Consider the following 57,545-nt stretch of genomic DNA (forward strand, 5'->3'; position numbering starts at 1 on the left):
GGTGTGTGCCGGCGCCGACCAGGTACAGATTGCTCAGGCTCGCGTCGCGGTTATGGGGGCGGAACCACGCGCTCTGGCGCAGGATCGGCTCAAGGGAAAACGCCGAACCGAGGTGCGCATTGAGCTCGCCCTTGAAATCCTGCGGCGTGAAGATGCGGCTGGTGACCAGATCTTCGCGCAGCCCCGGCATGTAGTGCTTTTCCAGGTACTCGAAAATGCGGTCGCGGTAACGCGGCCCTTCCACTTCCCAGTCGATGTCGGCGTTGCCCAGGTGCGGCACCGGCGACAGCACGTAGTGGCTCGAACAGCCCGGTGGCGCCAGGCTCGGGTCAGTGATGCACGGCGCGTGCAGGTAGAGCGAAAAATCTTCGGCCAGCGCTGCGCCTTTGAAAATCTCCTGGATCAGCGCCTTGTAGCGCGGGCCGAAGCACACGGTGTGATGCTGCAACTGGGGCTGCGGGCGCTTGAGCCCGAAGTGGATGACGAACAGCGAATTGCTGAAGCGCTTGCCTTTCAGCCGTGCGCCTTCCTTGACCCCGCGGGGATGGCCGCCGAGCAGCTCGGCGTAGGTGTGCATGACATCGGCGTTGGAGGCCACGCAGTCGGCATTGATCTGCCGACCATCCTTGAGCCGCACGCCGGTCACTCGCTGACCACTCGTGTCAATGCTGGCGACATCGGCGTTGAGCTCGACACGCCCACCGATGTCTTCGAACAGCTTGACCATGCCCTGCACCAGCGCGCCGGTCCCGCCCTTCGGGAACCACACGCCCCACTGCCGTTCAAGGGCGTGAATCAGCGTGTAAATGGAGGACGTTGCAAACGGGTTGCCACCGACCAGCAGCGAGTGAAAGGAAAACGCCTGGCGCAGTTTGTCGTCCTCGATGAACTGCGACACCATCGAATACACGCTGCGCCACGCCTGCAACTTCGCCAGCTGCGGGCCGGCCTGGACCATGTCGCGGAAGGACAGAAACGGCACCGCCCCGAGCTTCAGATAACCCTCTTGAAACACCGCTTTGGAGTACGCCAGAAAGCGCTGATAGCCGGCGACGTCCTTGGGGTTCATCGCGGCAATCTGGGTGTCCAGGGACTGCTGATCGTTGGCGTAATCGAACTTCGTCCCGTCTTCCCAGCACAGGCGATAGAACGGCGACACCGGCAGCAACTCGACGTAATCCTTGATGGATTTGCCGGCCGCGGTGAACAGCTCTTCGCTGGCCGTCGGGTCGGTGATCACTGTCGGGCCCGCGTCGAAGGTGAAACCCTGATCTTCGTAGACGTAGGCGCGGCCGCCGGGCTTGTCGCGTTTTTCCAGCAACGTCGTCTGCACGCCCGCCGCCTGAAGCCGGATGGCCAGGGCCAGGCCGCCGAAACCGGCACCAATCACAATTGCGGTTTTTGCTTGGGTCATGTCAATTCTCATGATGCTTAGGCAAGTAATGCTTAGGTAAGTAACGGGCAGCGGCTGTGACAGCCTCGTTGATCGGCACGGGCGGTTTGCCGGTCAGCACGCGCAGCTTGTCGGCCAGGGTGCTGCGGCCTGCGTAGAAACGGCTGATCAGGCCTTCGGACAGGCCGTAGAACCGCTGCATCACCTGCCAGCGATTGGACGGACGTCCGGCCAGAAACAGCATGCGGTTGAGCAGCCGATAGAAGCGCTGGGAGTGCCAGGCTTCCTGCGCGATGGCGCGGATGCCTGCGTCCAGTGAGTCGGCATCCCGCGTGGGTTGAGCAGCGATCCACTCCGCCAGCCGCACGGCATGGGGCAGCGAATAGCCGGTGGTGCAATGAAAAAGTCCGGCGCGCAAACCGGATCGCGGCTGCCCCGCCGCCTCACGCCAGAACCCGGCGAAATCCCCGGCCAAGGTGATCGGCAGCACGCCCTGCTCTTCGCGCAGGCACTCGGCAATCTCCCAGCCATGGGCGGCAGCGTAATCGGCGATGTGCTGACGAAGCTGCTCGGCGGAAAACGAGTGGTGATCCACGTAGTGGGTGTCTTCGATCAGCAGGGTGTCGGCCGAAAAAGGCAGCACGTAGACGAAGCGATAGCCCTCACTCTGCTCGACGCGGGCGTCCATGATGATCGGCGCGGTCAGGCCGTGGGGCACCTTCAAGCGCAGCAACTGACCCAGAAATGCCTGCTGCCCCAACACCATGTGCGCCGTGGCCTGCACGCCGCGGCCGTCGATCACCGCGCTGGCCTGAAGCCGCTCGCCGCTGTCCAGCACGACGGTGCGCGGGGTCAGTTCGGTGATGCGTCGACCGGTTAGCAGCGTATCGCCCAGGGCGGGCTCGATGACCTCGGCAAAGCGTTCCGACGTAATGCTGGCGTAGCCACTGTTCAGCCGCCGCGAACGTTGCGGGAAGTGCACGTCATAGGTCGCCCAGCGCTGCACCACCAGCGGCTGCAGCCATTGATGCTGCTCGGCCGTGAGGTCGCCTTCGTGGTAGGACCAGGTGTGGTTGCCGCCCAGGTGCGTCTGTTCTTCGATGCACAGCACGGACAGCTCCGGCCGTAGCTGCTTCAGGCGCCAGGCGATCAGACCGTTGGCCAGTCCGCCGCCGGCGAGAATCAAGTCATACGTCATGGCAACTGCCTCGCCAGCACCGGCTCGCCCGTGCGCACCACGGCTTCGACAATGTCGGCGGCGCGAGACGTGCCGCCAGCCTGGGCCAGTTCGGTCGCCAGTTGATCAAAAGGTTCGGTGGACAGCCCGCGCAGTTGCGTCAGTCGCTCGCGGATCTGCCCTGCCCCGGCGCCGCGCCGCAGTTGCAGACCAATGCCGGCGTGGGTAACCCGGGACGCCACGCCCGGCTGATCGAAGGCGATGGGCATGACCAGCATCGGCGTGCGCGCGACGATGGCGTCCATCACCGTGTTCAAGCCGCCATGGGTCACCACCGCATCGGCGTGTTGCAGCGCCCATTGTTGCGGCGCGAAGTCGGTCACCCAGGTCGCGCCGGCCTTGATCAGGCGCTGCTCCTGCCGGGCATCGAGCCCGCCGCAATGGGCGACCAGCAACTGCGCGTTCAATTGTCGGCTGGCCGTGGTGATGCGCTTGAACATGTCAAAACGACTGCCCTGCAGCGTGCCGAGACTGGCGAAGATGAACGGCCGCTCAGGGTCAATCGGCCACTCGCCCTGTTGTTCGGCTTGAGCCGCCCGCAGCGGCCCGACCGCGTGAAAATTCACAGGCGGATGCTGGCGGGGGAAATCGAAACCGGGGATGGTCTGGCTGATCTGCGCGTAGGGTGAAAGGCATTCATGCAGGCCGTCGCGGGGCTCGATGGCCAGTCGGCGTGACGCATCACGCAGCACCTTGCTCAACGGCCTCATCAACCAGTCGTACACCTTTCGGCTGCCCTCAAACATATGCTGACTGCGTTCATCGGTGGCGTAGGCAAACGGCATCACCGGCAGCGGCAGTTGCGGCTCGCGGTTGACCGGCAAGGCGCAGGCCACCGAGACATACGGCAAGCCCAGCCCTTCTGCGACCATCCCGCCCGCTGCTTCCATCTGGTCGCAGAGCAAGGCCTCGATCTGCCGCACCGCCAGCGCAGACGGCAGCTCGGCGCACAGCATGCGGGTGGTGTCGCACAGGTCGCGAATCACCCGTCGCAGGCGCAGGGGATTATTCGAACAGGCGGCACGGCGCAGCGCCGCTTCGAGGCTGCCCGGCGGATGACTGAGGGCGCCGAGGGCATGAAAGCCGATGCGCGGGTCGGTCAGCCAGCGCCGTGCATCGGCCTGCTGGAAAAAGGTCACCTGATGACCGCGGTCGATCAATGTCCCGGCCAACGCCTGAAACCCTTGAAAGTGGCTGTAGAACGCTGGCGCTACAACGGCAAAATGCGTCATGAGAGCAACGTCTGCAGGGTGTTGGGCGCCAGCAACCGGGCGCTGCGCAACGCGCGAAGGTCAGCCGAGCCGGTGCAGAAACAGGCGATGCGCAGCTGGCGGATGACAATGTCGAAGTGTTCGATGACTGCAGCCGTCGACAGGGTCGCGTTGCGCAGCACGCCTGCGGCCTGACCGACGACATCGGCACCCAGACGAATGGCCTTGGCCACGTCGATGCCATTGTGAATGCCGCCGGATGCGATCAGCGGCGTGTCCGGCAAGGCCTGGCGAACCATGGCTAGGCTGACGGCGGTCGGAATGCCCCATTGTGCAAACGCCATGGCGACTTCGCGATCGGCCGGGTTCTCGGCGCGCTCGGCCTCGACCGCCGCCCAACTGGTGCCGCCAAGCCCGGCGATGTCCAGCACGTGCACCCCGGCTTGCACCAGCGCCTGCGCCACATCGACAGACAGGCCCGCGCCCACTTCCTTGACCACCACCGGCACGCCGACATCCAGCACCACGCGGTGGATCGCTTCGAGAATGCCCTGCCAGCGCCGGTCGCCACCCGCCTGAACCGCTTCCTGCAACGGATTCAGATGAATGATCAACGCATTGGCCTGAAGCATGTCGACCGCACGGCGGGCCATGTCCAGGCCGTCAGGCTCAATCAACTGCGCGGCGCCGATGTTGCCCAGCAGCGCGATGTCCGGCGCCAGACGCCGCAGTTCGCGGGTCAGGCCCTGATCACCGCCGCTTTGCAAGGCCACCCGCTGCGACCCGACGCCCATGGCGATGCCCAGCTCCTGGGCGGCTTCGGCCAGATGACGGTTGATCGCGGTGGCCCGGTCGGCCCCGCCGGTCATGGAACTGATGAGCAGCGGCGCGCGCAAGGCGATGCCCAGCAGTGAGCTGCTGACGTCAACGTCGTCCAGATTCAACTCCGGCAGCGCACAGTGTTCGAAGCGGATGTCGTCCAGTCCGGAGAAGGAGGAACGCACGCTGGCGCGTCGGTCCAGCACGATATCAAGGTGATCGTCTTTGCGACGACCCATATCGCTGTGAGTCATACTCGCTCCCTGCAGCTGAATTATTGAACGGGCTATACGGTCTTCTGCATACGGAATCTTGTACAAAGCCGATTTTCCTGTACAACTTTGCCGTATCTTGAGGCATTAAGAAACAGCAGTCGTTCCGTGATGACCGGTCTCGCACGCCGAACCGCTCCGCGACGAACAGTTTTACCGCTAAAGCATAGGGAAAGACCGATGGCAGGTAACCTCGACACAACAATCAAATCGGGCTTTGCCGGGCGACTGGGAGACGTCCGGGCGGCCATCGAAACGCGGCTCTCCGAGCTGCTGCCCGAGTCCGGCAACGAGCGCGACCTGGTGGCGCTGGCCATGCGCGAATCGACTTTGGCACCGGGCAAGCGCATGCGCCCGGTGCTGTTGGTGCTCGCTGCCGAAGGACTGGTTGAGGACGGCCGCGAGAACAGCCGCACGATCAGGCGACAGGCCGTGGACCTGGGCTGCGCCGTCGAGATGATCCACGCCGCATCGCTGGTGCTCGACGACATGCCGTGCATGGACAACGCGTCGCTGCGGCGCGGTCAGCCCACGGTTCACCTGAAGTTCGGTGAGGACGTGGCGATTCTGACCGCCATCGCCCTGCTCAGCCGTGCGTTCGGTGTCGTCGCCACCATCAGTGATCTGGCCGCCACCACCCGCACCGAGCTGGTCGAAGTGCTGGCCAATACGGTCGGCATGCAAGGCCTGGTGCGCGGGCAGTTCCAGGACCTGCGCGACGGCCAGCACAGCCGCGACGCGGACGAGATCGCCCTGACCAACAACCTGAAAACCGGCGTGCTGTTCGGCGCGATCATGGACATGGCCTGGCTGATCAGCGGCGCCCGGGAAGACCAGCGGCCGCTGCTGCAGAATTTCGCCATGGAGCTGGGCCAGGCCTTCCAGATGTACGACGATCTGCGCGACCGCTGCGCCGACAGCGACAAGGATCAAGGCAAGGACGACGGCAAATCCACGTTCGTTTCGCTGTACGGCGAGGACAAGGTCAGGCGCCAACTGGTGCTGCACCTGTCCAGCGCCGAGCAGGCCTTGCGTGAGGTCTACGGCGACGCCTCGACCATCGCCGGCTACCTGCGGCTGATCTTCGAGAAAGCCGCGGTCAACGGCTAGCCGATTGCGAACCCAGTTTTGCGATGGCCTGCTTGAGTTGTTCGCCGTCGGAGAATCGTTCCTGGCGGATGACCGCGCCGTTTTTCAGCGTCAGCCACTGCACGGTGTCGCGGTCGCCGTCGTACGCCGAGGCGACACGGGCGTCGCGGTCCAGCAGGATTCGGTACTTGGCCGAGCGCATCGCCGGGACCGCCACCATCTTCACCAGCGAGGGCATCTTCTCGATGTCCGCCACGTACACCACGTGGCGCTGCTCCAGGTAACCTTCGGGACCCTCTTCAAGGGCGGCGTTGACCATCTTCGCCGCCGACATGCTGCGGGCGATCAAGAGCACCTGGGCCTGGTCGTCCAGCGTGTAGGCCTTGTCGAACTGGTCGAGCAGCGTCCATTTGGCGACCGGCTGGGGCGCGTCCTGAGCGAAGGCATTGAGACTGAGAAACAGAGCGAGGGCCGCAAATTGCCGCATGGTGTAAATCCCTTCAGCAGGAAAGATTGAACAAGAATAAGCGTCGGGGATAAGGACTGGCCTGCCCGCGCGTATTACCCTTTTTGGCGCCAATAATGGCTCAACAAATGAAGCGTGCGCCAATTTACCAGCAAGCGCTCCGGCCGGTTCGCCTGTTATGGGTTTTGCAGGTGATTTATCCCGGATAACCCTATAGGCTCGGCACCACTCGCGCCCACCGCCATTTTCCGGACACTCAATGAACCTTCAGCAGCGCAACAACGTGCACGTCATGGGTGACGGCCGGGCGACCCTGATTTTTTCCCACGGATTTGGTTGCGATCAGGCCATGTGGCGCTTGATCAGCCCCCATTACGCCGACCGCTTCAACGTCGTACTTTACGATCTGGTGGGCGCTGGCAATTCGGCCATCGAGGCCTACGACCCCGACAAATACGCCACGCTGAACGGCTACGCCCACGACCTCGCCGAACTCGTCCGCGAATTCGGCACGGGCCCGGTGATCATCGTCGGCCACTCGGTCAGCGCGATGATCGGCGTACTGGCGGACCGACAGGCACCAGGGCTGATCGCCGCCCACGTGATGATCGGCCCCTCCCCGTGCTACGTGGACTCCGGCGATTACGTCGGCGGCTTCTCCGAAGAGGACGTGCATTCGCTCCTCGATACCCTCGACAGCAACTACCTTGGCTGGTCGAGCACCATGGCCCCGGTGATCATGGGCGCGCCGGGTCAACCGGCGCTGGGCGAAGAGCTGACCAACAGTTTCTGCCGCACTGACCCGGAGATCGCCAAGCAGTTTGCCCGCGTCACGTTTCTCTCGGACAACCGCAAGGACGTCGCCGGCCTGACCACGCCGACGCTGATCCTGCAATCGACCGACGACCTCATCGCCCCGGTTGCCGTCGGTGAATACCTGCACGCCGCGTTGCCCAACAGCACCCTGAAGCTGGTCGATAATGTCGGCCACTGCCCTCACTTGAGCGCGCCCGCCGCCTGTTCCGATGCGATCGATGCGTTCCTCGGGCGGTGGGTCAGCCTCAATGCCGAGTGATTTCGCGGCAGCACCGGACGTCGTCGAACTGTTCGAAGGCGCGCCGTGCGGTCTGGTGGTCACCGACGAAGACGGGCGGATCCTGCGCGCCAACCGCACGTTCTGCGACTGGCTGGGCTACACCGGCGGCGAGCTGAGTGGCAGGTTGTTCCAGAACCTGCTCACGGTCGGCGGGCGCATCTTCCACCAGACCCACTGGGCGCCGTTGATGCGCTTGCAGGGCTCGGTGGCGGAGGTCAAGTTGAGCATTGTTCATCGCGACCGTCGCCAGATCATCATGCTGCTCAACGGCGTGCGCCGGGAGCATGAAGGCAAGGTCTACAACGAGCTGGCGTTTTTCGGCACCGCTGACCGAGACAAATACGAGCGCGAGCTGCTCAAGGCACGCCAGGCGGCGGAAGAGCTGCTGCAGGAAAAAACCGCCGCCGAGGCCGCGTTGCGCCGGGCTCAGGCGGAACTCAACGAGGCTTACGAAACCGCTCAGCGACGCGCCACGTTTGCCGAACAGATGGTGGCGATCGTCAGCCACGACCTGAAGAACCCCCTCACCGCGATCAAGATGGCCACCGACCTGCTCGCTCGCGGTGAACGCACGGCCCAGGAAACCCGGTTGTTCAAGCACGTCGGCGATTCGGTGCAGCGCGCCACCCGGATGATCGCCGACCTGCTCGACCTGACGGTGATCCGGGTCGGGCGCGGCATCAGCGTCAACCCCACGGAAGTCGATCTGCACACCTTCATCGGCCATTGCGTTGATGAACTGCGTGTTGCTTTCCCCCGCGCGGAGCTGGCGCACTGCTCGGATGGCACGGGGCTCGTGGCGCTGGATAACGACCGTCTGTTTCAGGTGATCGGCAACCTCACGGCGAACAGCGTGGCGTATGGGGACATTGCCAGACCGGTGACCATTACTTCCGCGCTGGAGGCCGGGACGGTGGTGATTGCCGTGCATAACTTCGGTCCGGTCATTCCCGAAGCGCAGCGCACCCGTCTGTTCGAGCCGCTGACTCGCGGCGTAGATGTTGACGCCGAACTGCGCAGCGTGGGGTTGGGGTTATTTATCGTCCGCGAAATCGCCCGGGCCCATGGGGGTGATGTGTCCGTGGTCTCCGACGCGGTGGAAGGCACGACCTTCACGGTGAGGCTTCCGCGGTGTGCCGGTGAAGCGGTGGCGTCCGGGGATTGAGCATTCAGCTGTAGGACCAGCTTCAGCCGGGAAATCGTCGGCAGCCACGCTGCAGAGTTGATGGTGCCCACGCTGGCGTCTTCGCGGCTGAAGCCGGTCCCACTAATCAACCGCGTACTCGTAGTGGGACCTGCTTTAGCCGGGAAGGCGCCGGCAGCCACGCTGCAAAATTGACGGTGCTCACACTGGCCTCTTCCCGGCTGAAGCCGGTCCCACTATTCAACCGCGTACTCGGTGTGGGACCGGCTTCAGCCGGGAATGCGTCGGCAGTCACACTGCAGAATTGAGGGTGCCCACGCTGGCCTCTTCCCGGCTGAAGCCGGTCCTACCAGCGCGTACATCTGACGAACCATCGTTCACCCGTTAGGCATTATCGCCGCCACCGCTTCGATCTCGATCAGCATCCCGTCCAATGCCAGGCGGGGTACGGGGATCAGTGTGCACACCGGCTTCATATGACCGGCCCATGCCAGATCCGCCTCCTCGACCCACATGCGCAACCGTTCCTCCGTGTGATCAACGATCAGCAGCGTCAGTTTGAAGAGGTGCTGAAGGTCGGCCCCGCGGGATTGCAGGGCGGTGCGGACGTTGGATATGGCTTGGGCTGCCTGTTCGGCGAAGACCGGGGACAGCTGACCTTGGGCATCCTCACCGCCCTGCCCGGCGATGAACAGCCACTCGGCGTTGGGGCGCACGGCGGCGAGATGGGAATACGCATTGGGGGCCGGATCATACAAGCCTGGCGGGTTGGACAACGCGAAGGGTGAAGCAAGGTGGGTTTGCGGCATGGGAATGATCCTGAACGTAGGAGCGCCCAGTCTCGAACCTCCACCTAAGTCGAGGTCAAGGGGGCGCTCCCGTCCGAATCGATTTTCCAGGGCGAATCAATTCTCCAGCGCATACCGCCGGCAATGCTCCAGATAGCCCTGTTCGTGGCTGCCCACCAGATGCACGACGTTGCTCCACAGCCACGACGGCGCATCCAGGGTCTGCGAGCGGTTGAGTTGCAGTTCGCGCATCCACGAGGAGCGCGTGGCGAGGTCCATCTGCCGGGCGTGGGCCAGGCCGACGACGCGGGCCAGGTAACCGGCGGCTTTCATGGCTTCGCGCTCGCTCAACTGATCGAGCTCAAGCTTCATGTCTTGGGGCAACAGCTCGCGGACGAAGAAACCGTGATCGAGCATGCGCGTAGCGATCATGCGATTACCCAGCCCTGGCGACAGATGCCGAGCGCCTTCCACCACGCGCTTGCCGTTGTCCCGAGGCATGCCCGCGCGAGGGGTGCGCGGTGCGGCAGCAGCGACGGCTTCCTTGACGTCGAGCAGGCAATACTCCTGATCTTCGTCATCGCCCACGCTCAACAGGACCGCATAACGCAGCAGACCCAGCGAACTGCAACCCTTCACCCAGTAGGCACAATCGAGCATCTCGACGCGGTCATCCTTGGATCGGCCCTTCAGCGAGGTGACCAGCGCATGAATCTCTGGCGTCGCGCACAGGTCTTTCAGGCCATGACGCTCATCGCGGGACAACGACCAGAAATGCTTGCCCAGCGGAATGGTCGGCCGGGTGTCTTCGATACGCTCCTGGGCAAGGTGCTTCCAGGTCCTCTGAACGGCGCTGCGCATCCCTGCCTTCACCTGCGCCGGGCGTGCGGGCTCCTCATCGGCGCCATCTTCGAACGCCAGCTCGTAACCCTGCATCATCTCTTCGAGCATTCTCGCGGTGGCGACGCCGGGCAGATCGGAACCCCGGGCCGCAGTGGCCAGGGACAGCGCAAGGCGCACAAGGTCGTGGGCCGGGTTGCCGATCACCGTCTGATCCAGATCGCGGATGTGAATGTCGATGCGCCCTTTGGAATCCCCGGTCGGCCCGAGATTACCGGCGTGACAGTCGCCGCAGATCCACACCGGCGGACCACTGGGCAGACGTCGGCCTGACTGGCTGTGCAGCCATTCGTAAAACTGCACCGTGCTGCCGCGCACATAGGCGTGGGCGGAACGGGCCATTTTCAGATTGCGTAGTTCGTTGAGTGGCTTGAGGCGTGCGGACGGTCGAGGAGTCTTCATGAACAATTCTTTGCAGGGAGATGTAGCGTTGACTCGCGGCAAAGAGAAATGTTGCGGAATGTTTCATCGCACTGCGATGAGAGGCGCGATCACAGATACACATTACAGACGTGTAGCTGCGGTCAGCAGTTGACCTCTCAAAACACAAACCCATGCCCCAACTCCTTCTCCATCCACTCCAGAAATCGCCGCACCCTGGGAAAGCCGGAGTGCGCTTTCGGGAATACCAGATGATGAGCTGCGACCGGCGCTGACAGCGCTTCAGGCGCCACCTCGACCAACGCCCCGCTCGCCAGGTATTTCTGTGCCAGCAGCGTGCTTTCCAGCGCGAAACCCAAACCGTGGCTGGCGGCCTCGAGCGTCATGTAAGAGCGATCGAAGCTCAGCGCATAGGGTTTTTCCGGACGCGCCAGACCATGCTGGGCGAACCAGGCCGGCCAGCGCAGCAGCGTCGCTTCCGAGAGAATCAAATCGCGGTCCAGCAGATCGGAGGCCTGAGCGACCGGACGCGTTTCAATGAGCTTGGGTGAAGCCAGTACGGCGAAGGTTTCGTTGCGCACCGTGCGCACTTCGAAGCTCGGCCAGTTGGGCTCGCCGTGGCGAATGTCGACGTCGATCTTGTCGCGACTGAAATGCAGCGACTCGTAGGAACACGACAGATTGATCTGAATGTCGGGGTGGCTCAGGCGAAAGGCTTCCAGTCGCGGCATCAACCAAAGCAGCCCGAAGCTGGGTGAGGAATGCAGCCGTAGGCAGTCGAGGCTGACGTCGCTGCCCGCCCGCTCTGTGGCGATGGCCAGGCTGTGCAACAACCCGGAAATATCCTTCAGGTATTGCTCGCCCACCGGGGTCAGGGTGACGCCGCGCGCCGCGCGCACGAACAGCTGACGGCCAATCATCGCTTCCAGCCTGGCGAGTTGATGGCTGACCGCCGAGGGCGTCAGGTCCAGCACTTCCGCCGCCCGTGCAACGTTGCCAAAGCGCGCGGTCTGCTCAAAGGCCTGAATGGCTTTCAGCGGTGGCACGCTGGGCGGGGCTTCGTCGATACGCTTCATGGGGACATGGCTCCACGTTTGTTGTTGTTATCTCCAGACCCGCCATTCAATCACCCGGCACAGGCCGTGACGAGTGCTGAATTTTTTTCAGCATCCAATGACTTTTGCGTCATTGCTCACCCCTGGCACGGAGCACAAGCTGACCTGGCCAGAGAAGTCGGACAGCGAAAAAGTTCGCTTCCCGCTGATCCAGCCCATAACAATAATCACACGAGATCACGCCCATGCTCCTTCAAGGCAAAATCGCAATCATCACCGGCGCTGCCTCTGCTCGCGGTATTGGCCGGGCCACCGCTGCCACCTTCGCCCAACACGGCGCCCGCGTGGTCATCCTCGACCTCGACGAATCCGCCGCCCGCGACGCCGCCGCTTCACTGGGCGAAGGTCATCTGGGCCTTGCCGCCAATGTCGCCGACGAAGCGCAGGTGAAACAGGCCGTCGCGCGGGTCATCGAGCACTTTGGCCGCATCGACGTACTGATCAACAACGCCGGCATCACCCAGCCCCTCAAGACCCTCGATATTCGCCCCGGCGACTACGACAAAGTGCTCGACGTCAGCCTGCGCGGTACCTTGCTGATGTCCCAGGCGGTGATTCCGCTGATGCGCGAGCAAAAATCCGGCAGCATCGTCTGCATGTCGTCGGTCTCGGCACAACGTGGCGGCGGCATTTTCGGCGGGCCTCACTACAGCGCAGCAAAGGCTGGCGTACTGGGCCTGGCCAAAGCCATGGCTCGGGAACTGGGCCCGGACAACGTGCGCGTGAACTCCATTGCGCCGGGCCTGATCCACACCGACATCACCGGCGGCCTGATGCAGGACGAGCGCCGCCACGCCATCATCGACGGCATCCCGCTGGGCCGACTGGGCGCGGCGCAGGATGTCGCCAACGCCGCGCTGTTTCTGGCAAGCGACCTGTCGTCCTACCTGACCGGCATTACCCTGGACGTGAACGGCGGCATGCTCATTCATTGATGTTTTCTGCGCCGGCCGAGGTCGTCGGCGCTGTTCTGAATCGACGTTTCAGCCGCAGCTGACCATAAAAACAAGAGATCAGACCATCATGACTACCCTCTCCCTGGATGCGGTCGTTTCCGTCCGCACTAGCGCCTACCGCAAAACCGCCTGGCGGCTGATGCCATTCCTGATGCTGTGCTATCTGTGCGCCTACCTGGACCGGGTCAACGTCGGCTTCGCCAAGCTGCAGATGATGAACGACCTGGCCCTGAGCGAAGCGGTGTACGGCCTCGGCGCCGGCATGTTCTTCCTCGGCTACTTTCTCTGCGAAGTGCCGAGCAACCTGATCCTGCACCGGGTCGGCGCCCGCCGCTGGATTGCCCGCATCATGATTTCCTGGGGCATCATCTCCGCCCTCTTCGCCTTCGTTGAAACCGCCTGGCAGTTCTACGGCCTGCGCTTTCTGCTGGGCATCGCCGAAGCCGGCCTGGCGCCGGGTCTGCTGTTGTACCTGACCTACTGGTTTCCGTCCTATCGCCGCGCACGAATGACCGTGCTGTGGTTCATCGCCATCCCGCTGTCGGGAATGATCGGCGGGCCGCTGTCCGGGCTGATCATGACCCGTTTCGCCGGCGTGCACGGCTGGGCCGGCTGGCAATGGATGTTTGTGATCGAGGCCATTCCCACCCTCATCGTCGGGCTGCTGGTACTGAGCTATCTCAAGGACGGCGTGCACCAGGCCACCTGGCTCAACGACGAGGAAAAGGAGCTGGTCAACAAGGAGCTGGCCGAGGACAACAGCCAGAAAGTCACCCACGCGTCAGTCGGGGAATTCATTCGCGATCGGCGCCTGTGGATGCTGGCGTGCATCTATTTCTGCGTGGTCATGGGTCAGTACGCGATCACCTTCTGGCTGCCGACGCTGATCCGCAACGCCGGCGTCGCCGACCCGCTGCACATCGGCCTGCTCACCAGCTTGCCGTACATGTGCGCCATCGCGGCCATGCTGTTGATGGGCCGCAGCGGCGACAAGCACCGCGAGCGACGCTGGCATCTGGTGGCCCCGATGATCGCCGGCGCCATCGGCCTGTCGCTGGCGGCGTTGCTGGGCGGCAATCTGCTGCTGTCGGTGCTCAGCCTGTGCCTCGCCGCCTCCGGGGTGCTTTCGGCGTCGTCACTGTTCTGGATGCTGCCGACCACGCTGCTGGGCGGCGTTTCCGCCGCCGCAGGAATCGCCGGGATCAACAGCTTCGCCAACCTCGCCGGCTTCTGCTCGCCGTACCTGATCGGCTGGATCACCACCTCCACCGGCTCAAGCGCCATCGGCATGTACCTGATTACCGGCGTGTTGTGCATCGGCGCCCTGCTGGTGTTGCGCATCCCCGCCGCGTCCGTCAATCGCTAACAAAGAGAAGCCACTCACATGAACATCAGTCCATCACATCAACCGGTGCTGTCGCTGGCCCAGCGCGCCTTCAATATCAGACGCCACGCCCTGCGCATGGGCCAGGTTCAGGGCCAGGGTTATGTCGGGCAGGCATTGGGCGCGGCCGATCTGCTCGCCGTGTCTTACTTCCACGCCTTGCGCTACCAGCCCCGGGACCCGGAATGGGAAGGCCGCGACCGCTTTTACCTGTCCATCGGTCACTACGCCATCGCGCTGTATGCCGCGTTGATCGAGGCCGAGATCATCCCCGTGGACGAGCTGGAAACCTACGGCGCCGACGATAGCCGCCTGCCCATGTCGGGAATGGCGGCGTACACGCCGGGCATGGAAATCACCGGAGGCTCGCTGGGCCACGGACTGGGCATCGCCGTCGGCGCGTGTCTGGGGCTCAAGCGCAAGCAGGCCGCCTCCTTCGTCTACAACCTGCTTTCCGACGGCGAACTGAACGAAGGCTCGACCTGGGAAGCGGCGATGTCCGCATCGCACTGGAAGCTGGACAACCTCATCGCGATCATCGACGTCAACAATCAGCAAGCCGACGGCCATTCCAGCGAGGTGCTGGCGTTCGAACCTATCGTTGACCGCTGGCAGGCCTTCGGCTGGTTCACCCAGCGCGTGGACGGCAATGACATCGAGGCATTGGTCACCGCCTTCGATGCCGCACGCAACCATGTCGGCGCGCAACCGCGGGTAATCATCTGCGACACCAAAATGGGCAAAGGCGTGGAGTTTCTGGAGACGCGCGAGAAAACCCACTTCATTCGCGTCGATGAAGACGAATGGGACCTGGCACTGGAAAACCTGCAAATCGGGAGAACGGCATGAGCGCACTGACCCACAACGAGCCCGGCAAGAAACGCCTGACCACGTCGGCGATGATTGCCTCGATCGCCTCCGAAGGCCAGGCCACGCGCCCGGCACCCTTCGGCCACGCATTGGCCGCCCTCGCCGAGCAACGCGCAGACATCGTCGGGCTCTCCGCCGACCTGTCGAAATACACCGATCTGCACATTTTCGCCAAGGCCCACCCGGAGCGCTTCTACCAGATGGGCATGGCCGAGCAGTTGCTGATGAGTGCTGCAGCCGGCATGGCCCGCGAAGGCTTCGTGCCCTTCGCCACCACGTACGCGGTATTCGCGTCGAGGCGGGCCTACGACTTCATCTGCATGGCCATCGCCGAAGAAAACCTCAACGTCAAAATCGTCTGCGGATTGCCCGGCCTCACCACTGGGTACGGCCCGAGCCATCAGGCAACCGACGATCTGGCAATCTTCAGGGCCATGCCCAATCTGATGATCGTCGACCCCTGCGACGCGCTGGAAATCGAACAAGCGGTGCCAGCCATCGCAGCGCATCAGGGCCCGGTGTACATGCGCCTGTTGCGCGGCAACGTGCCGCTGGTGCTCGACGAATACGGCTACACCTTCGAGATCGGCAAGGCCAAGACCCTGCGCACCGGCAACGATGTGCTGATCATCTCCACGGGGCTGATGACCATGCGCGCGCTGGAAGCGGCGAAGGCGTTGCAGGCCGATGGCATCGACGTAGCAGTGCTGCACGTGCCGACCATCAAGCCGCTGGACGAGCAGACCCTTCTCGCCGAAGCGCGAAAACCCGGGCGGTTGGTGGTGACGGCGGAAAACCATTCGATCATCGGCGGGCTGGGTGAAGCGGTGGCGACGGTGCTGTTGCGTAACGGAGTCACCCCGACGTTCCGGCAGATCGCCCTGCCCGACGCCTTCCTCGACGCCGGCGCCCTGCCGACGCTGCATGACCGCTATGGAATTTCCACCCCGGCGGTGTGCTCGCGTATCAAGGCGTGGCTGTAAGCGCAGAACAACGGGGGCTTTCCGGTCCCCCGTCTTCGCTCAGGAGGTTTGTGTGGACCCCGATCAGTTGCTGGATCCCGAGTACCGTTTCTTCCGCGACGAGGTGTCCAGCGAATGGAGCCGGGACAACCTCGCCGCCATTCGCACACGCATCCACGCTGCGTTCAAACCCGCGGACCTAGCTCGCGGCGAACAGCACTGGGTCCGTGAACCTGCAAACGGCAACGACCTGCGGCTGTGCCTTTACCGCCCTGACCACAGCGCCGACGCCCATGACCTCCCTGCGATTCTGTACGTGCACGGCGGGGGATTCGTGTTGGGGTGCCCGGAAATGGCCGACGACTACCTGGCGGATCTGGCCAGTGAGTCAGGCGCGCTGATCGTCGCCGTCGATTACCGGCTCGCCCCCGAGCATCCCTTTCCTGCCCCGCTGGAAGACTGCTATCGCAGCCTCCAGTGGCTGCTCCACCAGCAGGCTGCGCTGGGCGTGAATCCCGAACGCATCGTGATCATGGGCCACAGCGCGGGCGGCGGACTGGCGGCGGCGCTGACCCTGCTCGCCCGTGACCGTAGTGATATTTCCATCGCCGGCTCGGTGCTCATGTATCCGATGCTCGACCACCGCACTGGCAGCCCTGGGGCTCCCGTGCAAAACCCTGGCGCGGGCAGGTTCAGCTGGTCCCGGGAGGCCAATCAATTCTGCTGGCAGTGCTACCGGGGCGAGTACCTCTGCGACGATGACCGCGCGCTGCTGTTTTCCCCCTCGCTGGCTGATGACCTGAGTCACCTGCCGCCGAGCTTTATCGCCGTCGGTGCGCTGGACCTGTTCCTGGATGAGGACATGGCGTGGGCCGGCAAGCTCTCTCGCAGCGGAGTTCCAGTCGAGCTGCACGTTTACCCCGGCGTGCCACACATGTTCGACTTCCACCCCGGCGCCCTGACGGAGCAGTGCAAAAGGGATGTCGTGAGCGCACTGAGGAAAATGCTGAGACGTTAATTCGCGCCGTTTACCGCAACGCGCTCAAATCCAGCCTGTCCTGTGGCACCGGCATCGAGAAGTAGTAACCCTGAGCCTGACCTGCGCCCATGTCCCGCAGAAGGTCCAGGGTTGCGGCGTCTTCCACGCCCTCCGCCACCACCGTCAGCCCCAGGGATTCGGCCATGCGTACGATGGCGCGAACGATGGCCCGGCTGCGAGAGCTGGTGGTCAGTTCCAGGGTGAAGGACTTGTCGATTTTCAGCCCGCTGAAGTGGTACTGGTGCACGTAACTGAGGGACGAGAACCCGGCGCCGAAGTCATCAAGCACCACCGAGACGCCGTTGTCCGCCAAGTGCTTCATGGCTTGACGCGCCAGTTCGGGCTCGGCCACCAGCGCGCCTTCGGTGAGTTCCAGGCAGATGCGCGACGGCGCCACCCCGTGCTGGCTCAGCAAACCGAGGACTTCGCTGGAAAACTCCGGGCGGGTGATGCTGTAGCTGGAGCAGTTGACGTGCACCGTCGGCCAATGGGCATGGTCGGGATGGGCAAGAATCGCCACCACCTGCTGCAGCATGTAGAGGTCCAGACGGCCGATCAGGCGCAAACCTTCCAGCGCCGGCAGAAACTGACCCGGCGCGACGATACGGCCATCGGCCTGACGCCAGCGAATAAGGGCTTCGAGGGCGAGAATCCGGCCGCTGGCCACGTCGATGATGGGCTGAAAATACGGCAGCAGTTCGTCGGTGCGCTTGAGGGCGTTGCGCAGCGCGGTCTCCTGCTCCATCTGGTCGGACACCTCGCGGCGCACTTCCTGGTTGAACACCGCGTAGCTGTCGCGCCCGGCGTTCTTGACCCGGTACATGGCCGTATCGGCGTCGCGAAGCAAATCCGCCGGCTCGCTGTGAAACTGCAGGTCGGCGCCGACCACGCCGATGCTGCAGGATGAAAACACCGCGTGGCCGTCGATGTAGAACGGAACGTCGAAGGCCAGCAGAATGCGCTCGGCAATCGCCACGGTGACGTCAGGCGGCGCGGCGTAAGCCAGCACCGCGAATTCATCGCCGCCCAGCCGGGCGAGCAAGTCGCTGTCTCGCATGCAGTGGCGCAAGCGGTCGGCGGCCTGAATCAGCAGCAGATCGCCCGAGTGATGGCCGAGGCTGTCATTGACCATCTTGAAGCGGTCGAGGTCGATGAACATCACCGCCAGTTCTTCGCCCTTCTGGGAGAATTTCTCCCACGCGTCTCTCAGGCGCTGCTGCAAATGGCTGCGGTTGGGCAGTCCGGTCAGCGCGTCGTGGGCGTTTTCGTGTTGCAGCTTGGCGTTGGCGTAGTCCAGCTCCCGGGTGCGGTCCTGAACCCGCGCTTCCAGGCGCAGGTTGGCGGTGTGAATGGCCTCGGCGGCGCTGCGCCGGGACAGTGCCGTGTCGATGTGGCGGGAGACGAAGGTCAGCAGCTCCTGATCGCGCAACGAGTAGCTGACATGGGAGGTGTAGCTCTGCACTGCCAGCACGCCCCGAACCACGTCGCCGTCGAACAGCGGAATGCCCAGCCATGAACTGGAACGGTTGACCTCGTTCTGCAGGGTGATCTCGCCGATGCTTTCCAGCCAGCGCGCCTCAGGGCCGTCGATCAGGCACGGCCGGCGCTGGCGGATGACGTATTCGGTAAAACCACGCTCGCCACGGCGCGGGTCGGGGCGTCGGGTCAGGCGTTCGTCCACGTAGTACGGGAAGGTCACCTCGCCGGTGGCGTCGTCGAACAGTGCGATATAGAAGTTCAGGGCAAACAGCAGTTCGCCGACGATGCCGTGCAGGCTTTTGAACAGGTCGGTCATGTCGCCGGGTTGGCTGGACAGCTCAGTGATCTGGAACAGCGCGCTCTGCAAGTGCTCGGCGCGTTCGCGATCGGCCACCTCGTTGCGCAGGGCGTCGTTCAGGCGGGACAGCTCAAGGGTGCGGCGGGCGACGGTCTCTTCCAGTTGCGCGCGGTGCAGAATGCGGTCCAGGGCCATGGCCACGTGGCGGGCCACCACCAGAAACAGCTCCTGATCCTCGACGCTGTAGACCCGGGCGACGTCATAGACCTGCATCGCCAGCATGCCGAACACGTCGTCGGAGGCGTTTTTCAGCGGCGCGCCCATCCAGAATTCCGGGCGATGGCCCACGCAGTGGAAGCGATCCAGCACCCGCGCCCGCTCGATGGCGGCGGCATCGACGAACAGCGCCTGCTCGGTGGTCAGCACATAACCGGTCATGGACAGCCGCTCGGGATCGAGAAACTCGTAGGTTTCCGCCTCGAGAGCGTCGAGGTCGGTGATGTCGATGTAATAGGGGTAAGTGATTTTGCCGCTGTGGCTTTCGTACAGCGCCAGGTAGAAGTTTTCCGCGTCGATCAGGGTCGAGAGCTGCTTGTGCACGCCTTGCAGAAACGCCGAACGGTCACGGGTCGAGCTGGCCAGGTAGGTGATTTCATAGAGCACCCGCTGGGTGGCCTGGGCCCGGGCCAGCGCATCGGTCTGCAGGCGCAGGCCCAGACGCCCGGCCAGTTCGGCGAAAAACGGATCGCCGGCGTGCGCGTCCGGCATCAACAGCCAGCCCAGCGCGGACTCGCCATGGCCGGTCACCCAACGCTGCAAATGGTGCTTGCGGCAGTAGCCGTCGAATTCTTCACGGGGTATCAACGTCGGCCAGTCCGTGGCGGAACTGCCCTGCCCCAACAGGTGCATTTGCTGGCCGGCACGGTAAGCGGCCCAGCTCAACTCCGGTGCAGCCTCGCGTGCGGCGCGCAGTAGGGCGTCCAGCGAACTCTCCTCGGTCAATCCCCCCACGGCCGACAGGCCGTTATCGCCGGGTGCGGAGATCCGCTCGTCGGCAATCGGCGTGTACCCGGAGAGGGTGGAAAGTGGGGAATTCATAGGCGCTCCATTGCCAGCGTCGGACTGAGCTATCTTCATGGGGTGTGACAGAAGGTTGCAAGCGGCTTATTCGGATTTGCGGTCTATTCGCGACGAAAAAACCGTATTCCACGACATTTATTGAAATCACACGCTGCACAGCCCTATAGCGGCCTCCAAACGGAAAGATTTAACCCGGCACTCTATTCAGACAGCTCGTCAAACAGCCCGGCAGTGACGGTTTCATGTTTCGGCATTGACCTTTGCGCGCCCTCGCCTGTCACTGATTGCTGTTACCCGTCTTTTTGCCCCACTGGAGATGATCACCCCATGATCAAGACTTACAGCTACGCCGCGCAAAAACCCACTGACAAGCTGGCTCCGTTGCAGATCGAACGCCGCGAGCCGGGCGCCGATGACGTGCAGATCGACATCCTGTTCTGCGGCGTCTGCCACTCGGACCTGCACACCGCGCGCAACGAGTGGAACAACACGCTGTATCCATCGGTGCCGGGCCACGAGATCGTCGGCAAGGTCACTGCGGTCGGCGCCAATGTCACCCACTTCAAGGTCGGCGATCTCGCTGGCGTCGGCTGCATGGTCGACAGCTGCCAGCACTGCGCGTCCTGCGCGGAAGGCGAAGAGCAATACTGCGAAAACGGCTTCACCGGCACTTACAACGGCCCCGTGTTTGGCGGCGAGAACACCTTCGGTGGCTACTCCGACAAGATCGTCGTGAAAGAGAAGTTCGTCCTGAAGATTTCCCACAGCGACAACCTGGCCGCCGTCGCGCCGTTGCTCTGCGCCGGGATCACCACTTACTCGCCGCTGCACCACTGGAAAGTTGGCCCGGGCAAGAAGGTCGGCGTTGTCGGGCTCGGCGGTCTCGGTCACATGGCGGTGAAGATCGCCCACGCCATGGGCGCCCACGTGGTGCTGTTCACCACCTCGCCGAACAAGCGCGAAGACGGCCTGCGCCTGGGCGCCGATGAAGTCATCGTGTCGAAAAACGCCGATGAAATGGCGACCCAGACCAATCAGCTCGACTTCATCCTCAACACCGTGGCGGCACCGCACAACCTTGACCCGTTCCTGAACCTGCTCAAGCGCGACGGCACCATGACCCTGGTCGGCGCGCCGGATCAGCCGCACCCGTCGCCAGGCGTGTTCAACCTGATCTTCAAGCGCCGCAGCATTGCCGGCTCGCTGATCGGCGGCATTCAGGAAACCCAGGAGATGCTGGATTTCTGTGCCAGGCACGGCATCGTCTCCGACATCGAGATGATCCACATGAAGGACATCAACGAGGCCTACGAGCGCATGATCAAGGGTGACGTGAAATACCGTTTCGTCATCGACATGGCGACCCTGAAAGAAGAAGCGTCGGCCGCCTGATGCCTGGGGTACCCGGGTGCGGTTTCGCCGCCCCGGGCACTCGTAACATGCTGTGATTTTTCCACTCGAGAAATATTCCGCAACCATCCCCCGGTGCTTCGGTCACAACCCTTGAGCCATGGCCAGCACCGCCTGCTTTCCTGATCCCGACAAGGCGCCAGCCCTCGCTGCTGACACAAGCGCCACGAATTAGAGAGCACGACTCACAAGTGCATGCACGGATTCAACCGAATGCAGTGCCTGCGCATTGGTTATCGTTGAAGACTGCCGTCTTTTGAAGACTGCCATTGGCCCCAGCCATACCGGATACCGTTCCACCTGCCGTCCCTGCCCGTGCGTCCGCCCACCGTCGGCCGCCAGGTCTGACCCAACGCTGACGAGGAACCCGCTCATGACCGATCAGCCTGATCGCCCCAACAAAGAAGAACTGTCTTGTGACCTCAAGGCCTTTACCGTCCCGTCCCGCCGCAACTTCCTGAAGTCCATCGGCGTGTCCAGCCTCGCTGCCGCGACGGCGCCGATCTGGACCCAGGCGCTGGCAGCCCAGGCCGCCGTCGCTGATGACATTGATCCGCCCGCGCCAGACGAGCGGCGCATGACCCTGAAGGTCAACGGCCAGGCCCACACCCTGAACCTGCCGGCCAACGCGGCGCTGCTTGATGTGCTGCGTGATCGCCTGCAACTCACTGGCACCAAGAAAGGCTGCGACCACGGCCAGTGCGGCGCTTGCACCGTTCACGTCAACGGCGTGGCGATCAATTCGTGCCTGTCCCTCGCGGCGATGCACGAAGGCGATGACATCACCACCATCGAAGGCCTGGCCCAGAACGGCAAGCTGCACCCGGTGCAGGAAGCCTTCTGGGAACACGACGCCTACCAGTGCGGCTACTGCACCTCCGGGCAGATCATGAGCGCGGCGGCGTTGTTGAAAGACAAAAACATCGGCGCCGACGACCACAGCGTGCGCGAAGCCATGAGCGGCAACATCTGCCGTTGCGGCGCCTACAAGAACATCCTCGCGGCGATCCAGTCGGCGCGCATCAACGTCCAGGAGGTGAGCTGATGAGAGCCTTTGATTACGTGCGCGCCAACAGCGTCGAACAGGCGGTGGCCACCCACGCGAAAAGCCCGACCACGTTCTTCCTCGCCGGCGGCACGACGCTGCTCGATCTGGTCAAGCTGGACATCATGCCGGCGGATCAGGTGATCGACGTCAACCACCTGTCCCTCAAGCAGATCGAGGTGCAGAAGGACGGCAGCGTGCGCATCGGCGCGCTGGTCAGCAATACCGAACTGGCGCATCACCCGCACATCGTCGAGCACTACGCCGTGCTGTCCCAGGCGTTGCTGTCCGGCGCCACCACTCAGCTGCGCAACAAGGCCACGACCGCCGGCAACGTGATGCAACGGGTGCGCTGCAACTATTTCCGCGACGGTTATTCACCGTGCAACAAGCGCGAGCCGGGCTCGGGCTGTGCGGCCATTGACGGCCACAACCGCAGTGTTCACGCGGTGCTCGGCACCAGCGACCAGTGCATCGCGACCCATCCTTCGGACATGTGCGTGGCGATGGTCGCCATTGGCGCGACCGTCGAGGTGCAAGGGCCGAAGGGCAAGCGCAGCGTGGACTTCGCTGACTTCCACCTGCTGCCCGGTGCGACGCCGTGGAAAGAACACGCCCTGCTGGACGATGAGTTGATCACCCACGTGGTGCTCGCCGCGCCGCTGGCCGGCAACAAGTCTGCTTACCTGAAGCTGCGAGATCGCGCCTCGTACCAGTTCGCCCTGGCATCCAGCGCGGTGATCGTCGTCATGGATGGCAACACTGTGCGTGACGCGCGGGTGGCGCTGGGCGGTGTCGGCACCAAACCCTGGCGCTCGCTTGAAGCCGAGCAGGCGCTCAAAGGCCAAACGTTGACGCCGCAGACCCTCGACAAAGTCGCTGCCATCGCCCTGAAGGGCGCCAAAGCCTATCGTCACAACGCCTACAAGATCGCATTGGGGCAGCAGGCCATCGTGCGCAACCTCGGCACCTTGAACGCCTGACCGGAGGATTCACCATGACTGATGCAATGATTGGCTCGGCACCCCGCCGCATTGATGGCCAGCGTAAGGTCACCGGCAGCGCGATGTACGCGTCCGACCATCACCTGAAAAATATGGCCTACGGCTACGGCGTGTTCAGCACCGTTGCCAGCGGCAAGATCACCGAATTGAAGCTGGACGACGCGCGCAAGTCCCCCGGCGTGCTGGAAATTCTGCACCACGGCAACTTCCCGCCGCTCTATCACAACTCGACGCTGCCGATGTCCTTCGCGCAGATCCTCAAGGCGGCCAAGTCCGACGAAAGCCGTCTGCCGTTCGAAGACGACACCGTGCATTACGCCGGGCAGTTCGTCGCCCTGGTGGTGGCCGATACCTTCGAACACGCGCGGGCCGCGGCCTACAAGATCAAAGTCAGCTACAGCAAGACCGACGCAGTGGCCAATCTCGAACAGGGCCTGAAAGCCGGCGCCTTGCAGGACGGCAGCCCGAACCACACCCGGGGTGATGCCGCCGCCGCGTTCGACAGCGCGGCCCACAGCATCGACGCCACCTACTCGACGCCGGTCGAAACCCACAACCCGATGGAAATGCACGCCACCGTTGCCAGTTGGGAAGACGGGCGCCTGATCGTTTACGAAGCCAGCCAAGGCGTGGTCGCTCACCGCAATTCCCTGGCGAAAATCTTCGGCCTGATCCCGGAAAAGGTTGAAGTGCGTGCGCCGTTCATTGGCTCCGGCTTCGGCAGCAAGCTGTGGATCTGGCCCCATTCAGTCGCCGCCTGCGGCGCGGCCAAGGTGCTCAATCGGCCGGTGCAACTGGTCGTGCCGCGCCAGCAGATGTTCACCACCACCGGCCACCGCCCGGAAACCCGGCAGCGCCTGCGTCTGGCGACCGACGACAAAGGCAAGCTGGTGTCGGTGCGCCACGAGTCCATCAACACGACCTCCTTTACCGACCCGTACAAGGAAAACTGCGGCACCTCGACCAAGAGCCTTTATAGCTGCGCCAATGTGCTGGTCACCCACAAGATCATCGAGGTCAATCGCGGCACGCCCACCTCCATGCGCGCGCCGGGTGCAGCACCGGGGCTGTTCGCGCTGGAATCGGCCATGGACGAGATGGCCGATAAAGTGGGCATGGACCCCCTTGAGTTCCGCAAGCTCAACGTTTCCGAGCGCGACGAAAGCCAGAACCTGCCGTGGTCGAGCAATCATCTGCAGGAATGCATCGACAAGGCCGCCGAACGCTTTGGCTGGAGCAAACGCAACCCGACGCCGGGCTCAATGAAGGACGGCACCGAGATCATCGGTTATGGCATGGCCGCCTGTAACTGGGACGCCTATCGCACCCCGGCGGAAGCGCAAGTCGTGCTGCGCGCCGACGGCACGGCCTGGGCCATTTGCGGTGTGCAGGACATCGGCACCGGCACCTACACCATCGTTGCTCAAGTGGTCAGCAGCATCACCGGCATTCCGCTGGACAAGATCGAAGTGGAGCTGGGCAATTCATCATTCCCGCCAGCGCCGGTGTCCGGCGGCTCATGGGCAACGGCGAGCGTGCTGCCGGCCATCGCCGAAGCCACCCGCCAGGCCGTCGAACAGCTGAAGGCGTTCGCGACCGCACCCAAGGGCGTGTTTGCCGGGGCCAAGGCCGAGCAAGTGAGCTTCGAGCAGGGTCAGTTGAAAAGCGGCGACAAGACCTTTGCCATTGCCGATGTGCTCAAGGCGCGGAAGCAGGGCAGCGCCTTCGGTGAAGCGAAAACCGGCATGAACGACACCAGCAAGCACTCGTTCCGCTCCTTCGGCGTGCATTTTGTCGAAGTGCGCTGGGACCCGGGCATCTCACGGCTGCGCGTCTCGCGGGTGGTCAGTGCCATCGACGTGGGCAAGGTGATCAACCAGAAAACCGCGCTCAATCAGGTTGAAGGGGCGATCGTCATGGGCGTCGGCATGGCGCTGTTTGAGGCGACCGACTTCGACGAGCGCAACGGCATGCCGGTGAACAACAACTACGCCGAATACGTGGTGCCGGTGCACGCTGACCAGCCGGAGATCGATGTGATCCTGCTGGACTACCCGGACTTCGAGCTCAACGAGTTCGGCGCTCGCGGGATTGGCGAGATCGGGATCACCGGACTGGCTGCAGCGGTGGCGAATGCTGTCTCACATGCCACGGGTAAGCGGATTCGGGACCTGCCGATCACGCTGGACAAGCTGATGGAGTTGCCGCCCACGATGAGGGTCTGAGCCGGAAATTCCAGCGGGCTGAGCGCCCTCTTCCCGGCTAAAGCCGGTCCTACTCACCGCGTGCAGTCAGTAGGACCGGCTTTAGCCGGGAAGCCTTTGATTTTGATTGATCGTTCCCACGCTCCGCGTGGGAACGATCATCTTGTCAGGCACGCAATCCCTGCGCGGCACCCAGCAAGCCTTTGAATTTCCCGTAACGCGCGCTCAATACATCCTGCACCGCCGGCATCGGCTGATACCGCGCCTTCTCCGCCATCCCCTGCCCCAACAGCTCAGCCCCCTCACCGATCGACAGCAACCCCAGTTTCGCGGCACCAATGCACGCGCTCAGTTCGCTGCCGTGCAAGGTGTAGACCTCGCGATCAAGAATGTTGGCCAGCAACTGCGCCCAGTATTCGCTGCGTGCGCCACCGCCCACCAGGGCGCAGGCGTTGACCGTGGCCCCTGCGGACAACGTAGCGTTCATCGCGTCCAGCAGCCCGAAACCGACGCCTTCAAGCACCGCGTAACCCAACATCGCCGGCGTGCTGTCGTGCCCCAGGTTCATGAATCCCCCGCGCAACAGCGGGTCGTTGTGGGGCGTGCGCTCGCCCGCCAGGTACGGGAGAAACAGCGGACTGGACACCGCCACCGGCTGATCGACCGGCCATTGCGCGTGAACCAGATCGAGCAAGGCCTGCTCACTGGGCTGACCCAACAATCGGGTGACCCAGCGCAGACAGCTCGCCCCCGCCAGCATCGCGCCCATGGTGTACCAGCGCTGCGGCAGGGCGTGGCAAAAGCTGTGCACGGCGCTGGCCGGATTGCCCGCCGGATGATCGGTGATCGCGACGATCGCCGCGCTGGTGCCGAGGGTGACAAAGGCATCGCCGGCGTTGACCGCGCCGATGCCCACCGCCGAAACCGGGTTATCACCCCCGCCTGCGGCCACGGGCAGACCCAGCGGCAAACCCAGCGCATCCGCCGCCTCGGCACTCAGCCGGGCAGACAGTTGATCGGCTTCCAGCAACCGAGGCATGTGCTCGACCGTCAGCCCGGTGGCGTGGAGCATCGGCGCGTACCACTCGCGCTTTGCCACATCCAGCCACACCGTGCCAGCGGCGTCGGACATGTCACTGACCTGCTCGCCGGTCAGCAGCAAACGCAGGTAATCCTTCGGCGACAGCACGCTGGCAATGCGCGCGAACAGCTGCGGTTCGTGCTGCTGCATCCACAACAGCTTCGGCGCAGTGAGCCCGGCCATGGCCAGGCTGCCGGTGACCTCGGCGTAATCCGGGAAATCCTCGTTCAGCCGCGACGCCTGAAGCACCGCGCGGGAGTCGTCCCAGAGAATCGCCGGATACAGCACTTGCTCCGCCGCATCCAACATAACCGCGCCGTGCATCTGTCCCGACAAACCCATGCAGCCGACCCGCGCCCATGCCTGAGGATCGTTTGTCCGCAACTGCCCGAGCGCACATAGGCAGGCCTGCCACCAATCGGCCGGGTTCTGCTCCGACCAACCCGACTGCCGGCGGCTGACTTCCACCCGGGCACCGGCCTGGGCCAGCACTTCGCCCTCGGCGCTCAGCAAAATGGCCTTCAGCTCGGACGTGCCGAGGTCGATGCCCAGGGAAACAAGCTGCTTCATTAAGGTGTCATTCCTGTCAGCGGACGCCTAAGGGCATCCGCACGAATTGCGAATGCGTAGCGTCGGCGCCAGTCGCTCCGACAGTCGTTTGCCCTCGGGTTTATCGATGCGCTGCAACAGCAACTGCACCGCCCGCGCGCCCAGGGCCTGCACCGGCTGAGCGATCACGCTCAAGCGCGGCAGGAAAAAGTCCGCCCAGTCGAAATCATCGAAACCCACCAGCGCCATCTGCTGCGGCACCTCAATGCTGGCGTCGCGCAGCGCGTGCATGGCGCCGATGGTCATCAGGTTATTCGCCGCCAGAATCGCCGTGGGCGGCGGCTTCAGGCGCAACAGCGCTGACGTGGCGACCCGTGCCGATTCGCTGTTCGACTCGCCGTCGATCAGCAACTGCGGATCCCACGGCAGATCAGCCTCGACCAGCGCCTGCCGGTAGCCCTCAATACGCTCCTCCGTCGTGCTCAGCCCGCGATGCCCGGCAATCATGCCGATGCGCCGATGACCGTGGCCGATGAGGTGGGTCACCAACTCAGCGGTGGACTGGCGATTCTCGACGCCCACCTGATCAAAACCCTCCACCGCCATCCGGTCCACCAACACGCTGGGAATGACGTTGCTGCGCAAGTACGCCAACGCTGCCTGCTGCGGATCGCTGGACGGCGCAAGCAGAATGCCGTCCACACGCCGATGGTGCAGCGCCTGCACCACCCGCAGTTCCTGGGCGGGATCGTCGTGGGTGTCGACGAACAACATCATGATGCCGTGGCGCGCGCATTCGGTTTCGATGGCGTGCACGGTCTCGCTGAAATAGTGGTTCGACAGCGCCGAAATCGCCACGCCAATGGTGTTGGTGCGCGAACGGGCCAGCGAGCGCGCCAGGGTGTTGGGGATGTAGCCCAAGTCCTGAACCGCCCGCTGCACCGCTTCCACCGTCTTGGCGCTGACCTTGCGCGTGCCGTTGAGCACGTGGGAAACGGTCGACGTCGATACCCTCGCCCGCTTCGCCACGTCTTCCATTTTGATCACTGCGCCGACTCCTTCAGCCCTGCGTCTCAGTGCTTGCTGGACCAGCCGCTGTAGGAACCGACGTTGTCGCGGGTGATCAGTTTCGGCGTGAGTTGAGTGACCGCTTCAGCCGGCTTCTTGTCGTTGAGCAAATCGTTGCCGATGACCACCGCCTGCTGCGCCATGGCCCAGGGGTCCTGGCTGGCGGAGGCCTGAATCGAGGTGTCGGACTTGAGCGCTTGCTCGATGTCCGGCGCGCCGTCGACCGACGTGATGACGATGCCGCTGCGTTTCAGCTGCTTGGCGGCCAGGTCACTGCCAATGGCCTGGGGGTCGTTGATCGCGAACAGACCGTCGATTTTCGGGAAGCGCGTCAGGTAACCCTGCATCGCGTTCAGGCCGCCTTCGCGGGAGCCTTTGGCGTCCTGATCGTCGGAAAGAATCTTGATGTCCGGCGCGGCGGCGAAGGCTGATTTGCAGCCGGTGACGCGGTCGGTCACGGCGGTGACTTGCGGGCCGTTCTCGATGATCACGTTACCCTTGCCCGACAGCTTGTCGACGATGAACTGACAGGCCAGCTTGCCCGCTTCGACGTTGTCGGTCTGCACGGTGGCGTCGACACCGGCGGCGCTGACGTCCACGGCCACGACTTTGATGCCGGCGGCCTGGGCCTTCTTGATCGCCGAAGCAATGGCCTTCGGGTCCACTGCATTGATCAGGATCAGGTCAACGCCCGACGCAATGAAGTTGTCGATCTGGGAGAACTGCTTGCTCAGGTCGTAATCGGCGGAGACGGAAGTCACTTTGACGTTAGGGTTGAGCTCCATGGCCTTCGCCTTGGCGCCGTCGGCCAGGGTGACGAAATACGGGTTGCCCAGGGAACCCAGGGTGATGCCGACGGATTTCAGCTCGCGGGCTTGAACGCTCTGTGACAGCAACGCGGCCAGGCACAGGGATATGACAGCAGGGAATTTGCGTTTGAAGTTCATGGGTTCTCTCTTGTGATTATTGTCGGAGTCTTCGTTGAAACGCGTGCAGCCAGACAGCGTTGAATCAGGTTCGCGCACCGGACTGGCGATAGCGATCCAGCGCCACCGCGCCGATGATCACGATCCCCTTGATGATGTATTGCCAGATATCGGACACGCCCAATAGCACCAGGCCGTTGGTCAGCACCGCGATGATCAGCGCGCCGATCAGGGTGCCGCCGATGGTGCCGACGCCGCCGGTGAAACTGGTGCCGCCGAGGATCACCGCCGCGATGGCGTCCAGCTCGTAGGACTGGCCCAGCTGCAGGCCGTTGGCGGCGAACAGGCGCGAGGCGCTCATCACTGCGCCGAGCCCGGCCAGCGCACCGGACACCGCGTAGACGAACAGCAACACCTTCCACACCTTGATCCCGGACAGGCGCGCCGCTTCGGGGTTGCCGCCCACCGAGTAGATCTGCACGCCCATCACCGTGCGGCGCAGGATGAACCACGAGACCACGATGACCGCCACGGCGATGATCACCAGCCACGGCACGCCGAGCACCGAATCGTTGCCGATGAAGGCGAACGGCAGGTCGGGGTTGAACACGGTTTTGTCGTCGGCCAGCAGACGCGCCAGGCCGCGCATGGCGGTGAGCGCGCCGAGGGTGACGATGAACGGCGGCAGGCGCATGAAGGCAATCAGGCCACCATTGACCAGCCCCAGCAGCAGGCCGAAACCGACGCCGGCGGCAATGCCGAGCATGCCGAACTGCGGCGACATCGAGGCTTGCAGGGCAACCACCGCGGAGGCCGCGAGAATCGCGCCTACCGAGAGGTCGATCCCCGCCGTCAGAATCACGAAGGTCATGCCGGCCGCCAACACCACGTTGACCGAGGCTTGCTGGGTGATGATCGACAGGTTCTGCCAGCTCATGAAGGTGTCGGTCATCAGCGAAAAGCCGATCAGCAACAGAATCAGCACCGGCAGCATGCCAACGGTGCGCATCAATTCGCGCGCACGTTCACGCTTGCTGATGGCGGCAACGGTGGGCGAGTTTTCCAGGGGCAGACTCATGGCCTGGTTTCCTTTTTATTGTTGTTGATTGATGACATCTGATCTACACCACCGACCAGACGCCGCGCTGTCATGCGGCAGGCACTTTTCACGTGGGAGAGACCGGGGTGGCGATCCACCTTGCTCGCGAAGACGGTCTTTCGACCGCTGGATATCCGGCGGATGCACCGGCCCCTTCGCGAGCAAGCTCACTCCCACAGTTCGTTCATCCGCAGGAAAATTTGCAACGTAGCCATGTTTTTTTTGTACGCGCTTTCGGTGTCGGTCTAGACATGAGCCACCTGCGCACTGCCTGTTGCCAGATCAATGATCCGCTCCTGGGAAATCTCTTCCCCCGACGCCCCGCCGACTTCAGCCACCAGCTCGCCTTCACGCATGATCAGCACGCGGTCGCAGGTGCCGATGATTTCCGGCAGCTCGCTGGAGATCACCACGATGCCGACGCCGGCCTTGGCCAGTTCGTTGATGATTCGGTAGATCTCTGACTTGGAGCCGATGTCCACGCCGCGCGTTGGCTCGTCAAGAATCAGCACGTGGGGTTTGACCTCCAGCAGCCGCGCCAGCAGCACCTTCTGCTGATTGCCGCCGGACAGCGCGCCGACATTGACCTTGCCCGAGGCCACGCGGATCGACAGTGAACGAATCGCTTCGATTGCCCGCTTAGCCCCACGTCCCCGATCAAGCACGCCACCGGCATGGGCGTCGGGTACGCAGGCGCAGACATTGATGTTGTCGCGCACGCTCATGTCCAGAAACAGGCCCTGGGCCTTGCGATCTTCGGTCAGGTAAACCACCCCTGCACGGATGGCGTCGGTGGGGTTGCGCAGATCGGTGATCGCCTTGCCGGCCACTTCAAGGGTGCCGGAGATGCGCGAGTCAGCGGCAAAAATCAAACGCGCCAGTTCCGTGCGCCCCGCCCCGACGAGCCCGGCGATGCCCAGCACTTCGCCGGCGTGCAGATCAAAACTGCACGGCTTGACGCGCTTGCCGTCGGCCATGTCGCGCACGCGCATGACGACCGCGCCGCGGTCGTAGGCGGCGTGTTCTTTCTTGTAGAAACCGGACAGGTCGCGGCCGACCATCATCTTCACCAGCGCCTCGGCCGATAGCGCGTCGCGCTCCAGCATGCCGACGTACTCGCCGTCGCGCAGCACCGACACCCGGTCGGACAACTCGTAGATTTCGGCCATGCGATGGCTGATGTAAATGATCGCCAGGCCCTGGTCACGCAGCTGTTTGATCAGCGCGAACAGGCGGTCGGTCTCTCGGGAAGACAGCGGCGTGGTCGGCTCGTCCATCACCAGGATTTTCGCGTTGGCGTGCAGGGCCCGGGCAATCTCGACCAGTTGCCGCTCGGCAATCGACAGCACGCTGACCTTGGTGGACGGTTTGAAATCGGCACCCAGGCGCACCAGCACGTCAACGCAGCCGGCTTCCATCGCCTTGCGATCGATGCTCCAGCCACGGCGCAGTTCGCGGCCCAGATAAATGTTTTCGGCGACGCTGAGGTTCGGGCACAGGCTCAGTTCCTGATAGATCACCGCGATGCCGCGCGCTTTGGCGGACAACGGGTCAAACGCGCTCAGGGCCTGGCCGTCGATGCGGATCTCGCCACCGGCATCGGCCTGATAGGCGCCGGACAAAATCTTCATCAGCGTCGACTTGCCCGCGCCGTTCTCGCCCATCAGGGCATGAACCTCACCGGCGTAGACCTTGAGAGCGACATTTTTCAGCACGCGCAAGCCGTTGAAGGTCTTGGAAATGGCGGTCATTTCCAGCACGGGTTGAGGGGACATAGCGAGGACGGCGCTCATGGCCGGGCGGCCGATGAGGCAGATGTGACGAGCGCGGACAGCACAGGCGGCAATCGAACAGACGAGCTGATCATGTGGATCTCCGAGGTTTCTTGTTTTTATGCCTGGGCCACCTCTTTGCGGGTGGCACTCGGGTGTTGCTGTGAAATATTTCGGAACAGCTGAATCCTAGAACAGCTGAATCGATTCACGCAAGCGCTTGCTTCGGTATTTTCAGTTCGGGGATTGCGGCTCAAGGTCTGGCCCCTTCCCGGCTGAAGCCGGTCCTACCCAGCGCGGCAGAGTCAGCCCCGCCCTTGATCGTCCCCGCGCTCCGCGTGGGGATGCAGCCTGTGACGCTCCGCGTCACCTCCCGCTCTCGAATGCGCGTCTTCTGCTGGACGCGGAGCGTCCGGGGCGGCATTACCACGCAGAGCGTGGAAACGATCGGCATCACCTGGTGGCAGAAAGACTGCTTCCGTAGGACCGGCTTCAGCCGGGAAGAGGCCGGGGTGTTCACCCTCAATTCTTCGGTGTAATGCAAATGCCTTCCCGGCTGAAGCTGGTCCTCCCAGGCGCTGCGGCGGTCGGGGCCGCGCTGCCACCTGCGCAAATCTATGCACGTCGCTCGTCGAGGTGAGACGTTTCAGCCTGAATTTGCGGTAGCATTGCTGGCATTTAGATGACGGCCAGAATCAGGAAGCCTTATGTCCAGAATTTCCCACTCCGCTTTGCGTCGCAAATTCCGTGAGCAGCTGGCTTCGCAGCACTGCGTCGAGACGGCTTCAGTGTTCGATCCCATGTCGGCGCGCATCGCGGCGGATTTGGGTTTTGAGGTCGGTATTCTGGGCGGCTCGGTGGCGTCGCTGCAGGTGCTGGCAGCCCCTGATTTCGCGTTGATCACCTTGAGCGAGTTCGTCGAGCAGGCCACCCGCATCGGCCGCGTCGCGCAACTGCCTTTTATTGCCGACGCCGACCATGGCTACGGCAACGCCCTGAACGTGATGCGCACCGTGGAAGAACTGGAGCGCGCCGGTGTGGCGGCGCTGACCATCGAAGACACCTTGCTGCCGGCGCAATTCGGGCGCAAATCCACGGACCTGGTCTCCATCGAAGAAGGCATCGGCAAGGTCAAGGCCGCCCTTGAAGCCCGCGTCGATCCGGAACTGACGATCGTCGCCCGGACCAACGCTGGCGTGCTGCCGGTCCAGGACATCATCGAACGTACCCTCGCCTACGAAAAGGCCGGCGCCGACGGCATCTGCATCGTTGGCATCAAGGACTTCGAGCACCTGGAGCAGATTTCGGAAAAGCTCACCGTCCCGCTGATGCTGGTGACCTACGGCAACCCCGAGCTCAATGACCGCCAGCGCCTCGCCGATCTGGGCGTGCGAGTGGTGGTCGCCGGGCACGCGGCGTACTTCGCCGCGATCAAGGCCACCTACGACAGCCTCCGCGCCCAGCGCCAGGTCACCCACAGCACCTCGAATCACAGCGCCACCGAACTGACCCACACCTACACCTTCCCGGAAAATTACGTGGCCTGGGCCAAGGATTTCATGGACGTGAAAGAGTGAGGCTGCGGCGTGGCGCATGATTGCGTCACACCGCCTGCACGCTTCATGCAGTTACCGCTGCGGTCCGCGACACCTTCCACGCCAACAGCGCGGCGACGAGCAAAAACACGCCGCTCGTGATAAACGTCGCGCTGTAGCCCATCCCGTCATACAGCAAGCCACCCGCCGTTGCGCCCAGCGTGATCGCCAGCTGGATCACCGCGACCATCAGCCCTCCTCCCGCCTCGGCGTCTTTGGGCAGCGTGCGGGTCAGCCAGGTGAACCATCCCACCGGCGCACAGGTCGAGATCAGACCCCAGGCCCCGAGCATCACAGCGGTCATGGCAAACGACTGACCGCAGGTCAGCAGCGCGATGGCAATGCCGGCCATCAGCACCGGAATGGCGATCAGTACCCGGTACAGACTTTTTGCCAATACGGCGCCAATCATCAGCGTCCCGGCCAGCCCTGAGACGCCGATGATCAGCAGCAGGATCGACAGCTTCGGCACATCGACCCTGGTCACCGATTCCAGAAACGGACGCAGGTAGGTGAACAGCGCAAACTGACCCATGAACAGGAAGGCTACCGCCGCCATCCCGTAGACCACCTTCGCGCGGCCCAGCAATCGAAACACGTCCATCGCCGATCCGGACGAGCGCTCACTGGGCATGCGCGGCAGCGTGAAGGCCTGCCAGCACAGCGCCAATGCAGCCAGCGGGACCACGCAGAAAAACGCGCCGCGCCAACCAATCAGCCCGCCCAGAAAACTGCCCAGAGGCGCCGCAACGGCGGTGGCCAGCGCCGTACCGCTCTGCACCATGGCGATGGCCCTGGGCACCATCGACTCGGGGGCAATGCGCATCATCACCGCCGTGCTCATCGACCATGAACCGCCGATCGCAACACCCAGCACCGCCCGACCGAACATCAGCACCGGGTAATTCGGCGCGAAGGCAACCATTGCCCCCGAAACGATCAGTAAGGCAGTCAGGGTCAGCAGCACCGGCTTGCGATCAAGCCCACGGGTCAGCGCAGAGAGAAACAGGCTGGTGACCACCGCAAAAAAACCCGAGATTGAGATCGCCTGACCTGCCTGGCCTTCGGTCAGGCTCAAGTCTGCAGCAATGGGCGTCAGCAGACTGACCGGTAAAAACTCGGACGCGACCAGCGCGAACGCGCACAGCGACATCGCCAGCACGGCGCCCCACACACGGTGGGTTGTTTCGGTCATCGATACAGAGGGGGTGCCCATGAACATGCTCCAGCTCATTCAGCCCCGTCGTGCAGCGGGGCCAGTGATCAACAAATGGCGCGCAAACCGCGCGTGCAACAAAAAGGACCGTTCCGGCAGGATCCGGCACGTGACCGGATCGAGCCGTCTTGAACAGCCTTGGGGTTACTTCAGATGGGTCTGAAAGAAAGACGTGAGCCTGTCGAAAGGAATCAGATCCACCCGGTCATATAAGTCCACGTGCCCGGCACCCGGAATGATCACCAGCTCTTTGGGCTGACCGGCCAGGCGATAAGCCTCCTCGCTGAACTCACGGGAATGGGCGTTCTCGCCGGCGATGAACAGCATTGGCCGCGGTGAAATCGTCTCGATGTCAGCGAACGGGTAGAAGTTCATGAACTTCACGTTGCTGGTCAGCGTGGGATGCGTGGTCAGCTCAGGCGACTGGCCCTTGGGACTGAACTCGCCGCGTGGGGTCCGGTAGAAATCGTAAAACTCACGCTCAATCGGGTTGGAGTGTTCGGTGAGTGTGTCCACGGTGCCGCTGGTGTACTGGGTTTTGCCACCGGCAAACTCGACATCACGTTGTGCAGCGGCGGCCGCGATGGCTTCTTTGCGTTGCTCGACACTGACCGAATGCTGAAGGCCGTTGCGATTGACGCCGCCCATGTCATACATGCTCACGGTCGCGACGGCCTTCATCCGTGGGTCGATCTTCGCAGCGCTGATGGCGAAACTGCCGCTGCCGCAGATACCCAGCACGCCGATGCGGTCGCGATCGACGAAGCCCTGGCTGCCGAGGTAATCGACGGCGGCGCTGAAGTCTTCGGCGTAGATCTCGGGGGACACCAGATTGCGCGGCCGGCCTTCGCTTTCACCCCAGAAGGACAGGTCGATGGCCAGCGTAATGAAACCCTGCTCGGCCAGTTTCTGCGCGTACAGGTTCGAGCTCTGTTCCTTCACGGCTCCCATCGGGTGACCGACGATGATCGCGGGGTACTTGCGGCCGCTGATCATGTCTTTGGGCACGAACAGGTTGCCCACTGTTTTCATCTGGTACTGGTTGTTGAACGTCACCTTCTGCCGGGTGACCTGTTCACTGGTGTAGAAGTTGTCAGCTCCGCTGGACATATCGGCTCCCATTGTCGCGAATGAGCTGACCAGCAAGGCCAGCCCCATCATCAGCTGTTTCATGAATGTCTCCGGCGCCAGGGCATGGCGCAAATGAAGTGTGCGATGCACATCTTCATGGCGCGGGCCGGGCAACCCGTAGAGCGATCCGGTGGTTTTCTTGCCTGATCCGATCAATCCCGAGGCGCGAGGCTGGACGGCTGTTTTGCCGGGCACGTACAGTTTCGACTTGATTCCGAGGGCCGCAGACATGCCACTGACATCCGCTTCCACACCCGCGTGCCGCGCTTCGGACACCGTGCAGCTGCGGTCGCTGACGAACATCATCGGGCACCTCACGCCGGCCTCCGGTGACTTTCCCACCGCCATCGCCGACCTCGGCCTGTTTCGTCGCGAAGCGCCCTCGCCGCCGGTCATGTGCATCCTCGCGCCAAGCATCGTGCTGGTGGTCCAGGGCGCCAAGGAAATGGTCATCGGCAGCGACGTCTACCCCTACGACACGACGCGCTTTCTGATCACCTCGCTGGACGTGCCGGCCAACTCCGCCGTGACCCTCGCCAGCGCGGACGTGCCGTGCCTGGGACTGGTGTTCAAGCTGGACCTGCGCACCTTGACCGAGCTGATCGCCCAAGGGGATGCGCCAACACCGAAGGCGCGCACCGTGGGCAAAAGCGCGGGCATCGCCAGCCTGACCTCAGCGCTGCTCGATCCCTTGGCCCGACTGGTCGACCTGTTGCAGGAGCCCGACGCCATTCCGGTGCTCTGGCCCCTGTTGCAGCGCGAGATTCACTTCCGCCTGCTCACATGCGATCAAGCGCCGCTGCTACGGCACATTGCGTCGGTCGACAGTCAGGGTTACCGCATCGCCAAGGCCATCGACTGGCTGAAGCTCAATTACGCGACAGCCCTGCGCGTCGAAGACCTGGCCGCGCGGGTGCAGATGAGCGCGCCGAACTTCCACCTGCACTTTCGCAACCTCACGTCCATGAGCCCGCTGCAGTACCAGAAATGGCTGCGCCTGAACGAAGCCCGGCGGCTGATGCTCAACGACCATCAGGACGCCGCCAGTGCAGCGTTCAAGGTCGGCTACGAAAGCCCGTCGCAGTTCAGTCGCGAGTACGGTCGGCTGTTTGGCGCACCGCCGAAAAAGGACATTACGCGGCTGCGCAGCCAGGCCGTGGCGGCGTCATGATCGTCTCCGCACCAGCCCCTCAGTCTTTTTTGACCGGCCCGGCCAGGTAGGTCTGCTCGGTCACCGGCTCCAGCCAGTCCACCGGCTTGCCGTCCAGCGCTTCATTGACCGCGACGTGTTGCATGGCGGTGGTGTCCGTTGCGCCGTGCCAGTGACGACGGCCGCAGTTACACCAGATCAGATCACCCGGACGGATTTCGGTTTTCGGCCCGCCTTCACACTGGGTCCAGCCGACGCCATCGGTGACCAGCAGGATCTGGCCCAGCGGGTGGGTGTGCCAGTTAGTGCGCGCGCCCGGCTGGAAATTCACGATGGCCAGACCGACCCGCGCCGGTGCCGGGGCGTTGAAAATCAGGTCAATGCGCACGTCGCCGGTGAACCAGTCTGCGGGGCCCTTGATGGCTTTGGCCGAGCCGGCGCGGTGGATTTGCATGTCTTCAGCAGCGCTGTCAGTGGCGGTCATGTCAGATCTCCAGAAAGTGTGCAGCCAGCGTAACAAGGGCACATTGGCGACAGTATCCGTAGAATGCTTCGATCAAAATGAAGGAGCGCTTCGCAATGGCGGATTACAAACTCGATGATCTGGCCGTGTTCGTCGCCGTGGGTCGAGAAGGGAATTTCACCCGCGCCGCCGCGGCGCTGGGCATCTCCCCCTCCGCCGTCGGCCAGACCATGCGCGCACTGGAGGAACGTCTCGGCGTTCGCCTGCTCACCCGCACCACCCGCAGCGTGACCCGCACCGAGGTCGGCGAGCAGTTATTCAAGGGACTGGCGCCGCTGCTCGACAGCATTGAAGAGCAGGTCAACGCCGCCATCGAGCACAGCGGCCGCCCGTCCGGCACGGTGCGCATCACCGCCGATGAATTCGCCGCGCGTTACGTGCTCTGGCCTCGCCTCAAACCATTGCTCGATCAATACCCGGACATGACCATTGAGCTGGTCACCGACTACGGCCTGACCGACATTGTTGCCCAGCGCATCGATGCCGGTGTGCGCCTGGGTGACACCCTCGCGGCGGACATGATCGCCGCGCCGATCGCCCCGCCGCTGCGGCTGATGACCGTGGCGTCCCCCGAGTACCTGGCGCGGCATTCCACGCCGCAGGTGCCGGAGGACTTGCCCCGCCATCGCTGCATCAACCTGCGCCTGCCCACCCATGGCGCGCTGTATCAATGGGAGTACGCCAAAGACGGCCGTGATATCCGCGTGCGCGTCGACGGCCCGTTGATCATGAACAGCGTGTTTCAGATTTTGCAGGGTTGCCTGGACGGCGTCGGTCTGGCGCAGCTTCCCGAGGGGCTGGTGGCCGGGCATATCGAGCAGGGCGAACTGGTGGAAGTGCTCGCCGACTGGTGCGAGCCGTTCGAGGGCTACCACCTTTACTACCCCAGCCGGCGCCAGCACACGGCGGCGTTTCGCGTGGTGCTGGAGGCGCTGCGGATCAATCCGCTGGCGTGAAAATGCGGATCAAAAGTCGAAGCTGAACTGGTCCTGGGAACTGAGATCGATGGTCCGCGAGATCACGAACGGCAGGATCGCGTCGGCAATCGGCTGCAGCTGTTTGCTGATGTAGTGATCGTAGTCGATGGCCGCCGTCCGCACTTCCAGCGGCTCGGGTCCGGCGACCGTGATCACGTAGCTGATCCAGCCGCCATTCTGGTACTGCAACGGCCGACCCTGCTGGCGGTTGTACTCATCGGCCAGCCGCGCGGCGCGCACATGGGGCGGCACGTTGCGTTCGTAATCGTCGAGGGCCCGGCGCAGGCGCTTGCGATAGACAAGTTGGCCGTCGAGTTCCCCAGCCAGGGTTCGGCCCACGTACTCCCGAATGTATTCCTGAAACGGCTGACGCTGGAAAATCCGCAGGTACAGCTCCTGCTGAAAAGTCCGGGCCAGCGGCGACCAGTCAGTGCGCACGACCTCCAGCCCCTTGTAGACCATTTCGTCTTTGCCATCGGCGCGGGTCACCAAACCTGCATAACGCTTCTTGCTGCCCTCCTCCGCGCCGCGAATGGTCGGCATCAGGAAGCGCTTGAAGTGGGTTTCGAATTGCAGCTCGAGCGCACTCTCCAGCCCGTATTCCTCTTTCACATGAGCGCGCCACCAGTCGTTGACCTGCTTGACCAGCGCGGTGCCGATCTGCGCGGCATCGTCCTGCTCATGGGCTTTTTTCAGCCAGACGAACGTCGAGTCGGTATCGCCGTAGATCACCTCGTAGCCTTGGGCTTCGATCAGCAGCCGGGTCTGGTGCATGATCTCGTGCCCGCGCAGGGTGATCGACGATGCCAGCCGCGTGTCGAAGAACCGGCAACCGCTGGAACCGAGCACGCCGTAGAAGGCGTTCATGATGATTTTCAGCGCCTGGGACAGCGGCGCATTGCGCTCGTGTTTGGCCACCTCGCGCCCTTCGGCCACCCGCGAAACGATGGCCGGCAGACAATGCCGGGTTCGGGAAAAACGCGCGCCACGAAAGCCTTCCACCGACTCGCTGTCGTCGGGGTGCTTGAGGCCTTCGATCAAGCCTACGGGGTCAATCAGAAAGGTGCGGATGATCGACGGATACAGACTCTTGTAATCGAGCACCAACACCGATTCGTACAGCCCGGGGCGCGAATCCATGACGAAACCGCCGGGGCTGGCTTCCGGCATGCGCTCGCCCAGGTTCGGCGCGACGAAGCCCTGGCGGTGCATCAGCGGGATATACAAATGCTCGAACGCGGCCACCGAACCGCCGCTTCGATCCACCGGCAGGCCGGTCACCGTGGCGCGTTCGAGGAGGAAGGTGAGCAGCTCGGTCTTGGCGAAAATCTGCGTGACCAGCTCGCAGTCCTTGAGGTTGTAACGCGCCAGCGCCGGCTTGTCCTCGGCGAACATGCGGTTGATCTCGTCCATGCGCTGATACGGATTGTCGATGGCCTTACCTTCGCCCAGCAGCGTCTGCGATACGTTTTCCAGGCTGAACGAGGGAAAGCTCCAGGTCGCCGAACGCAGCGCTTCGATGCCGTCGATGATCAAGCGCCCGGCCGCCGCCGCGAAGAAGTGATTGTTGCGCGCGCCGTGTTCGCGCCAGGTCATCACCTCGCCGCCGCGCCCCAGACGCAGCGGCACATTCAAGCGCCGCGAGTGCTCATGCAGCACGCGCAAATCGAACTGCACCACGTTCCAGCCGATGATCCCGTCGGGGTCATGGCGGGCCATCCATTCGTTGAGTTTCTCCAGCAGCGCAACGCGGGTGTCGCAGTATTCGAGCTTGAAATTCACCTGGGCGTCGTCGCCATTGGCCGGGCCGAGCATGTACACCTGACGCTCGCCGCAGCCGTGCAGGCCGATGCAATACAGCTCGCCGCGCTCGGTGGTTTCGATGTCCAGCGAGACCAGTTTCAGGGTCGGTCGGTACCGTGGATCAGGCCTGAGTTGCGCGTCCAGCAACAGGCCGTTGGCGTCCGGCCGCCCGCCGAACTGCACCGGCGCGGTGATGAAACGCTCCATCAGGTAGCGCTCGGGCGGGCGGATATCGGCTTCGTAGACGTCGACGCTGGCTTTGCGCAGGTCGCTTTCCAGGTTCATCAACTGGCGATGCTGACGCGTATACAGCCCCATCACCGGGCGATGGCGGAAATCACACAGCTCCAGTGGCTTGAGCTCGACATGGCGCTCGTTGCGCAACACGGCTTCAGCGCGCTCGCGGTGCTGCTCCGGGATAAACGCGACGGAGGTCTGGTACGGCAGGCGCACCTGGCGCGGCCCCTCGTCGGTGGCCAGCCAGAATTCCACTTCGGTGCCGGCGTCCGTGTCGCGCCAATGCCGGGTCAGGACGAAGCCCTGCTGTAAATCCACCGCTGCAACCTCGTCGCGTTTTATTTCAGACGGGGATTCTACGGTGAATGATGTAGGAAAGCGCGGCGGCTGCGGAAAAGCACCATGCCCGGCCGATGACCTGTCAGCCAGCAGCGGCTCTCCCGGAAAATCCGGCCCACGGTCAGTGCCTGACGACCTATGCTGCGGGAACGATGTGGGTCCCATGGACATCACAACAACTCGACCATCATCTGAGGGATCCAGCATGCACGTTCGACGTACCGCCCTGACGACTTCCATCCTCGCCGCGCTGTTGAGCGGCGGCGCTTTTTTTGCTGGCTGCGCCTATGCCGCCGATGTCTCCCCAGAGCAGTTATTGAAGAAGGCCGAGGCCGAGCAGAAACCTTATCTGGCCACCGTCAAGCAACTGGTCGACATCGACACCGGAACGGGTCAGGCACCCGGCCTGAAAATGGTCAGTGCGGTGCTGGTCGAACGGCTGAAGGCTTTAGGCGCAACAGTCGAAACCACGCCGGCAACGCCCTCGGCGGGCGATAACATCGTCGGCACCCTCAAGGGCACGGGCAGCAAATCCTTTCTGCTGATGATCCACTACGACACCGTGTTCGGTCCGGGCACCGCCGCCAAGCGGCCTTTCCGCGTCGACGGCGATCACGCCTACGGCCCTGGCGTGGCCGACGCCAAAGGTGGCGTGGCGATGGTGCTGCATACCCTGAAGCTGCTGGAAGACCAGAAATTCAAGGACTTCGGCACGATCACCGTGCTGTTCAACCCTGACGAGGAAACGGGGTCCGCCGGCTCGAAAACCCTGATCGCCGAACTCGCCCGCAAGCACGACTACGTGTTCTCGTTCGAGCCACCGGACAAGGACGCCGTGACGGTCGCCACCAACGGCATCAACGGCGTGTTCGTCGATGTCAAAGGCAAATCCTCCCACGCCGGCTCCGCCCCGGAAGCCGGGCGCAATGCGGCCATGGAACTGGCCCATCAACTGGTGCAGCTTAAGGACCTGGGCGATTCGGCCAAGGGCACTACGGTGAACTGGACCCTGATCAAAGGCGGCGAGAAGCGCAACATCATCCCGTCGAGCGCCGCGGCTGAGGGCGACATGCGCTATTCAGACCTGAGCGAATCCGATCGCGTATTGGCCGACGGTCAGCGCATCGTGCAGGGCAAAATGATCGACGGCACCGACGTCACCTTCCGCCTCGACAAAGGCCGCCCCCCACTGGCAAAAAACCCCGCAACCGACGCCCTCGCCAAAACCGCCCAGGCGATCTACGCCAAAACCGGCCGCACCCTCGAACCCATCGCCATGCGCTTCGGCACCGACGCCGGCTACGCCTACGTCCCCGACAGCCAAAAACCCGCCGTCCTCGAAACCATGGGCGTCGTCGGCGCCGGCCTCCACGCCGACGACGAATACATGGACCTCACCAGCATCGCCCCGAGGCTCTACCTGACGGCGGCGATGATCATGGAATTGTCCGGGAAATAAGGCGGGGCGCTTTTTAGAGCTTGTCGATAGATCGCGACTTTGTTGCCCTTCGGGCCTTTCGCGAGCAAGCTCGCTCCCACATTTGCTTAAACGTGCCATGGCCTGATAGACCGAGTTGCCAGCTTTTGGGTTGCGTCGAAAATTGGGCGGGGCTACATAAGACGGGCTTTGATTTTCGCCTTTGATCATCATTACGACGCAAAAAGTCCAGTCACCACCAATCGCGACTTTGGTGCAGGCTGAACGCAGACGACGCGGAGTGGGCCGAGCCGCATGGATGCGGCGAGAGCGCCGTCAGGACATGGATGTCCGTTCGGCGCGGGCCCACGGAGCGTCGTCGAAGTGAGGGTATTCCGACGAAGGAGGAACCCAACCAGGAGCAAGCACCCTTGGTTACTTGGGGTGCTTTTCCAAGTAACTCGCCGAAGGCGAAACGTCTGCCCCCAGGCAGACGCTCTTGATCTTAAGGTCGTTGATCTTGATCTTGATCTTGATCTTAAAAACCTCAACCGCGAAGCGCCCCTACGACGCCTGCCACGATCCGGTCCACATCGTTTGCATCAATCACCAACGGCGGCAACAGCCGAATCGTCTGCCCACGCGTCACATTGATCAACACCCCATACTCCTGCGCCGCCACCAGACACACATCCCGAATCGGCCGCCTCAACTCAATCCCGATCATCAACCCCATCCCCCGCACCTGCGCCACATCAGCGTGCCCCGCCAGCGCAGCGCGCAGACCCGCCAGCAACCGCTCCCCCTGCACCGCCGCATTGAGCAAAAGCCCCTCATCCTCAACGATATCCAACACCGTACAACCCACCCGGCACGCCAGCGGATTACCGCCAAACGTACTGCCATGACTGCCCGGCGTGAACAGCCGCGCCACCGCCGCCGTCGCCAGACACGCACCAATGGGAATGCCATTGCCCAGCGCCTTCGCCAGCGTCATCACATCCGGAACGATCCCCTCATGCTCGAACGCAAACCAGCGCCCCGTCCGACCTATGCCCGTCTGGATCTCATCCAGCATCATCAGCCAACCGTTTTGAGTGCAATGGTCGCGCAGTGCCTTTAGATAGCCCGGCGGCGGCAACGCCACACCGCCCTCGCCCTGAATCGGTTCGACCAGCACCGCGACGATGCGCTCGCCATACGCCAACGTCGCCTGTTTAACCGCAACGATGTCACCGAACGCCACCTTCACGAACTCACCGGACATCGGCTGATAACCCAGCCGCGCAGCGCCGTTATCGCTGGCCGACAGCGTGCCGAGGGTGCGGCCGTGAAAGGCGTTGTCCATCACCAGCACCAGCGGATGCTCGATGCCCTTGGCCCAGCCATACAAACGCGCCAGCTTGAGCGCGGTTTCGTTGGCCTCGGCGCCGGAATTGTTGAAAAACACCTGTTCCAGCCCCGACAGCCGGGTCAGACGTTGCGCCAGCTTCTGCTGCCAGTCGATGCGGTAATGGTTGGACGTGTGCAAGAGCAGCCCGGCCTGCTCGCTGATCGCGGCGACAACCTTTGGGTGGCTGTGGCCGACGTTGGTCACCGCAACACCCGCGACGGCGTCCAGGTACAGACGGCCGCTGTCGTCCCACAGCCGCGCGCCTTCGCCACGGATGAAGCTCAACGGCATGGGTTTGTAGGTGTTCATCAGGCAGGCGGCGGTCATGTCGGTGGCTCCGTCACGGGTAAGTGAGGCCAGTATCGTTAGCCCGTTCTGATGTATAAAGAGCGCCACCCTTCAGTGACTTTAAAGCAGGACTTGATAATGGATGTATTTCTGGCGATGACGGTCTTCGTCAAAGTGGTCGAAGGCGGCAGTATGACCGCGGCCGCGCGCCAGTGCGAAATGTCGACGACCATGGTCGGCAATCACCTGAAAGCACTGGAGCAGCGCCTCGGAGTGAGCCTGTTGCAGCGCACCACGCGCCGGCAGAACCTGACCGAGTTTGGCCTCGAATACTACCGACGTTGCGTCGAAGTACTGGGGCTGGTGAATGATTCCGAGCGCATGGCCGAACAGGCCCAGACCGAGCCCAGCGGCACCTTGCGCGTCACCGCCCCGCCAGCCTTCGGCGCCGAACGGCTGGCGCCGTTGCTCAGCGATTTCGTCCAACGCTACCCGGAGATCAAGGTGGAGGTGGTGCTCAGCAATCAGACGATGGACCTGATCGAGCACGGTTTCGACGCCGCCATCCGCCTCGGCACCCCGGAATCTTCGGCCTTGATTGCCCGGCCCCTGCAGGACTACACCCTGACCATCTGCGCAGCGCCCGTCTATTTGAAGCGTCGGGGTACACCGAAAACCGCCGATGACCTGCGCGACCACGACTGCCTGGCGTTCGCCTACCCCGCCGGCGATGACTGGCGTGCCGCCGACAAATTATGGCGCCTGACCGGGCCCGACGGCGTGATGGAGGTGCCGGTGTCGGGCTCGATGATCGTCAACAGCACGCCGGCGCTGCGCCAGGCCGTGCTCGCCGGGATGGGCGTGTCGATGCTGCCCGACGTGCTGATCAGCGAGGACATCGCCAGCGGAAAGCTCGTGCCACTGCTGCAGGATTATCAACCGCCCAGCCGCACGCTGTGGCTGATGTACCCCCAGGACCGCTATCGCCTGCCCAAGGTGCGGCAGTTTGTCGAACATGCTTTACGGGCCTGGGGCAAATAAGCGCTCACGCCAGCGAAGTCGTCAACGCGAATTGATAGCAGGCATGTCGGGTATCGACCGACAGAAATAGTGCCCCGTGGCCCCCATCGATACAGTCGTTGCAACACTCAACGACAGGCATCGAGGTCGACAATGTCACGCGCCATCAAATTCCATCGCTTCGGCAAAGCCGATGTGCTCAGTTGCGAGGAGCAGCCTGACCGGTCCCCCGGCCCACAGGAAGTGCTGGTTCGTGCCGAAGCCATCGGCATCAGCTGGGACGACGTGTTGTGGCGGCAGAACCTGTCACTGGCACCGGTGCAACTGCCAGCGGGTCTGGGCAGTGAAATGGCCGGCGTCGTCGAAGCCGTGGGCGCTGGCGTGACCGACTTGAAGGTGGGCGACAAGGTGGCGAGCTTCAAAGCCATGAGCGCCAACCAGTACCCGGTGTGTGGCGACCACGTGATGGTCCCGCGCAACGCGCTGACCCTTTACCCGGACGCACTGACGCCGGTGGAAGCCAGCGTTCACTACACGCCGATGCTGCTAGCCTGGTTTGCCTTCGTCGAGCTTGCCAACGTGCAACCGGGCCAGACCGTGCTCGTCACCGACGCGACGTACAGCCCCGGCATTGCCTTCGTGCAGTTGGGCAAGGCGTTGGGCCTGCGGGTGATCGCGGCGACGCCCCATGGGCAAGACCGTGAATACCTGCTGGCGAACGGCGCCGATCGGGTGATCGTCACCGACGAGGACGACATCGGCCTGCGCATCGAGTCGCTGACCCAAGGCCATGGCATCGAAGCGGTGTTCGACGGACTGGGCGGCATGCAGATGTCGATGCTCGGTGACGTGCTGGCGCCCCGCGGCAGTCTGGTGCTGTACGGCCTGCGCGGTGGCAACAAAACGCCTTTCCCGGCGCAGCAGGCATTCCGCAAGAACATGCGCTTCCACGTGCATTGCCTGGAAAACTTCACCGGCAAACCGGAGCTGGGCATCGAGCAGAATGGCCCCGCCCTGCAGCGGGCACTGGACGCTATCAACGATCTGACGGCCAAGGGTCTGCTCAAGCCGGACATCCACCGCACCTGGCCCTTCGAGCAGTTCGGCAAGGCGCACAACCACCTCGACGAGCATCCCGTGCGCGGTCGCGTGGTGCTGAAAGTCAGATGAGCGCAGGCCGCCATTCACATGGGGTAACAGACCTGAAGAACTGCCTTGGTTGACGTCGGTGACGCGGCGGCCACACTCCAGAAAAGGACTTTCCGAGCGAATGACCGCTCACCCCGCTCCGCCCTCGGAGCCTCACCACACGTCAAGGAATGACTGTATGCCCCTTAACCCACCGGCTTCACCCCGTCCGCCCCATCTCGACTGGATGGCGCACATCCCCGAACTCGCGCAGTTGCGCATTGACCAACTCATCCTCCCCGGCGCCCACAACGCCGGCAGCGACAAGCTGTCACCCAACTTCGCCGTCCCCCAGGAGATGGCCCAGGACGTCGCGCCCCTGGAGCAATTGCGCCAGGGGGTGCGCGCGCTGGATTTGCGCGTGGCGTTTTATTCGAAGTATGAAAAGGGTGACCCGCGGCGTTTTCAGCTGTTCCACCTGACCTCGTCAGGGCGCACGGTCGCCGGAGACATTCTGGCGTGCGTCCATGCATTTTTTGAAGAACTGGAACAGAACGGCTCCCCGGCGCGTGAAATCGTCATTCTGGATTTCCATCAGTTCAAGGATTTCACTGAACTGACCCACAGGGAATTTCAGAACCTGCTAACCAAAACCCTTGGCCCGAGGGCTGTGCCACGGCAGCTGAGCGGGCTGACGCTGGAAGGCATCTGGCGTGATCATCCGGGCAAAAACGTCGTGCTTGCCTATAACCGGCGCTCCGGCGACGAGCTGTTGTGGGACGGGGTCAAGCAGCGCTGGCCGGGAGAAAACCTGTTCAACACCAACACCCTGAAGGCGTTCGTCAACGAAGTGGCAGTGGAAAACAAACCCGAGTTCAGCCTGACCGCCATCCAGTGCGCCAAGTATTCATTGCCGCTGCACGCGCCCAGTGACTTGAGCGGGAAGATCGATCAGTGGTTCGAGTCGACGGACGAGAACAGCTTCATCCAGAATTTCTACATCATCAACACCGACTGGACCCTGCGCAGCGCGCTGGTCGCCCATTGCCGTCACGCCAATGGTATGCGTGCCCGCTTCAACCTGCGCCATCCCGATCAGCCGTTGCAACCCAGGCGGCGAGCCGTCAGCAGCGCGTGATCAAACCCTGTCGGGCGACGCGGATCAGTTGGTGAATCACCGCTTCCGCGCGCTCGGCAGCGGGCGCCTGAATCACGGCCAAGTCGAACTGATCGTTGCTGAAGCGCTCAAGGGCATCGTCGGTTTCGATGAATTGAATGAGGAAAGCGTGCGGGCCGCCCTGGCGACGCGGCCAGCCGTCCAGGTAACGCAGCAACGTCGGCTGATGGGCGCCGCCCAGAAGGATTTGTGGATTACGACGATTGAACTGGCTGGCGATGGGGGCCAGACGAACGAGGGGACGCGGGTGGGAATGACTGCTCATAGTGTCGTTTTCTCTGCCTCATTGATCCGCTGGGCAGCGGTGAGAGGCAACACCGAACCAGCGCTTTAGCGGAATTTCGATGACGAATGACCGTCACCCGGCGCCCCGCAAGTAGCTGTTTAAATCGGCGCATGAACGGCATCCTAGAGAAGCGCTGTAGGCATTGTCAATCGACGGATACCGTCGCGCTCCTGTCTAACCGGACGCAAAAAAATCCCGACGCTCTGAGAGGCCGGGATTTTTGTTTGCTAACAATGTGGCTGCTACGGATTTGAACGGGTGAATCAGCGACGCGCGATCAATCGGTCGACGGACAGGCGACCCGCGCCTTCGAACAGCACCGCCACCGCAGCGGCGATCAGCGCCAGTCCGAACTCATAACCGTTGTTGGCCATGAACAAGCCGTTGTGGATGTGCACCGAGAGAATCGCCACCACCAGCATCACGATCACCACCAGCGCTGCAGGCCGTGCCAGCAAGCCAAGGAACAGCGCCAGACCGCCGAAGAATTCCGCGCTGCCGGACATCAACGCCATCAGGTAGCCAGGGTTCAGGCCCAGGCTCGCCATGTACTGGCCAGTGCCTTCCAGGCCATAGCCGCCGAACATACCGAACAGTTTCTGGCTGCCGTGGGCCATTAGGATGATGCCGATGAGAATCCGCAGGCCGGTGATGCCGAAACCGGCATGGGTGTTGAAGATCGATTTAAGTTGAGCATTCATGGCGGTTAATTCCGTTTGAGTTGAGAATGGCGCCATATTAATCGGTTCTATAAATATGAAAATCGCAAAATACGCGTCATACGTATCGAATCCTTGGATCTGTCACCGTGCCTCAGGACGTTCCAATGAACTGCGGGCCTGGTCGAACGCCAGGTAGTACTTGTTGACGCTGTTCACGTAGCTCACGACGTTCTTGCCGCCCTGCTCCATGGCCACGCGCTCGACCTGAAAAAACCACTGGTTCGGGTTGAGCCCCTGGCGCTTCGCCTCCGCTCGCATGGCCTGCACGCGCTCCGGGCCGAGGTTGTAGGCGGCCAGGGTAAACGCCATGCGCTCACGCTCGTTGATTTTCGGGCTGGCGAAAAACTTGCGCCGCAGCAGCGCCATGTATTTGCTCGCCGCCTGCACGTTACCGTCGAGGTCGTGAATGTTGTCGACGCCGACGCGCTGGGCGGCCGACGGGGTGATCTGCAGCAGACCGGTGGCGCCGCTGCCACCCTTGGCGACCGGGTTGAGCGCCGACTCCTTGAAGGCCACGGCGGCGAGGTCGAGCCAGTCCATCTTCTGTTTGTCGGCGTGCAATTGTAGCGTGGGACGCAGTTTCTCCAGGCGCTGACGGTCTTCGCGCGCCAGCGGATTGTGGATCTGGTAGCGGTCCTTGTAGGCGGTCTGGAAGGCGGCGTCCTGATTGCGCGGCGGTTCGTAGGTTTGCAGGAAGTGGTCGACGGCGCCGCGCAACACCACGGCGTCCTTGCGCACGAACCAGTTCATGTCCCCCGGATCGCTCAAGGCAGCAGCGCGGTCGATCCGCAGCTTCGGCATCACTTTGGCCCAGCGCTCGGCGATGGGTTGCTCCACCACGGTCAGGTGATAAACACCGGCCTGAACCATTTCCAGCACGTCTTCCACGGCCAGACTCGGGTCAACCCATTCGATCTTCACCGGTGGCAGCTTGCGCAGGGCCAGCTTCTGATTCAGCTGCAGGATGGCCTCATCGGCGGCGCTGCCGCTGGTGAGCATCAGCGTGCGGCCCGAGAGCTGTTCGGGACGCCGGAGGCCGCGCTCACCCTTGACGCCCACCACCACCAGCGGCACCTGGGCGACCACCGGTTCAGACGCGTCGACGTAACGGGCGGCGCTGGCGTCGAGGAGTTCGCCCGGCGCAACCATGTCGCCTTCGCCCCGCTGCAGCGCGGCGAGCAGCTGGTCCTTGGCTTTGGGAATGAGTTTGAGGGAGATCTTCTGACCGTCGCGGGCGTGGCTGTTGAGGTAGGTTTCGAACGCCTGCAAGCGACGGCACTCGACGCCAACGGGCTCACCCTGAACTTCGGCGGAGCTGTTGCGGCTTTGATTGACCAGCACCCGCAGGACTTTGCCGCTGCGAATTGCCGGCAGGTCGCGCACCTGACTCTTTTTGATCACCACCGGCGGACCGGCGGGGCGCGGCGAGGCGTGGCTGGGCACGGCCATGACGCACATCAGGGAAAACAGGGACGCTCGGATCATTGACGCTCCGATGAAAGGCCGAAAAAAACGGGCTTGAAGTCTGTGTCGCGCAGCTGAACGGCTCGTCGCGTGCATCGCGGCATGCGTCAACAAAAGCGGGATCACAGGATTGGGTATTCCAAGCAGTTGAGCCTGCTTGTTTTTTATCGCTTCAATCGCTCTGGTATTCTTCTCGGCCTCCGGCCTGAGGTAGCACCATGCAACTAATAGACATTGGCGTCAACTTGACCAACCCCAGCTTCGCCGCCCGCGAACATGAGGTGGTGGAACGCGCGTACGCCGCCGGCGTCGGCCAGTTGATCCTCACCGGCACCGACGTCGAAGGCAGCGAAGAGGCCTTGGCGTTATCCCGCCGGCTCGATGAAAGCGGCCAACGTCTGTTCAGCACTGCCGGCATTCATCCGCACTCCGCAAGCGCCTGGACGGGCGAAACCGAGAGCCAGCTCAGGGCGCTGCTGGGTGAAAAGACCGTCTGCGCCGTGGGTGAATGCGGGCTGGATTTCAATCGCGACTTCTCCCCTCGCCCGCAGCAGGAAAAGGTTCTGGAAGCGCATCTGGCACTGGCCGTCGAACTGCAATTGCCGGTGTTTCTCCATGAGCGCGATGCCGACGAGCGACTGCTCGCCATTTTGCGGGACTACCGCGATCAGCTCCCGGCGGCGGTGGTGCATTGCTTCACCGGGGAAAAACGCGCGCTGTTCAACTATCTGGACATGGATCTGCACATCGGCATCACCGGCTGGATCTGCGACGAGCGCCGGGGCACGCACCTGCACCCGCTGGTCCGCGAGATTCCCCGCGGCCGGTTGATGCTGGAAAGCGACGCGCCGTACCTGCTGCCCCGCACCTTGCGGCCCAAACCAAAGAACGGCCGCAACGAACCGGCCTATCTGCCCGAGGTCCTGCGCGAAGTGGCGCTGCACCGAGGCGAAAGCCCGGACGACGTTGCGGCCCACACCACCAATTGCGCTCGGGCGTTTTTTTCGTTGCCGGCGGTGGAAGCTGCCGTTCACGCATCGTAACAACAGGCTCTGCCTTGTTCCGCAGGTCAAAACGGGAGGAGCGCCGTCTGACCTGTCATCCCATAAACACCATTGATCCAGATCAACGCTTCGCGTCTTTAAAGCGCACAAAATGATGGCACCCTGCCTTATTTCGTGCACCCACAGAAGACTTCCACCATGGCCCGCTGGCTGAGCAATGTTTCGCTGAAATACAAGTTCTGGGCGGTCAACGCCGTTGCGTTTTTCACCACGCTGTTGCTGGTGCTTTACGCCCTGCAGCTGGAACAACACACCCGCGCCAACGATGCCAGAGCCGCCGCGCAGACCGAGGCACAGTTGTTGAGCGCGTGGCCCGCCGGGCAATCACTGCCAGCTGCAGCCCACCGTCTGACGTATCCAGCGGGACAGGTGCCGGTGTTCAAAGGTCAGCCCCTGCCCTCGCTGAGGCCGGTTACCGGCTGGACTGACCTGACGGGTGTTTCCGACACAGACGGTACGCCACTGATCGGCGCCTATGTCATCCAGCGCGGTGACCAACGCATCGCCGTGCTCGCCGCTGCGCCACACCTGCTGCAATGGGTGGAGGTGCGTTTCGTCCAGTACGCCGTCGCAGTGTTCATTCTGATGCTCGCCATGCTCGGCGCGTCGCAACTGCTGATCCGCTTTCTGCTGACCCACCTCAACACCCTCAAAGACGTGATGCTGCAGGTAGAAAGCAGCGGCGACCTCTCGGCGCGCGTGCCCCTGGCCGGTGAGGATGAAGTCGGGCAGATGGCCAAGGCCTTCAACGCCATGCAAGCCGGTTATCAACGCATCGTCACCACCGTTGCCCACTCCGCCGCCCGCCTGGATGCAGGCGCGGGTCAACTGGCGTCGGGCATGAGCGAGGTGCGCCAAGGCATGCTCGGCCAGCAGAGCGAGACCGATCAAGTGGCAACGGCCATCAATGAAATGACCGCCACCGTCCACCACATCGCTCAACACGCCGGTGCCACCCGTGATCAATCCCGGAACGCTGACCGGCTCGCGGGCACCGGCAAAGCCGTGGTTGATCGGGTAGAGACGTCCATCGCCGGGCTGTCCAGCGGGGTGCAACAGACGGCCGGGATGATCCAGCGGCTGGCCGAGGACAGTCAGAAAATCAACGGCGTCGTGAGCGTGATTCACAGCATCGCCGAACAGACCAACCTGCTCGCCCTCAACGCCGCCATCGAAGCGGCCCGCGCTGGGGAGATGGGACGCGGCTTCGCGGTGGTGGCTGATGAGGTGCGACATCTGGCGCGCCGGGTGCAGACGTCCACCGACGAGATCACCACCATGGTCTGCACTCTGCAGGCGGGTACCCGCGATGCGGTGGATTTCATGCAGGAAAGCTCGCACAAGGCCGACGACTGCGTGCAGCGCGCGCGGGAAGCGGGTCAGGCGCTGACGGCGATCACTGAAGCGGTGGCGCAGATGCGCGAGAGCAACACTCAGATTGCGGTAGCCGCGCAACAACAGAGCCAGGTCGCCGAAGAAATGAACCGGGCCGTGGTAAGCATCCGCGACGTGACCGAGCGCACCGTCCGACAAACAGTGGACTCGGCCGGCACCAGCGATGAGCTGGCGACACTGGCCGGCGCCTTGAACACGGCCATCGGGCAGCTGAAATTACAGGGCTGATTGCCTCGCGCCCCTGCGATTGCTCCGGCACATCCTGCCTATCAGGCTGATAGCAATCCTCGATTCGCCGAAGTGAACCTCCGGGCCTATTCTCACCTCTATCGAAAACACTTCTTGTTCACGTTTCACCGAGGTAAGCGTCATGCCCAAGTTCATTACAGATCTTCACATCGGCGAATTCTTCAACCCATCGCGCAAGGACGGTTTGCCGTCGAATGCTGTGTTGTCCTCACTGGCGTTCCCGCTGTCCATCGTCTCCGGCTTGCTCCTGCTGGACGGCGCGTTCAACAGCAGCCTGACGTCCGCCGCCATCGGTGTGCTCGGTCTGATTGCCGCGCAAGCCATTAAAGCCAGAGGCCAATAAGGCCCCTGGCTTTTGCCCGATACAGAGATGCGTCACCTGATGACGTTGTCAGCAACCTCAGCTCTGATCTGATCAGCCAAAGACAGTCACCGTCTGGCGACTGATCGCCACCAATTCCCCTTTCGGCGTCCACAGCGCCGCTGCGGTATGGCCGTAGCCATCGCGGGCATGCTCGATCACCGCTCGGTACTGCGTCCAGTCATGGGTGGTCATCGCGGGCAACGGCTGCACAAACTCGATCGTCCAAGTCAATGAGCTTCCCGGCGCCGGCTTGTTCAGATGGGGCAGCACGGCAGGTGGCCAGGTGTCGACCAGCGCCAGCAGATGCGCTTCGGTCAAGGGCTCCTCTTCCACGTCACGCAAGCGTGCATAACCACCGATCGCCGGTGACGGTGTGTTGGAAAACGGCAGGCCGCCCAGCGCCCACCGCAGATCAATAAACCGCAGGTATTCCGGCATCACGCCGGACACGAACGGGAACGGCTGGATCTCGTCCACCGGCTTGAAGACCGGGGCCGGCTCGGCGTGCACCGCAATAATCGACTCGCGGGGCGCGCCGAAGCTGCCCTGAATCAGGGTCATGACCTCACCGTTCTGGATCGCCCGGCCCAAGACCTGACTGACCGCTTTGCCCTCGCGCAGGACTTCCACCTCAAACGAAATGGGTGTGTCGATGGCCGGTGGCGCAACGAAACAGATCGCCAGCGACCGAACCGGCCGCTCGGTCGAGACCTTCGCGCGCATCGCTTCATACATCAGCGCCGCCATCAGCCCGCCGAAGCAGGCTCGCCCCTGTGCCCATGAGGCGGGGATGCTGACGGATTCGGGATGGGCACGGACGGCGTCAAGCAGCTCGGAGAATTTCATGGGCGTTCCAGGATGGCAGGCGGGATGGGCAAATGGTAACGAGGCAGCCGCCGCAGGACAGGGTTTATAAGCGCCAATCCTGCGGACCAGCCAGCGTCAGCGTGGAGAATGTTTGCCGAAGCACGCCTTGTACAAACGCTCCAGAACCTGATCAGACTTCTGCTCGGCGCGATGAATGCCCAATTCCCACCCGGCCACACACGGCGCCAGATCCGCCTGATGCCGCGCCTGCTCCAGCCATTGCAGGTGATCGTGCCAATCGCCCAGAGCGCCCTGGGCCGCTTTCAACCGGCGCTCCATGTTCTTTGGCTGATGACTGAGTTCCGGGTAGGCCTCGCCGGCGTAGCGCACGCGTTTGATCAACAGGCGCAGGCGATGGCGGTCGTGGGCAGGGTCGCCCATGGCTTCGCGCAGTTGCTTCCACTGTTTGTCCAGGCGCTTTTCAATGCGCTGCTTCAGCTTGTCGAGCAGGCCATGGCGTTCCTGGGTGCGCAGCAGGGCCGGCAATTGATCCAGCACGCCGAACAGACGATTGAGCTCCGCAGAGCTGGCCACTTTCGGGCACGCGGTTTTCAGGTATTGCTCGCGCTTGGCCGCCACCTGGGGCAGACCCTGTTCATCGAGGAACGCCGCCAGCACCTGCATGTCACGCAAAGGCGTGGTCAGCGCGCCGACCTCCTTGGCCGCCGCTTCCACCTGATCCAGCCCTGGCAGCCCCCGCAGTGGGCGCAAAACGCTGCGCAGGCGGCGGACGTTGGTGCGCAGGTCGTGCAGCGCTTCGCTGTCGGTGGAGACTTCCAACCGCGCGTGGCAGGCAAGCAGCTTGATGTTAAGGCCGATAATCTCGGCGACCAGGTGATCGACCATCGCTGACATGAAACACTCCTAGGTTGAAGATGAATGTCTGATGACTCACGGCCGCTTGCCCCTCGCAGTGGACAAACGCCACGGCAGGCTGCGGCGCAGGAATTTCAGGCGCTGACGCAGCGCCCCAACCGAGCCGTCTGCCCCGGCGTAGCGCTGGGCCTCGAACTCGTGGACAAAATCCCTGATCGCCCCGGCGTGGGCCGGCAGTTGCGCGGCAGCACGCTGCGCAAAGGCCTGGGCGCCCTCACCCGGCTGACGTTTAAGACCCTGCCGGGCGAGCAGACGTTCGAACTGGTTGAACAGGCGCAACTGCGAATCGCTTTCACGGCGCCACGGCTTGAAGAGCCACAGCGCCAGCAACCCGAGAATAACCGCCGCGCCGCCAGCAAACACGGGCGCCTGAAATCCGGAAAACCAGCGGCCCAGCACCTGCAGTTGCTGCTGACCCTGATACCCCAGCACCCAGCGCTGCCAGCCGTAATTGAGGTTGTCCCAGCTCATGCGAATCGAATTGACCCAGGCCAGGTGCCGATAGCGCAGGGCGGACATCGGCGAATCGCTGAGAAAGTCTTCGTCCGCCGCCAAGGCCTGTTCAAGCCCTTGCTCGACTCGCGCGGGCGCCACCGCTGCGGTGGGATCAACGCTGCGCCAGCCCACGTTCGGTTGCCAGTACTCGACCCAGGCGTGGGCATCGAACTGGCGCACGGTCAGGTAATTGCCGTCCGGGTTGAGCTCGCCGCCCTGATAACCGGCAACCACCCGCGCCGGTACACCCGCTGCCCGCAGGGCAAATGTCATGGCGCCGGCGTAGTGGGCACAGAAACCGGCACGGCTGCCGAACAGGAAGTCATCGATGCTGTTGGCCCCCAGCGCCGGGGGCTTGAGGGTGTAGCGGAACGGCTGCGACGTGAAATACGACAGCAGCGCGTCCACCACCGCGTCGGCGCCGGGATGGCGCCGATGCAGGTCCGCGGCCCATTCGCGCACCTGGGGATTGCCTCTGGCCGGCAGTTGCAGTGCCTGCAACCGCGCGCCGTCGCTGAGCACGGTCTCGCGCACCGCGTCGGGCCAGGATTCAACGCTGTAGAGCATTGATTGCTCGATCGGTCGCCGCCGCTGCCAGCGGAAATCACTCATCTGGCGCACGCCGGCCAGATCGGTCTGGCCGACATCGAGGGTCATCAGCCACGGCTTGCCGGTCGGTTCCAGCACCACGCTGTAGCTGACCCGGTCGCCTTCCCGGCGCCACAGCGGCGCGTCCGGCACTTGCGCCCGCGAGGATTGCGACCAGCGTCTGCCGTCGAATTGCTCCAGGGTCAGCGCGCGCCAGTACAGCTGATTGCGCGGCGGCAGCGGGCCGTCAAAACTGGCGCGAAACACCAGCTCGGCAGATTTGCTCAGCTCGGCAATGTCCCCCGGCGCCATGCTGTCGGACAGCCCGGTCAGCGCCTTGTTGCTCGGTTGTGGCAACGACCACAGTGGATCAAGACGTGGGAAAAACAGGAACAGCAGAATCATCAGCGGCACGGCCTGCAGCAGCAGTTTGGCCGACAGCCGCAGCGTCGCGGCGGGCCTGCTGGAGATGCCGGACTGTTGCAGGCCGATCAACGCGGCCAGCAGCGTGGTGATGGGCAGAAGGGTAAACAGGCCCCACAGCAGCGAGTCTTCGAACAGGTAACCGACGGCGATGCAGAAGAAGCCAAGAAAGATCAGCACCAGGGCGTCGCGACGGTTCTGCATTTCCAGCATCTTCAGAATGAACGCCGCGATCAGCAGCGCCGCCCCTGCGTCCAGCCCGATCAAACTGCCCCGGGCTAGATAGATGCCCCCGGCGGTGCCGACCAGCAGTCCAGATTTGATCCAGGTGCCGGGCATGCGCACGCGCATACGGAAGATCTGAATGCGCCAGAACGAACAGACCAGCCACAGCACGATCAACGCCACCGGAACGTGCAAGGCGAACGGCACGATCACCAGCGCCTGGGCAATCAACAACCAATTGAGGCTGACCCGGGGGATCGGTTTGGCCAGGCTGGAGGATGTCATCGCGCCGCGCCTTTCATGCGCGCACCCCGTACAGCGCCAATTGGCGCAGGCAGGCTTCACGGTGAGCGTCGCCGCTGTCCACCGCCGAGATAAAACCGGGCAGCCGCAGCGCGAACGGCTGCTGACGCTGGGACAATTCCAGCACCCAGTAACACAGGCGCGACAGCCGCTCTTCGATATCCCCACCCAGGGCCATGAAATCCAGACACAGGTCGTGACCGCTGAGGTCGCTGAACTCCTTGACCATGAGGCCCTGCCCCCGCGACCAGGCTTTCCAGTGCATGCGCCGCATCGAGTCGCCCGGCTGCCACAGGCGCAGCCCCTGATAATCGTCGACGCCCGGCCCCGTCGTCGCGTGGCCGTCGTCCTCGGCATGGGGTTGCACGCCTTGCAGCAGCGGCATCGTGCCGGCCAGCGGTTGCGGGTAGATCAGCACGGTCTGTTCCAGGTCCAGCCAGCTCCAGGCGCGAAAAATCCCCAGCGGGAACACGCTCTCCACGCGCAAACGCGGGGCCCGCATCCAGCCGCGTTTGAGCGCCGGCAGGGTCAGGCCGACTTCGACCAGACACTCGGCTTCAACGTCGGTCTGCTCCAGCTGTTCGCTGTCCCACCCCAGGGCAATCGCCTGATGGCCATGGCCGGTGCTTTCCAGACGCAGGCGCAGTTGCACCGGTTCGCCGACGAACACCGAACGCGCGTGGCCGCCGCTGA

Annotated in this window: 48 protein-coding genes (2 of these 48 cut by a window edge); 22 read left to right on the top strand and 26 right to left on the bottom strand. The window is 63.3% G+C overall.

What is annotated here, in order from left to right:
- The 4 genes in view from AC07VF_RS18085 to fni are tightly spaced (at most 1 nt apart) and all read right to left on the bottom strand, a layout consistent with a single transcriptional unit that may run on beyond the window.
- Positions 1-1,414, bottom strand: partial view of a phytoene desaturase gene (locus tag AC07VF_RS18085; RefSeq protein ID WP_495007765.1) — the 5' portion only. Its footprint begins 77 nt before the window's first position; the window shows 1,414 of its 1,491 coding nt (coding positions 1-1,414); the start codon lies at positions 1,412-1,414; its stop codon lies beyond the left edge, outside the window.
- A gap of 1 nt (position 1,415) precedes the next feature.
- Positions 1,416-2,591, bottom strand: coding sequence for a lycopene beta-cyclase CrtY (crtY, locus tag AC07VF_RS18090; RefSeq protein ID WP_495007764.1), 1,176 nt, complete (start codon positions 2,589-2,591; stop codon positions 1,416-1,418).
- Entirely contained in the window at positions 2,588-3,862 is a 1,275-nt protein-coding gene (locus tag AC07VF_RS18095; protein WP_495007763.1) for a glycosyltransferase, read from the bottom strand. Before AC07VF_RS18095 ends, crtY begins: the two co-directional genes overlap by 4 nt.
- A complete protein-coding gene (fni, locus tag AC07VF_RS18100; protein ID WP_495007762.1) occupies positions 3,859-4,914 on the bottom strand; it encodes a type 2 isopentenyl-diphosphate Delta-isomerase in 1,056 nt (351 codons plus the stop codon). Before fni ends, AC07VF_RS18095 begins: the two co-directional genes overlap by 4 nt.
- A 198-nt stretch (positions 4,915-5,112) precedes the next feature.
- On the opposite strand from fni, the gene AC07VF_RS18105 reads away from it, so the two are divergent.
- Positions 5,113-6,042, top strand: coding sequence for a polyprenyl synthetase family protein (locus AC07VF_RS18105; RefSeq protein ID WP_282373035.1), 930 nt, complete (start codon positions 5,113-5,115; stop codon positions 6,040-6,042).
- Here the strand turns inward: AC07VF_RS18105 and AC07VF_RS18110 are convergent.
- Positions 6,032-6,508 (bottom strand): hypothetical protein, encoded by a 477-nt coding sequence (locus AC07VF_RS18110; RefSeq protein WP_495007761.1) that lies wholly within the window; start codon positions 6,506-6,508, stop codon positions 6,032-6,034. The genes AC07VF_RS18105 and AC07VF_RS18110 overlap by 11 nt on opposite strands.
- Before the next feature lie 238 nt (positions 6,509-6,746).
- Between AC07VF_RS18110 and AC07VF_RS18115 the strand changes: the two genes are divergently transcribed.
- Both AC07VF_RS18115 and AC07VF_RS18120 read left to right on the top strand, forming a co-directional pair.
- Complete coding sequence (locus AC07VF_RS18115; RefSeq protein ID WP_282373033.1) at positions 6,747-7,562, top strand: alpha/beta fold hydrolase; 816 nt, start codon at positions 6,747-6,749, stop codon at positions 7,560-7,562.
- On the top strand, positions 7,552-8,748 hold the full coding sequence (locus AC07VF_RS18120; protein ID WP_495007760.1) for a sensor histidine kinase: 1,197 nt from the start codon (positions 7,552-7,554) through the stop codon (positions 8,746-8,748). The genes AC07VF_RS18115 and AC07VF_RS18120 overlap by 11 nt, the downstream gene beginning before the upstream one ends.
- 356 nt (positions 8,749-9,104) lie before the next feature.
- On the opposite strand, the gene AC07VF_RS18125 is transcribed toward AC07VF_RS18120, so the two are convergent.
- The 3 genes from AC07VF_RS18125 to AC07VF_RS18135 form a co-directional block, all read right to left on the bottom strand.
- Positions 9,105-9,536 carry a RidA family protein gene (locus AC07VF_RS18125; RefSeq protein ID WP_495007759.1) on the bottom strand — a complete coding sequence of 144 codons (432 nt, stop codon included), beginning with the start codon at positions 9,534-9,536 and terminating at the stop codon, positions 9,105-9,107.
- Between the two features lie 96 nt (positions 9,537-9,632).
- On the bottom strand, positions 9,633-10,817 hold the full coding sequence (locus AC07VF_RS18130; RefSeq protein WP_192172160.1) for a DUF2252 domain-containing protein: 1,185 nt from the start codon (positions 10,815-10,817) through the stop codon (positions 9,633-9,635).
- A 137-nt stretch (positions 10,818-10,954) separates the two neighbouring features.
- Positions 10,955-11,872: a LysR substrate-binding domain-containing protein gene (locus AC07VF_RS18135; protein WP_192172161.1), complete on the bottom strand. Its 918-nt coding sequence runs from the start codon at positions 11,870-11,872 to the stop codon at positions 10,955-10,957.
- A gap of 224 nt (positions 11,873-12,096) precedes the next feature.
- On the opposite strand from AC07VF_RS18135, the gene AC07VF_RS18140 reads away from it, so the two are divergent.
- The 5 genes from AC07VF_RS18140 to AC07VF_RS18160 all read left to right on the top strand — a co-directional run bounded on the left by AC07VF_RS18140 (position 12,097) and on the right by AC07VF_RS18160 (position 17,101).
- Entirely contained in the window at positions 12,097-12,846 is a 750-nt protein-coding gene (locus AC07VF_RS18140; protein ID WP_192172162.1) for an SDR family NAD(P)-dependent oxidoreductase, read from the top strand.
- An 88-nt stretch (positions 12,847-12,934) separates the two neighbouring features.
- Positions 12,935-14,233 carry an MFS transporter gene (locus tag AC07VF_RS18145; RefSeq protein ID WP_495007758.1) on the top strand — a complete coding sequence of 433 codons (1,299 nt, stop codon included), beginning with the start codon at positions 12,935-12,937 and terminating at the stop codon, positions 14,231-14,233.
- Positions 14,234-14,251: 18 nt separating this feature from the next.
- The gene (locus tag AC07VF_RS18150; protein WP_495007757.1) at positions 14,252-15,100 is read left to right on the top strand and encodes a transketolase; all 849 of its coding nucleotides are present in this window, start codon (positions 14,252-14,254) and stop codon (positions 15,098-15,100) included.
- Positions 15,097-16,104 carry a transketolase family protein gene (locus AC07VF_RS18155; RefSeq protein ID WP_423572981.1) on the top strand — a complete coding sequence of 336 codons (1,008 nt, stop codon included), beginning with the start codon at positions 15,097-15,099 and terminating at the stop codon, positions 16,102-16,104. Before AC07VF_RS18150 ends, AC07VF_RS18155 begins: the two co-directional genes overlap by 4 nt.
- Before the next feature lie 52 nt (positions 16,105-16,156).
- Positions 16,157-17,101 carry an alpha/beta hydrolase gene (locus tag AC07VF_RS18160; RefSeq protein ID WP_495007756.1) on the top strand — a complete coding sequence of 315 codons (945 nt, stop codon included), beginning with the start codon at positions 16,157-16,159 and terminating at the stop codon, positions 17,099-17,101.
- Between the two features lie 10 nt (positions 17,102-17,111).
- Here AC07VF_RS18160 and AC07VF_RS18165 read toward each other — a convergent pair whose 3' ends face one another.
- Positions 17,112-19,997, bottom strand: a complete 2,886-nt coding sequence (locus AC07VF_RS18165) for a sensor domain-containing phosphodiesterase (protein ID WP_495007755.1) — start codon at positions 19,995-19,997, stop codon at positions 17,112-17,114.
- A gap of 309 nt (positions 19,998-20,306) precedes the next feature.
- On the opposite strand from AC07VF_RS18165, the gene AC07VF_RS18170 reads away from it, so the two are divergent.
- The 4 genes from AC07VF_RS18170 to AC07VF_RS18185 all read left to right on the top strand — a co-directional run bounded on the left by AC07VF_RS18170 (position 20,307) and on the right by AC07VF_RS18185 (position 25,663).
- Entirely contained in the window at positions 20,307-21,371 is a 1,065-nt protein-coding gene (locus tag AC07VF_RS18170; protein ID WP_074884816.1) for an NAD(P)-dependent alcohol dehydrogenase, read from the top strand.
- 391 nt (positions 21,372-21,762) lie between these two features.
- A complete protein-coding gene (locus AC07VF_RS18175) occupies positions 21,763-22,434 on the top strand; it encodes a (2Fe-2S)-binding protein (RefSeq protein WP_495007754.1) in 672 nt (223 codons plus the stop codon).
- Entirely contained in the window at positions 22,434-23,417 is a 984-nt protein-coding gene (locus AC07VF_RS18180) for an FAD binding domain-containing protein (protein ID WP_495007753.1), read from the top strand. The genes AC07VF_RS18175 and AC07VF_RS18180 overlap by 1 nt, the downstream gene beginning before the upstream one ends.
- A 14-nt stretch (positions 23,418-23,431) precedes the next feature.
- Entirely contained in the window at positions 23,432-25,663 is a 2,232-nt protein-coding gene (locus tag AC07VF_RS18185; RefSeq protein ID WP_495007752.1) for a xanthine dehydrogenase family protein molybdopterin-binding subunit, read from the top strand.
- A 145-nt stretch (positions 25,664-25,808) separates the two neighbouring features.
- Here AC07VF_RS18185 and xylB read toward each other — a convergent pair whose 3' ends face one another.
- From xylB to AC07VF_RS18210, 5 genes are all read right to left on the bottom strand, one after another.
- Entirely contained in the window at positions 25,809-27,293 is a 1,485-nt protein-coding gene (gene xylB, locus AC07VF_RS18190; protein ID WP_495007751.1) for a xylulokinase, read from the bottom strand.
- A 27-nt stretch (positions 27,294-27,320) separates the two neighbouring features.
- Positions 27,321-28,319 carry a LacI family DNA-binding transcriptional regulator gene (locus tag AC07VF_RS18195; protein WP_495007750.1) on the bottom strand — a complete coding sequence of 333 codons (999 nt, stop codon included), beginning with the start codon at positions 28,317-28,319 and terminating at the stop codon, positions 27,321-27,323.
- A 26-nt stretch (positions 28,320-28,345) separates the two neighbouring features.
- Positions 28,346-29,287 carry an ABC transporter substrate-binding protein gene (locus tag AC07VF_RS18200; protein WP_495007749.1) on the bottom strand — a complete coding sequence of 314 codons (942 nt, stop codon included), beginning with the start codon at positions 29,285-29,287 and terminating at the stop codon, positions 28,346-28,348.
- Positions 29,288-29,351: 64 nt separating this feature from the next.
- The gene (locus AC07VF_RS18205) at positions 29,352-30,344 is read right to left on the bottom strand and encodes an ABC transporter permease subunit (protein WP_346626346.1); all 993 of its coding nucleotides are present in this window, start codon (positions 30,342-30,344) and stop codon (positions 29,352-29,354) included.
- A gap of 266 nt (positions 30,345-30,610) precedes the next feature.
- Positions 30,611-32,140 (bottom strand): sugar ABC transporter ATP-binding protein, encoded by a 1,530-nt coding sequence (locus tag AC07VF_RS18210; protein ID WP_495007748.1) that lies wholly within the window; start codon positions 32,138-32,140, stop codon positions 30,611-30,613.
- 704 nt (positions 32,141-32,844) lie between these two features.
- Here AC07VF_RS18210 and AC07VF_RS18215 point away from each other — a divergent pair.
- Positions 32,845-33,714 (top strand): isocitrate lyase/PEP mutase family protein, encoded by an 870-nt coding sequence (locus AC07VF_RS18215; protein ID WP_065986037.1) that lies wholly within the window; start codon positions 32,845-32,847, stop codon positions 33,712-33,714.
- A 43-nt stretch (positions 33,715-33,757) separates the two neighbouring features.
- Here the strand turns inward: AC07VF_RS18215 and AC07VF_RS18220 are convergent, their stop codons facing one another.
- Both AC07VF_RS18220 and AC07VF_RS18225 read right to left on the bottom strand, forming a co-directional pair.
- The gene (locus AC07VF_RS18220; RefSeq protein WP_495007747.1) at positions 33,758-34,948 is read right to left on the bottom strand and encodes an MFS transporter; all 1,191 of its coding nucleotides are present in this window, start codon (positions 34,946-34,948) and stop codon (positions 33,758-33,760) included.
- Between the two features lie 144 nt (positions 34,949-35,092).
- Positions 35,093-36,121: an alpha/beta hydrolase gene (locus tag AC07VF_RS18225; RefSeq protein WP_495007746.1), complete on the bottom strand. Its 1,029-nt coding sequence runs from the start codon at positions 36,119-36,121 to the stop codon at positions 35,093-35,095.
- Between the two features lie 187 nt (positions 36,122-36,308).
- Here AC07VF_RS18225 and AC07VF_RS18230 point away from each other — a divergent pair, with 187 nt between their 5' ends.
- Positions 36,309-37,250, top strand: coding sequence for an AraC family transcriptional regulator (locus AC07VF_RS18230; protein WP_495007745.1), 942 nt, complete (start codon positions 36,309-36,311; stop codon positions 37,248-37,250).
- Between the two features lie 19 nt (positions 37,251-37,269).
- Here AC07VF_RS18230 and AC07VF_RS18235 read toward each other — a convergent pair whose 3' ends face one another.
- On the bottom strand, positions 37,270-37,713 hold the full coding sequence (locus AC07VF_RS18235) for a (R)-mandelonitrile lyase (protein WP_495007744.1): 444 nt from the start codon (positions 37,711-37,713) through the stop codon (positions 37,270-37,272).
- Between the two features lie 95 nt (positions 37,714-37,808).
- On the opposite strand from AC07VF_RS18235, the gene AC07VF_RS18240 reads away from it, so the two are divergent.
- Positions 37,809-38,708: a LysR family transcriptional regulator gene (locus AC07VF_RS18240; RefSeq protein WP_495007743.1), complete on the top strand. Its 900-nt coding sequence runs from the start codon at positions 37,809-37,811 to the stop codon at positions 38,706-38,708.
- A gap of 9 nt (positions 38,709-38,717) precedes the next feature.
- On the opposite strand, the gene AC07VF_RS18245 is transcribed toward AC07VF_RS18240, so the two are convergent.
- Complete coding sequence (locus AC07VF_RS18245) at positions 38,718-41,087, bottom strand: DNA polymerase II (RefSeq protein WP_495007742.1); 2,370 nt, start codon at positions 41,085-41,087, stop codon at positions 38,718-38,720.
- A gap of 226 nt (positions 41,088-41,313) precedes the next feature.
- On the opposite strand from AC07VF_RS18245, the gene AC07VF_RS18250 reads away from it, so the two are divergent.
- Positions 41,314-42,567 carry a M20/M25/M40 family metallo-hydrolase gene (locus AC07VF_RS18250; protein ID WP_495007741.1) on the top strand — a complete coding sequence of 418 codons (1,254 nt, stop codon included), beginning with the start codon at positions 41,314-41,316 and terminating at the stop codon, positions 42,565-42,567.
- 505 nt (positions 42,568-43,072) lie between these two features.
- Here AC07VF_RS18250 and AC07VF_RS18255 read toward each other — a convergent pair.
- The gene (locus AC07VF_RS18255; protein WP_495009725.1) at positions 43,073-44,245 is read right to left on the bottom strand and encodes an aspartate aminotransferase family protein; all 1,173 of its coding nucleotides are present in this window, start codon (positions 44,243-44,245) and stop codon (positions 43,073-43,075) included.
- Positions 44,246-44,344: 99 nt separating this feature from the next.
- Here AC07VF_RS18255 and AC07VF_RS18260 point away from each other — a divergent pair, with 99 nt between their 5' ends.
- The 3 genes from AC07VF_RS18260 (at position 44,345) to AC07VF_RS18270 (ending at position 47,492) form a co-directional block, all read left to right on the top strand.
- Entirely contained in the window at positions 44,345-45,247 is a 903-nt protein-coding gene (locus AC07VF_RS18260) for a LysR family transcriptional regulator (protein WP_282370969.1), read from the top strand.
- Between the two features lie 132 nt (positions 45,248-45,379).
- Positions 45,380-46,396: a zinc-dependent alcohol dehydrogenase family protein gene (locus AC07VF_RS18265; RefSeq protein ID WP_495009724.1), complete on the top strand. Its 1,017-nt coding sequence runs from the start codon at positions 45,380-45,382 to the stop codon at positions 46,394-46,396.
- A gap of 157 nt (positions 46,397-46,553) precedes the next feature.
- Positions 46,554-47,492, top strand: a complete 939-nt coding sequence (locus AC07VF_RS18270) for a PI-PLC domain-containing protein (protein ID WP_495009723.1) — start codon at positions 46,554-46,556, stop codon at positions 47,490-47,492.
- Here the strand turns inward: AC07VF_RS18270 and AC07VF_RS18275 are convergent.
- From AC07VF_RS18275 to AC07VF_RS18285, 3 genes are all read right to left on the bottom strand, one after another.
- A complete protein-coding gene (locus AC07VF_RS18275; RefSeq protein ID WP_282370964.1) occupies positions 47,479-47,796 on the bottom strand; it encodes a class I SAM-dependent methyltransferase in 318 nt (105 codons plus the stop codon). The two genes, AC07VF_RS18270 and AC07VF_RS18275, sit on opposite strands and share 14 nt — an antisense overlap.
- A 284-nt stretch (positions 47,797-48,080) precedes the next feature.
- Positions 48,081-48,518, bottom strand: a complete 438-nt coding sequence (locus AC07VF_RS18280; RefSeq protein ID WP_192172189.1) for a DoxX family protein — start codon at positions 48,516-48,518, stop codon at positions 48,081-48,083.
- A 102-nt stretch (positions 48,519-48,620) separates the two neighbouring features.
- Positions 48,621-50,024, bottom strand: coding sequence for an MltF family protein (locus tag AC07VF_RS18285; RefSeq protein ID WP_495009722.1), 1,404 nt, complete (start codon positions 50,022-50,024; stop codon positions 48,621-48,623).
- Positions 50,025-50,221: 197 nt separating this feature from the next.
- On the opposite strand from AC07VF_RS18285, the gene AC07VF_RS18290 reads away from it, so the two are divergent.
- The 3 genes from AC07VF_RS18290 (at position 50,222) to AC07VF_RS18300 (ending at position 53,054) form a co-directional block, all read left to right on the top strand.
- On the top strand, positions 50,222-51,046 hold the full coding sequence (locus AC07VF_RS18290) for a TatD family hydrolase (protein WP_495009721.1): 825 nt from the start codon (positions 50,222-50,224) through the stop codon (positions 51,044-51,046).
- 159 nt (positions 51,047-51,205) lie between these two features.
- Entirely contained in the window at positions 51,206-52,690 is a 1,485-nt protein-coding gene (locus AC07VF_RS18295; protein WP_495009720.1) for a methyl-accepting chemotaxis protein, read from the top strand.
- Between the two features lie 142 nt (positions 52,691-52,832).
- Positions 52,833-53,054: a hypothetical protein gene (locus tag AC07VF_RS18300; RefSeq protein WP_192172193.1), complete on the top strand. Its 222-nt coding sequence runs from the start codon at positions 52,833-52,835 to the stop codon at positions 53,052-53,054.
- Between the two features lie 72 nt (positions 53,055-53,126).
- Here AC07VF_RS18300 and AC07VF_RS18305 read toward each other — a convergent pair whose 3' ends face one another.
- From AC07VF_RS18305 to AC07VF_RS18320, 4 genes are all read right to left on the bottom strand, one after another.
- Positions 53,127-53,921 carry an acyl-CoA thioesterase gene (locus AC07VF_RS18305; protein WP_495009719.1) on the bottom strand — a complete coding sequence of 265 codons (795 nt, stop codon included), beginning with the start codon at positions 53,919-53,921 and terminating at the stop codon, positions 53,127-53,129.
- A 96-nt stretch (positions 53,922-54,017) separates the two neighbouring features.
- Positions 54,018-54,788, bottom strand: coding sequence for a CHAD domain-containing protein (locus tag AC07VF_RS18310; protein WP_495009728.1), 771 nt, complete (start codon positions 54,786-54,788; stop codon positions 54,018-54,020).
- A gap of 45 nt (positions 54,789-54,833) precedes the next feature.
- Entirely contained in the window at positions 54,834-56,834 is a 2,001-nt protein-coding gene (locus AC07VF_RS18315; protein ID WP_495009718.1) for a transglutaminase TgpA family protein, read from the bottom strand.
- Between the two features lie 13 nt (positions 56,835-56,847).
- On the bottom strand, positions 56,848-57,545 hold the 3' portion of the coding sequence (locus AC07VF_RS18320) for a DUF58 domain-containing protein (protein WP_495009717.1). The gene runs 286 nt beyond the window's last position; 698 of the gene's 984 nt are visible here — the last part of the coding sequence; the start codon falls outside the window, past its right edge; it ends in the stop codon at positions 56,848-56,850.

Source organism: Pseudomonas sp. GW821-FHT02H06 (assembly GCF_059421525.1).

What these genes read in the sequence shown, in the direction of transcription:
- crtY (WP_495007764.1), bottom strand. Translation starts at nt 2,591, where the DNA reads ATGACGTATGACTTGATTCTCGCCGGCGGCGGACTGGCCAACGGTCTG.
- AC07VF_RS18095 (WP_495007763.1), bottom strand. Translation starts at nt 3,862, where the DNA reads ATGACGCATTTTGCCGTTGTAGCGCCAGCGTTCTACAGCCACTTTCAA.
- fni (WP_495007762.1), bottom strand. Translation starts at nt 4,914, where the DNA reads ATGACTCACAGCGATATGGGTCGTCGCAAAGACGATCACCTTGATATC.
- AC07VF_RS18105 (WP_282373035.1), top strand. Translation starts at nt 5,113, where the DNA reads ATGGCAGGTAACCTCGACACAACAATCAAATCGGGCTTTGCCGGGCGA.
- AC07VF_RS18110 (WP_495007761.1), bottom strand. Translation starts at nt 6,508, where the DNA reads ATGCGGCAATTTGCGGCCCTCGCTCTGTTTCTCAGTCTCAATGCCTTC.
- AC07VF_RS18115 (WP_282373033.1), top strand. Translation starts at nt 6,747, where the DNA reads ATGAACCTTCAGCAGCGCAACAACGTGCACGTCATGGGTGACGGCCGG.
- AC07VF_RS18120 (WP_495007760.1), top strand. Translation starts at nt 7,552, where the DNA reads ATGCCGAGTGATTTCGCGGCAGCACCGGACGTCGTCGAACTGTTCGAA.
- AC07VF_RS18125 (WP_495007759.1), bottom strand. Translation starts at nt 9,536, where the DNA reads ATGCCGCAAACCCACCTTGCTTCACCCTTCGCGTTGTCCAACCCGCCA.
- AC07VF_RS18130 (WP_192172160.1), bottom strand. Translation starts at nt 10,817, where the DNA reads ATGAAGACTCCTCGACCGTCCGCACGCCTCAAGCCACTCAACGAACTA.
- AC07VF_RS18135 (WP_192172161.1), bottom strand. Translation starts at nt 11,872, where the DNA reads ATGAAGCGTATCGACGAAGCCCCGCCCAGCGTGCCACCGCTGAAAGCC.
- AC07VF_RS18140 (WP_192172162.1), top strand. Translation starts at nt 12,097, where the DNA reads ATGCTCCTTCAAGGCAAAATCGCAATCATCACCGGCGCTGCCTCTGCT.
- AC07VF_RS18145 (WP_495007758.1), top strand. Translation starts at nt 12,935, where the DNA reads ATGACTACCCTCTCCCTGGATGCGGTCGTTTCCGTCCGCACTAGCGCC.
- AC07VF_RS18150 (WP_495007757.1), top strand. Translation starts at nt 14,252, where the DNA reads ATGAACATCAGTCCATCACATCAACCGGTGCTGTCGCTGGCCCAGCGC.
- AC07VF_RS18155 (WP_423572981.1), top strand. Translation starts at nt 15,097, where the DNA reads ATGAGCGCACTGACCCACAACGAGCCCGGCAAGAAACGCCTGACCACG.
- AC07VF_RS18165 (WP_495007755.1), bottom strand. Translation starts at nt 19,997, where the DNA reads ATGAATTCCCCACTTTCCACCCTCTCCGGGTACACGCCGATTGCCGAC.
- AC07VF_RS18170 (WP_074884816.1), top strand. Translation starts at nt 20,307, where the DNA reads ATGATCAAGACTTACAGCTACGCCGCGCAAAAACCCACTGACAAGCTG.
- AC07VF_RS18175 (WP_495007754.1), top strand. Translation starts at nt 21,763, where the DNA reads ATGACCGATCAGCCTGATCGCCCCAACAAAGAAGAACTGTCTTGTGAC.
- AC07VF_RS18180 (WP_495007753.1), top strand. Translation starts at nt 22,434, where the DNA reads ATGAGAGCCTTTGATTACGTGCGCGCCAACAGCGTCGAACAGGCGGTG.
- AC07VF_RS18185 (WP_495007752.1), top strand. Translation starts at nt 23,432, where the DNA reads ATGACTGATGCAATGATTGGCTCGGCACCCCGCCGCATTGATGGCCAG.
- xylB (WP_495007751.1), bottom strand. Translation starts at nt 27,293, where the DNA reads ATGAAGCAGCTTGTTTCCCTGGGCATCGACCTCGGCACGTCCGAGCTG.
- AC07VF_RS18200 (WP_495007749.1), bottom strand. Translation starts at nt 29,287, where the DNA reads ATGAACTTCAAACGCAAATTCCCTGCTGTCATATCCCTGTGCCTGGCC.
- AC07VF_RS18205 (WP_346626346.1), bottom strand. Translation starts at nt 30,344, where the DNA reads ATGAGTCTGCCCCTGGAAAACTCGCCCACCGTTGCCGCCATCAGCAAG.
- AC07VF_RS18210 (WP_495007748.1), bottom strand. Translation starts at nt 32,140, where the DNA reads ATGTCCCCTCAACCCGTGCTGGAAATGACCGCCATTTCCAAGACCTTC.
- AC07VF_RS18215 (WP_065986037.1), top strand. Translation starts at nt 32,845, where the DNA reads ATGTCCAGAATTTCCCACTCCGCTTTGCGTCGCAAATTCCGTGAGCAG.
- AC07VF_RS18220 (WP_495007747.1), bottom strand. Translation starts at nt 34,948, where the DNA reads ATGGGCACCCCCTCTGTATCGATGACCGAAACAACCCACCGTGTGTGG.
- AC07VF_RS18225 (WP_495007746.1), bottom strand. Translation starts at nt 36,121, where the DNA reads ATGAAACAGCTGATGATGGGGCTGGCCTTGCTGGTCAGCTCATTCGCG.
- AC07VF_RS18230 (WP_495007745.1), top strand. Translation starts at nt 36,309, where the DNA reads ATGCCACTGACATCCGCTTCCACACCCGCGTGCCGCGCTTCGGACACC.
- AC07VF_RS18235 (WP_495007744.1), bottom strand. Translation starts at nt 37,713, where the DNA reads ATGACCGCCACTGACAGCGCTGCTGAAGACATGCAAATCCACCGCGCC.
- AC07VF_RS18240 (WP_495007743.1), top strand. Translation starts at nt 37,809, where the DNA reads ATGGCGGATTACAAACTCGATGATCTGGCCGTGTTCGTCGCCGTGGGT.
- AC07VF_RS18250 (WP_495007741.1), top strand. Translation starts at nt 41,314, where the DNA reads ATGCACGTTCGACGTACCGCCCTGACGACTTCCATCCTCGCCGCGCTG.
- AC07VF_RS18255 (WP_495009725.1), bottom strand. Translation starts at nt 44,245, where the DNA reads ATGACCGCCGCCTGCCTGATGAACACCTACAAACCCATGCCGTTGAGC.
- AC07VF_RS18260 (WP_282370969.1), top strand. Translation starts at nt 44,345, where the DNA reads ATGGATGTATTTCTGGCGATGACGGTCTTCGTCAAAGTGGTCGAAGGC.
- AC07VF_RS18265 (WP_495009724.1), top strand. Translation starts at nt 45,380, where the DNA reads ATGTCACGCGCCATCAAATTCCATCGCTTCGGCAAAGCCGATGTGCTC.
- AC07VF_RS18270 (WP_495009723.1), top strand. Translation starts at nt 46,554, where the DNA reads ATGCCCCTTAACCCACCGGCTTCACCCCGTCCGCCCCATCTCGACTGG.
- AC07VF_RS18275 (WP_282370964.1), bottom strand. Translation starts at nt 47,796, where the DNA reads ATGAGCAGTCATTCCCACCCGCGTCCCCTCGTTCGTCTGGCCCCCATC.
- AC07VF_RS18280 (WP_192172189.1), bottom strand. Translation starts at nt 48,518, where the DNA reads ATGAATGCTCAACTTAAATCGATCTTCAACACCCATGCCGGTTTCGGC.
- AC07VF_RS18285 (WP_495009722.1), bottom strand. Translation starts at nt 50,024, where the DNA reads ATGATCCGAGCGTCCCTGTTTTCCCTGATGTGCGTCATGGCCGTGCCC.
- AC07VF_RS18290 (WP_495009721.1), top strand. Translation starts at nt 50,222, where the DNA reads ATGCAACTAATAGACATTGGCGTCAACTTGACCAACCCCAGCTTCGCC.
- AC07VF_RS18295 (WP_495009720.1), top strand. Translation starts at nt 51,206, where the DNA reads ATGGCCCGCTGGCTGAGCAATGTTTCGCTGAAATACAAGTTCTGGGCG.
- AC07VF_RS18300 (WP_192172193.1), top strand. Translation starts at nt 52,833, where the DNA reads ATGCCCAAGTTCATTACAGATCTTCACATCGGCGAATTCTTCAACCCA.
- AC07VF_RS18305 (WP_495009719.1), bottom strand. Translation starts at nt 53,921, where the DNA reads ATGAAATTCTCCGAGCTGCTTGACGCCGTCCGTGCCCATCCCGAATCC.
- AC07VF_RS18310 (WP_495009728.1), bottom strand. Translation starts at nt 54,788, where the DNA reads ATGGTCGATCACCTGGTCGCCGAGATTATCGGCCTTAACATCAAGCTG.
- AC07VF_RS18315 (WP_495009718.1), bottom strand. Translation starts at nt 56,834, where the DNA reads ATGACATCCTCCAGCCTGGCCAAACCGATCCCCCGGGTCAGCCTCAAT.